This window comes from Micromonospora sp. NBC_01405 (assembly GCF_045040155.1).
In the GTDB taxonomy this organism is placed as follows: domain Bacteria; phylum Actinomycetota; class Actinomycetes; order Mycobacteriales; family Micromonosporaceae; genus Micromonospora.
Genome location: NZ_CP109532.1, coordinates 1268294 through 1325964, shown reverse-complemented (window position 1 = coordinate 1325964; position 57671 = coordinate 1268294). Strand labels below are relative to the sequence as shown.

Genomic DNA, 57671 nt, shown 5'->3' with positions numbered 1-57671 from the left:
AGAACTGCGGCGTCTCCACGATCGCGCCGACCCGCCCGGCCACCGCGGCCGACCGGCGCGGCACGTCCTCGCCGAACAGCCGCATCCGGCCCGCGTCGGCGCGGACCAGCCCGAGCAGGGCGCGCAGCGTGGTGGTCTTGCCCGAGCCGTTCGGCCCCAGGAAGCCGTGGATCTCGCCCCGCCCCACCAGCAGGTCGAAGCCGTCGACGGCGACCTGGCGGCTGCGGTACGGGCCGTGGAAGGTCTTGCGTAGCCCCTCGATCTCGATTACGGCGCTCACCCGAGACGCTCCCTGAAGCGGTACGGCATCTGGTTCCTCCCCCGTGCGGTGACCAACGCCACGGCGCCTCACCTTATGGCGTGGCCACCGCCCGTGGGGGGCGGTGCGGCGGTGCGTGGTTGGATGGACGGGTGACTGGTGACCTGATCCCCGGCGTCGTCGGCGCCGCCCCCGCCACCGCCCCCGTGGACGCGGATCTGGTGGTCAGCCTGGACGGTGTTGGCGTACGCCGGTCCGACACCGCGCTGCTGCACGACGTGGACTGGCGGGTCGAGCTGGACGAGCGTTGGGTCGTGCTGGGCCCGAACGGTGCCGGCAAGACGACGCTGTTGAGCCTGGCCGCCGGCCGGCTGCACCCGACCACGGGCACGGCGCACGTGCTCGGCGAGCGGATCGGCCGGACCGACGTCAACGAGCTGCGGACGCGGATCGGCCTGTCCACCGCAGCCCTCGCCGAGCGGGTGCCCGCCGAGGAACGGGTGGTCGACGTGGTGGTCACCGCAGCCTGGTCGGTGGTGGGGCGCTGGCGGGAGAGCTACGACCGCACCGACGAGGCCCGGGCCCACGCGCTGCTCGGCCAGTTCGGCATCGGCCACCTCGCCGACCGGGCGTACGGCACCCTGTCCGAGGGGGAGCGCAAGCGGGTGCAGATCGCCCGGGCGCTGATGACCGATCCCGAGCTGCTGCTGCTGGACGAGCCCGCCGCCGGGCTCGACCTGGGCGGGCGCGAGGACCTGGTGGCCCGGCTGGCCGAGCTGGCGTACGACCCGGACGCTCCGGCCCTGGTCCTGGTCACCCACCACGTCGAGGAGATCCCGCCGGGCTTCACCCACGCCCTGCTGCTGCGCGAGGGCGGCGTGATGGCCCAGGGGCTGCTCGCCGACACCCTGACCGCCGACAATCTCTCCAAGACCTTCGGCCTGCCCCTGACGGTCGACCGCGTCGGCGACCGCTGGACGGCCCGCGCCGCCTGAGCCGCGAGGAGTGCCGAGCGTGCAGCAGACCCGGGTGGTCGTGGTGGGCAGCGCCAACATGGACCTGGTGGCCACCGCGCCGGCCCTGCCGCGTCCCGGTGAGACGGTGCTCGGCAGCGCCTTCGTCATGGTCCCCGGCGGCAAGGGCGCCAACCAGGCCGTCGCCGCCGTGCGGGCCGGCGCGTCCTGCGCGTTCCTCGGCGCGATCGGCTCCGACGCGTTCGGGGTCACCCTCAAGGCCCGGATCACCGCGGCCGGTGTCGACACCGGCCAGCTCCGGGTGGTGTACGGGGCGTCCGGCGTCGCCCTGGTCATGGTCGGCGCCGACGGCGAGAACGCGATCATGGTCACCCCGGGGGCGAACACCGCGTTCACCGACCTCACCGAGGGCGAGCTGGCCGCCGTGCGGGCGGCGGACGTGCTGGTCGCCCAGCTGGAGATCCCGGTCGCGACGGTGACCGAGGCGGCGCTCGCCGCCCGTGCCGCCGGCACCCGGGTGATCCTCAACGCGGCGCCGGCCCAGCGGGTGCCGGACGAGCTGCTCGCCGCCGTCGACCTGCTGGTGGTCAACGAGAACGAGGCGCTGGCGCTCACCGGGCGCGGCCGGGACGACCCGGGAGCGCTGCTGGCGCTCGCGCCCCGGGCGGTGCTGACCCTGGGCGGGGACGGCGCCTGGTACGTCGAGCGGGACGCCGAGCCCGCGTACGTCCCGGCGGTGCAGGTCGACGTGGTCGACTCGACGGCAGCCGGGGACGCCTTCACGGCGGCCCTCGCCGTGGCCTGGGGCGAGGGGCGGGACCTGCTTGCCGCCGTGCGGTGGGCGGCGGCGGCCGGCGCGGCCTGCGTACGCAGACTCGGTGCGTCCGTGGCCCTGCCCCGCCGGGCCGAGATCGACGAGCTCCACGCCCCGTCGGCCTGACGGGGCGGGCGCCGTCGGTCAGCCCGGGTCGTCGGTCAGCTTCTCGCCCCGGCGACGCAGCATGCCCAGGCCGGGGATGCCGGCGACGGCGAGCTTCAGGTCCCGCGTGACGTCGAGCAGGTCGTGCAGGTCCGGCCCGACCCGGTCCAGGGTGGCCAGGATCGGCAGGATGTCGGCGGTGAGGTGCTCCTTGAGCTTGGGCAGCTCGTCGACCAGCCGGATGGCCGCCGTCACCTCCTCGTGGCTGAGCTCCTCGACGAAACGGGTCGTCATCGGCGCGGCCCGCCGCAGCGCCGGCTCGTACGCGGCGAGCAGCTCGCCGGCGGTGTCGGCCGCCCCGGCGGCGGCGTCCACCGTGGCGGCGGCCCGGCCGGCGACCCCCTCGGCCGAGGCGACCACCACGGCCGCCGCGGTGGCGACCCCGGTGGCGGTGTCGATCGCGGTGGTCGCGGAGGCGCTGATCACGGCCACCTCCCGGACGGCGGACTCGGCGTCGTCGAGCACCCGGTCCGTTCGGTCCAGTGTCCCCTCGATCCGGTCCACCACCCCGTTGATCCGGGACAGCAGCGCCTCCACCCCGTCCAGCACCGCGAACGCACGGACCGGGACGGCGGCGAACGAGGCGGCCGAGCCGAGGGCCTGATCGAAGGCGGACCGGGTGAGGCCGAGGACAGCGGTCGGCCGGGGAAGGGGAATCGCCATGCCTCCCAGTGTGCGCCGGGACATCCAGTGCCGCCCGCCGGCGCCCGACTGCCGGGTCAGGGCGAGCGCCCCGCCCGCCGATCGGTCATCCCCGGTCCACCTGCTGCTCGACGGCGCGCTGCACGGCGCGGTAGATCTGCCCGAACCGTAGCGCGTCCGGGGTGCGCAGCAGCATCACCTCCTGGCCGTGGTGCTGCACCCACAGCTCGTTCACCCGGTTCCCCCGCTCGTACGAGCGGTCCAGCCAGCCGAGCGGCACCTCCAGGAACGGGACCAGGGCCAGCACGCCCACGGCACAGGCGGCCAGGATGATCAGAGCCAGCGTCCAGTTGCCCCGGTCCTGCGCCGACCACGCGAGCGAGACCACACAGACCAGCGCCACCAGCGGCGGCAGCGACAGCAGCAGCACCAGCACGCCCCGGCCGACGACCCGCCCCCGCACGGCGAGCGTGGTCCGCCCGCGTGCGTGCCAGACGTACGTGATTCCGGCGATCGGGATGGAGTGGCCGCCCGCCCGGATCGACTCGGACGTCACCTGCACCGCGTCGTCCCGGTAATAGAGGGTCATCACTAAGGCTAACCGGCTGTGGCGGTGCCGCGCCTCCGCGTGCGGGGTCTTTCCGGCGCGGTACCGGCGCGGCGGGGCGATGGAGCCCGGGGCCCTTCGGGGCTGCCCCGTCTGTGCGGGCAGCTCCGTAGGCGGTCGGAAACACCTCCGTCGCATCGCGAGCGACGAGCAGGACCGCTACGGTCTGTTGCGCGGTCTGGCCATGTTGCCCGACGGGCCTGTGTCCCGCGCCCGGGGGGCCGGCGACTGGCCGGCCTCCACCGCCCGCTGCACGGCCCGGTAGATCTGCCCGAAGCGCAGCGCGTCGCGGGTGCTCAGCAGCCGCACCGGGTGGCCGCGCCACCGGACCCACAGTTCCAGCTGCCGGCTGCCCCGGGCGTACGAGCGGTCCAGGTGCTCGAAGAGGAAGTCGGCGACCGGCCCGACGGCGAGCCCGACCAGCACCGAGGCCCCCACGATGGCGATCGTGACGGTCAGCGAGCGGTGCAGCCACAGCGCGAGCGCCACGCCCAGTGCGGCGGCGACCAGCGGCCCGGCGAGCGCGGCGCCGATCGCGCCCCGGCCGACGAGCACCCGCCAGGACCGGCTGCCGCGCAGGTGCCAGACCATGCTGATCTCGGCCAGCGGGTACGCCTGGCCGTCCACGTGGATGGCGGCGGAGGTGACCTGCACCGACCTGTCTTCGTAGTACCTGACCATGGCGGACTCCGGGACGCGGGGCGGACACCAGACTACTTACCCCAACGACCCGGGCCGTAAGGTTGGCACGCGACTTCGACGAGGAAGTGAGGGCGGCGTGAGCGAGTTCGTGCGGCTGGAGACCAGGGACGGCATCGGCACCATCCGGCTGGAGCGGCCGCCGATGAACGCGCTCAACAAGCAGGTCCAGGAGGAGTTGCGGGCCGCCGCTGCGGCCGCCACCGCCGACCCCGAGGTCCGCGCCGTCATCGTGTACGGCGGGGAGAAGGTGTTCGCGGCCGGAGCGGACATCAAGGAGATGGCCGAGATGTCCTACGTGGACATGGCGGAGCGGGCAGCCGGCCTGTCCAGCGCGCTCGGCGAGTTCGCCCGGATCCCCAAGCCGGTGGTCGCCGCGATCACCGGGTACGCCCTCGGCGGCGGTTGCGAGCTGGCCCTGGCCTGCGACTGGCGGGTGGTGGCCGAGGACGCCAAGCTCGGCCAGCCGGAGATCAAGCTCGGCGTCATCCCCGGCGCGGGCGGCACCCAGCGGCTGGCCCGTCTCGTCGGCCCGGCCCGGGCCAAGGACCTGATCATGTCGGGCCGGATGGTGGACGCCCAGGAGGCGCTGCGGATCGGCCTGGCCGACCGGGTGGTCCCGGCCGCCGAGGTGTACTCCGCCGCCGTCGAGCTGGTGAAGCCGTACCTGAAAGGTCCGGTACAGGCGCTGCGGGCGGCGAAGCTCGCGGTCGACGGCGGCCTGGACATGGATCTCACCTCCGGCCTGGCCTGGGAGAGCCAGCTCTTCGCGGCGCTGTTCGCCACCGACGACCGGCGCGAGGGGATGGCCGCCTTCGTCGAGAAGCGCAAGCCGGACTTCACCGGGCGCTGACCCGAGGACGGTTCACATTCCGCCTACCGGCCAGTAGCGTGTGACTCCGGCCACGGACGAGGGGAACGCGATGACGGAGCGGGTCGAAGGTCACGGCGGGGAACTGGCGCTCGCGGCGCTGCGCGCGCACGGCGTACGGGAGATGTTCACCCTCTCCGGCGGGCACGTCTTCCCGCTCTACGACGCGGCCCACAAGGCCGGATTCCCGCTCTACGACGTCCGGCACGAGCAGTCGGCGGTCTTCGCAGCCGAGGCGGTGGCCAAGCTCAACCGCCGCCCCGGCCTCGCCGTGCTCACCGCCGGCCCCGGCGTCACCAACGGCATCTCCGGGCTGACCAGCGCGTTCTTCAACGCGTCGCCGGTGCTGGTGCTCGGGGGTCGGGCCCCGCAGTTCCGCTGGGGCTCCGGCAGCCTCCAGGAGATGGACCACCTGCCACTGGTCGCCCCGGTCACCAAGCACGCCGAGACGGTGTTCAGCGCCGACGACATCCCGCGCGCGGTCAGTGCCGCGCTGACCACCGCGCTCACCCCGCACCGGGGCCCGGTCTTCCTGGACCTCCCCCTGGAGGCGGTCTTCTCCGTCGGCGACGCCGAGCTGCCCGAGGTGGCCCCGCCCGCGCCGGTCGAGGCCGACCCGGCGGAGGTGGCGAGGGCCGCCGCGCTGATCGCCGCCGCCAGCCGTCCGGTGATCATCGCCGGCTCCGACGTGTACGCCGGGGACGCCGTCGACGCCCTGCGGGCCGCCGCCGAGGCGTTGCAGGTGCCCGTCTTCACCAACGGCATGGGCCGGGGCGCGCTGCCGCCGACCCACCCGCTCTCCTTCGCCAAGGCCCGCCGGGTCGCCCTGCGCAACGCCGACGTGGTGGTCGTGATCGGCACCCCGCTGGACTTCCGGCTCGCCTTCGGCGACTTCGGCGACGCCAAGGTCGTGCACGTGGTGGACGCGCCCAGCCAGCGCGCCACCCACGTCCAGCCGGCCGCCTCGCCCGCCGGCGACCTGCGGCTGGTCCTCACCGCGTTCGCGGACCACCCCGGCGACCGGGCCGACCACGCCGACTGGGTCGCCGAGCTGCGCGTCGCCGAGGACGCCGCGAAGGCCCGCGACGCCGAGGAGATGGCCGCCGAGACCGACCCGATCCGACCGGCCCGGGTCTACGGCGAGCTGCGCCGGGTCCTCGCCCCGGACGCCATCACCATCGGCGACGGGGGCGACTTCGTCTCGTACGCCGGGAAGTACCTGGAGCCCGCCCAGCCCGGCACCTGGCTCGACCCCGGCCCGTACGGCTGCCTCGGCACCGGCATGGGCTACGCCATGGGGGCCCGGGTCAGCCACCCGGACCGGCAGGTCTGCGTGCTGATGGGCGACGGCGCGGCCGGATTCTCGCTGATGGACGTGGAGTCCCTGGTCCGCCAGCAGCTCCCCGTGGTGATCGTGGTCGGCAACAACGGCATCTGGGGCCTGGAGAAGCACCCGATGCGGGCCATGTACGGCTACGACGTGGCCGCCGACCTCCAGCCCGGACTGCGCTACGACCACGTCGTCGAGGCCCTCGGCGGAGCGGGGGAGATGGTGGAGAAGGCCGCCGACCTCGCCCCGGCCCTGGACCGCGCCTTCGCCTCCGGCGTGCCGTACCTGGTCAACGTCCTGACCGACCCGGCCGACGCGTACCCCCGCTCCTCGAACCTGGCCTGAGGCCGCCGTCAGCCCCCGGCGTGATCCGCCGAGGGCGAAATCACCGAATTGTCAGCGCCCGTCGCCGTAACGTCAGCCGCGCCTCGGCAGTTTGTCAGTGCCGTCGGCCATGGTGGCGTGACAAGCAAGACGACGGGAGCTTTCCATGACGTACGCGATCCGGGCGGAGGGTCTGGTGCGGCGCTTCGGCGCCACCACGGCCCTCGCCGGAGTCGACCTCGCGGTCCCCACCGGGACCGTGTTCGGGCTGCTCGGGCCCAACGGGGCCGGCAAGACCACCATCGTGCGGGTGCTCGCCACCCTGCTCGCCGCCGACGAGGGCCACGCCACCGTCGGCGGGTACGACATCCGCCGCGACGCCCACCGGGTCCGTCAGCTCATCGGCCTCACCGGTCAGTACGCCTCGGTCGACGAGGCCCTCACCGGCACCGAGAACCTGCTGCTGATCGGGCGGCTGCTCGGGCTGAGCCGGGCCGACGCCCGGGCCCGGGCGCGTGAGCTGCTCGCCCGGTTCCAGCTGACCGACGCCGCCGACCGGGCGGCGAAGACCTACTCCGGCGGGATGCGCCGCCGCCTGGATCTGGCCGCCAGCCTCGTCGGCCGGCCGCAGGTGCTCTTCCTCGACGAGCCGACCACCGGGCTGGACCCGCGCAGCCGCAACGAGCTGTGGGACACGGTCCGCGAACTGGTCACCGACGGGGTGACCGTGCTGCTGACCACGCAGTACCTGGAGGAGGCCGACCAGCTCGCCGGCGAGATCGCCGTCGTCGACCATGGCCGGGTGATCGCCCAGGGCACGCCGGAGGAGCTGAAGGCCAAGACCGGCGGCCAGGTGCTCACGGTCCGCCCGGCGGACCCGGCCGACCTGGCGACCGTGGTGTCCATCGCCGGCGAGGTGGCCGCCGTCCCCCCGGAGGTCGCCCACACCACCGTCACCGTCCCGGTGAACGACCCGGCGGTGCTGCCCGCCGTGGTCCGCCGCCTCGACGCCGCCGAGGTTCCGGTGGCCGAGCTGGCCCTGCGTGGCTCCAGCCTCGACGAGGTCTTCCTCTCCCTCACCGGCCACCGCGCCGAGTCCGACGCCCCGGCCGGGGCCGACCTGGAAAGGACGCCGGCATGACCGCCGCCACCGTCACCGCCCCGCTGGCCCCGGCCCGACGGCTCGGCGTGTCCGCCGGGCTGCGGCACACCCTCACCCTGGCCTGGCGCAGCCTGGTGCAGATCAAGCACAACCCGATGGAGCTGCTCGACCTGAGCATCCAGCCGGTGATGTTCGTGCTGCTGTTCACGTACGTCTTCGGCACGGCCATCTCCGGCTCGCCGGGGGAGTACCTGACGTTCGCGCTGCCCGGCATCATCGTGCAGAACGCCCTCTTCGCCACCATGACCACCGGGTTCGGGCTGAACAACGACCTCACCAAGGGCGTGTTCGACCGGCTGCGCACCCTGCCGATCGCCCGTTGGTCGCCGTTGGCCGGGCGGATCCTCGCCGACACGGTGAAGCAGGCGTGGTCGGTGTCGCTGCTGATCGGCGTCGGCGCGATCCTCGGCTTCCGGCTGGGCAACGGGGTGCTCGGGCTGCTCGGGGCGTTCGTCCTGCTGCTCGGGTTCTCGCTGGCCGCCGCGTGGATCTCGGTGCTGGTCGGGGTGCTGGTCAGCGAGCCCGAGAAGGTGCAGATCTTCGGCTTCATGGTGATCTTCCCGCTCACCTTCACCAGCAACGTCTTCGTCCCGACCGACCGGATGCCGAGCTGGCTCCAGCACTGGGTCGAGGTCAACCCGGTGACCATCCTGGCCGACGCCCTGCGTGGACTGCTGGTCGGTGGCCCGGTGGCCACCCCGGTCGTCCAGTCGATGCTCTGGGCCGTCGCCCTCGCCGCCGTCTTCGCACCCCTGGCGGTTCGGGCGCTCAGGCGTCGAGTGTGACCCGTACCAGCTCGCGGGCCGGCTCCAGCCGGGCAACCTGACCGGGCAGCCTGGTCGGGCTCGCCGCCGCGTCAGGCCCCCGGCCGGTCGTCCTCCCGGGGCGGGTCGCCCTCCTTACGGCGCAGGTCGTCCTCGCGCCGGCGCAGGTCGTCCTCCCAGCGGCGGAACAGCTCCCGGTCCTGCTCGCGGGAGCGCTCGGCGAGGGAGCTGAGGAACTCCGGGTCGTCGTCCGGGGCGACGGGCCGGCGGCGCTCGGCTGGAGCGCCGCCGAGCGGCCCGGCCGCCCGGGGCCGGCCCGCGGCGGGCTCCCGTCCCGCGACGAACCAGGCGATCGAGCCGACCAGCGGGAAGATCAGGATGACCAGCACCCAGGCGATCCGGGGCAGGCCGCGGACCTGACCCTCCTCGGCCGAGAGACAGCTGATCAGCGCGCAGACCGCGAGGACGATCTGGATCAGGAAGAGTAGGACGTACAGCCTGGCCATCCCCCTATCATGGCGCACCTTCGCCCGATCACCACAGTCCGCGCACCGTCAGCAGCACACCCACCGTGGCCTGCCCGAGGGCGGCCAGGGCGACCACGGGCATGGTCCGCGATGTGCCGCGCATCGGGCCCGAGCCGACGGCCCGCCCCCAGCAGAGGGCCAGCGCCGCCGCCCAGCCGGCGATCGCCACGCCGGCCAGCACCGCCCCGATCGCGTCCCCGGTGAGGGCCAACCGGACGGTCAGCACGGTGACGACGGTGAACGCGAGCAGGGTGCGCCGCCAGGCCAGCCGGGTCCGTTCGGGCTGCAGCCCCGGGTCCCCGGTCACCGGCCGCCGACCGCCCGGACGAGCACGGCCACCACCAGCAGCAGCGCGCCCAGCCCCACGGCGAGGGCGAGGACGGCGGGGAAGCGGGACGCCGGTAGCTCCTCGCCGAGCCGGATGGCCCGCTCGGTGCGGGCCCAGTGGTCCACGGCCCGCACCGCCACCGTCCCGCCGAGCAGCAGCAGCGCGACGGCGATCGCCTCGCGTAGGTGCGCCAGCGGCAGCGGCGGCAGGAACTGGGCCGCGGCCAGCCCGCCGGCGACCAGCGCCAGCCCGGTGCGCAGCCAGGCCAGGAACGTCCGTTCGTTGGCCAGGGAGAACCGGTAGTCGGGCGTGCTGCCCACCGACCGCAGCTCCCGCGGGTCGAACCACCGCCGCACCGTCTCCCACACGACGCCGATTATCCGCTTTGCCCCGGGCATAACCTGGACCGGTGACCGATCTTGACGCGATGACGCTGCGTGAGGCGTACGACCACCAGCTGAAGGCATGGGTGCCGGACCCGCTTCCGGCCGGGGTGACCGTGGAGCGGGACGGGCCGCTGTCCCGCATTCTCGGCCTGGATCACGGGGGTTTCCTCAGCTACCGGGACCTGAGCGGCCTGACCGGGGCGGCGCTGGACGAGCTGATCGCTCGGCAGGTGGAGTTCTTCCGGGCCCGGGGCGAGCAGGTGGAGTGGAAGCTGCACGGCCACGACGAGCCGGCCGACCTGCCCGACCGGTTGCGGGCCGCCGGGTTCGTCCCGGAGGAGCGGGAGACCGTCGTGATCGGCCCGGTCGCGCCGCTGGCCGCAGCCCTCCCGGTGGTTCCCGAGGGGGTACGCCTGCGCGAGGTGACCGCCCGCGCCGACCTGGACCGGATCGTGGTCATGGAGGAGGAGGTCTGGGGCGACAGCCGGGGTCACCTCGCCGACGGGCTGGAGCGGGAGATCGCCGCCGACCCGCAGTCGATCACGGTGGTGGTCGCCGAGGCGGGGGAGACCGTGGTCAGCGCCGGCTGGGTGCGCTACGTCCCCGGCACCGGCTTCGCGACGTTGTGGGGCGGCTCGACGCTGGAGGGTTGGCGCCGCCGGGGCATCTACCGGGCGTTGGTCGGCCACCGGGCGCGGTTGGCCGCCCAGCGCGACCGCACCCTGCTCCAGGTGGACGCCTCCGACGACAGCCGGCCGATCCTGGAGCGGCTCGGCCTCGTCCCGGTCACCACCACCACGCCCTACATCTACACTCCGTGACCATGGGGCAGCGACTGACGGACGACGAGCGGCTCACCCTGAAGACCGGCGCGTTCGGCGCGGTCTTCCTGGTCTCGAACGCCGATCCGGGCATGCTCGCGTTGCTGCGGGAGAGCTTCGCCGCGTCCGGGGTGTTGGCGCAGGCGGGCGGCCCGGTGAAGGAGGCCCTCACCACCGGGCCGCTGCCGATGCTGCCCCGGGACTCGGCCCTGGAGATCGAGTCGGTGGTGCTGCCGGCGCTCGGCCGGGCGGTGGAGATCCTGCGGGAGAAGTCCCCGGAGGACGTGGCCGGCTACCGGTCGCTGGTGCTTGCCGCCGCCGACCGGGTGGCCCGGGCGCACCGGGGGGTGGTGCCGGCCGAGGTGGCGGCGATCGACAAGATCAGGGCCGCGCTGGCCGAGCCGGCCTGACCTCCGCCGCACGCGCCCCGGCCGGGTCGCGTGCGGTGAGTTGTGTCACTCCGGGCCCCCCGGAGGCCGAAGCTACTTGTGGGTAACATGGGTCGTGGGCAACTGCACAGCAGCCCGCTGTTGACCGGGCGTCAACGGACGCGCGAGGCTGCGCCCGAGACCGGGCGAGCAATCGCAACACCAACAGGAGGGTCGTCGAAGCGCGATGAACATCGTCGTACTCGTCAAGCAGGTGCCCGATTCGGGCGCGGACCGCAGCCTGCGCACTGACGACAACACCGTCGACCGCGGTTCGGCGAACAACGTCATCAACGAGATGGACGAGTACGCCATCGAGGAGGCGTTGAAGATCAAGGAGGCGCACGGCGGCGAGGTCACCATCCTGACCATGGGTCCGGACCGGGCGGCCGAGTCGATCCGCAAGGCGCTCTCCATGGGGCCGGACAAGGCCGTGCACGTCGTCGACGACGCCCTGCACGGGTCCTGCGCCGTGGCCACCTCGAAGGTGCTCGCCGCCGCTCTCGGTCAGCTGGGTGCCGACCTGGTGATCTGCGGCGCCGAGTCGACCGACGGCCGGGTCCAGGTCCTGCCGCACATGATCGCCGAGCGCCTCGGCGTCGCCGCGCTGACCGGTGCGCGCAAGCTCACCGTCGACGGTGCCACCCTGACCGTCGAGCGGCAGACCGAGGAGGGCTACGAGGTGGTCACCGCCTCGACCCCGGCCGTCGTCTCCGTCTGGGACACCATCAACGAGCCGCGCTACCCGTCCTTCAAGGGCATCATGGCCGCCAAGAAGAAGCCGGTGCAGACGCTCTCCCTGGGCGACCTCGGTGTCGCCCCGGCCGAGGTGGGCTTCGACGGCGCGACCAGCACCGTGCTGGGGCACACCAAGCGCCCACCGCGCTCCGGCGGCGCGAAGGTCACCGACGAGGGCTCCGGCGGCGTGCAGCTGGTCGAGTTCCTCGCCACCGAGAAGTTCGTGTGAGGGGTCTGGACATGTCTGAGGTTCTCGTCGTCGTCGAAGCCACCCGGGAGTTCGGCGTCAAGAAGGTCACCCTGGAGATGCTCACCCTCGCCCGCGAGCTGGGCACGCCGAGCGCGGTCGTGCTCGGTGGCCCCGGCGCCGCCGAGGCGCTGAGCGCCAAGCTGGGCGAGTACGGCGCGGAGAAGATCTACGCCGCAGAGGGCGAGGAGATCGACGGCTACCTGGTGGCCCCCAAGGCCACCGTGCTGGCCGAGTTGGTCAAGCGGGTCCAGCCTGCGGCCGTGCTGCTCGCCTCCGCCCAGGAGGGCAAGGAGATCGCCGCCCGGCTGGCCGTCAAGCTGGACAACGGCATCCTGACCGACGTGGTCGGCCTCGCGGCCGACGGCACCGCCACCCAGGTCGCGTTCGCCGGCTCGGCCATCGTGAAGTCCAAGGTCACCAAGGGCCTCCCGCTGGTCACCGTCCGGCCGAACTCGGTCCCCCCGGTGCCGGCCGCGGCCACCCCGACCGTCGAGCAGCTCACCGTGTCGGTCACCGACACCGACAAGCTGGCCAAGGTCGTCGACCGGGTCGCCGAGCAGAAGGGCTCGCGCCCCGAGCTGACCGAGGCCGGCGTGGTCGTCTCCGGCGGTCGTGGCGTCGGCAACGCCGACAACTTCAAGCTGGTCGAGGAGCTGGCCGACCTGCTCGGCGGCGCCGTCGGCGCGTCCCGCGCGGCCGTCGACTCCGGCTTCTACCCGCACCAGTTCCAGGTGGGCCAGACCGGCAAGACCGTCTCCCCGCAGCTCTACGTCGCGCTGGGCATCTCCGGGGCGATCCAGCACCGGGCCGGGATGCAGACCTCGAAGACCATCGTCGCCGTGAACAAGGACGGCGAGGCCCCGATCTTCGAGCTGGCCGACTTCGGCGTCGTCGGCGACCTGTTCAAGGTCGTCCCGCAGGCCGCCGAGGAGATCCGCAAGCGCAAGTGACCGCCGCCCCCTGAGGCCCGCAAATACACGGAAAGAGTGGCCATCCCACGTGGGATGGCCACTCTTTCCGTGTATTTGCCCCGCCCGGGGTGGGGTGGGGGTGGGGGAAGGAGCTGATCGGCGGGTCGGGGAGCTGGGCCGGCCCGCCGATCAGCTCGTCAGGGTGCCCCTCGACAGTGGGGTCGCCGGAGTGGGCGGTTGTCGAGCCAGATCTTGTAGTACCCCGGAACGCTCGGGAGATTCGCCACGTGCGGGTGCGGAGGGGTTTCCCTCTCGCTATCCGTCGGTGGCCCGGTCCGGCCCGGGACGCCCTCCGGCTTCGGGTCGGCGGTGCCCCGGTCAGTAGGCTGAACGGTGATGGCATACCTGGATCACGCCGCGACGACTCCGATGCTCGACGAGGCACTGGAGGCGTACCTGGCCGCCGCCCGCGAGGTTGGCAACGCGTCGTCACTGCACGCGCCCGGCCGGCGTGCCCGGCGCTGGGTGGAGGAGTCCCGCGAGCGGGTGGCCGCCGCGCTGGGCGCCCGCCCGTCGGAGGTGATCTTCACCGGCGGCGGCACGGAGAGCGACAACCTTGCGGTCAAGGGCATCTTCTGGGCCCGCCGGTCCGCGTCCCCGGGCCGGCGGCGGCTGATCTCCAGCGCCGTCGAGCACCACGCCGTGCTCGACGCGGTCGACTGGCTGGTCGACCACGACGGGGCCGAGGTGGGGTGGCTGCCGGTGGACGCCGCCGGTCGGCTCGCCCCGGAGACGCTGCGCGCCGAGTTGGCCGCGCACGGCGACGACGTGGCCCTGGTCACCGCCATGTGGGCCAACAACGAGGTGGGCACCCTCCAGCCGGTCGCCGCGCTGGCCGCCGTCGCCGCCGAGCACGGCGTGCCGTTCCACACCGACGCGATCCAGGCCGTCGGCCAGGTTCCGGTCGACTTCACCGCCAGCGGCGTCTCAGCGCTCACCGTCACCGGGCACAAGCTGGGCGGCCCTGCGGGCGTCGGCGCGCTGGTGCTCGCCCGGGATGTCGCGGCCACCCCGCTGCTGCACGGCGGCGGGCAGGAGCGCGACGTCCGCTCCGGGACGCTGGACACCGCCGGCATCGTCGCCTTCGCGGTCGCGGTGGAGGCGGCCGTGAAGGGCCAGCAGGAGTACGCGGTCCGGGTGGCCGCCCTCCGCGACGACCTGGTGGAGCGGGTCCGGCACGCCGTCCCCGAGGTGGTTTTCAACGGCGACCCCGCCGATCGGCTCCCGGGCAACGCGCACTTCTCCTTCCCGGGTTGCGAGGGCGATGCTCTGCTCCTGCTGCTCGACGCCCAGGGCATCGCCTGTTCCACGGGCTCGGCCTGCTCGGCCGGCGTGGCCCAGCCCTCGCACGTGCTGATCGCGATGGGCGCCGATGACGACCGCGCCCGTTCCTCGCTCCGCTTCACCCTCGGCCACACCAGCACCCAGGCAGAGATCGACGCCCTGGTGACGGCCCTCCCGGCCGCAGTCGACCGCGCCCGCCGCGCCGCCGCCCTCCGCACCCCCCGCTAGCCCCCCGCCGACCGGATGGGCCCGTGGGCCCGGTGCGGTGCCGTGCGCCTTCCGCACCCGGCACCGTTCCATGATCGACGGGGCGACAGGGCGGGGCCGGTACGCTCGGGGTGGGGAAGGGAGCGTGACGGGGTGAGGGTTCTTGCGGCCATGTCGGGCGGGGTGGACTCCGCCGTGGCGGCGGCGCGGGCTGTGGAGGCCGGGCACGACGTGACCGGCGTGCACCTGGCGCTTGCCCGTAATCCGCAGACCTACCGCACCGGGGCGCGGGGGTGCTGCACGCTGGAGGACTCCCGGGATGCCCGGCGGGCCGCCGACGTGATCGGCATCCCGTTCTACGTGTGGGACATGGCCGACCGGTTCCATGAAGAGGTGGTCGACGACTTCGTCGCCGAGTACGCGGCCGGTCGTACCCCGAACCCCTGCCTGCGCTGCAACGAGAAGATCAAGTTCGCGGCGGTGCTGGATCGGGCCGTGGCCCTGGGCTTCGACGCCGTCGTCACCGGCCACCACGCCCGGCTCGGCCCGGACGGGCTGCTGCGCCGCAGCGTCGACCTCGCCAAGGACCAGTCGTACGTGCTGGCGGTGCTGACCCGCGCCCAGCTCGACCGGTCGGTCTTCCCGCTCGGCGACTCGACGAAGGCGCAGGTCCGCGAGGAGGCGGCCCGCCGCGGGCTGGCCGTTGCCGACAAGCCCGACTCGCACGACATCTGCTTCATCGCCGACGGCGACACCAGGGGCTTCCTGGCCGGACGACTCGGCGAGGCGTCGGGCGACGTGGTCGACGCGCTCACCGGCGCGGTGGTCGGCAGCCACACCGGCGCGTACGCGTACACGGTGGGGCAGCGGCGCGGCCTGCACCTGGACCGGCCCGCCCCGGACGGACGGCCGCGTTACGTGCTCTCGATCACACCGAAGACCAACACCGTCACCGTGGGGCCGGCCGAGGCGCTCGAGGTCTTCTCGGTGCGCGCCGAGCGTCCGGTGTGGACCGGTGGGGGGCGGCCGGCCGGGCCGGTCGGGTGCGAGGTGCAGTTGCGCGCCCACGGCGACGTGGTGCCGGCCACCGTCGAGCTGATCGGGGACACGCTGCGCGCCGAGCTGCGCCGTCCGGTGCGCGGAGTCGCCGCGGGCCAGGCCGTGGTGGCGTACCGGCCGGACCAGGCCGGCGACGTGGTGCTCGGCTCCGCCACCATCACCACCTGATCCGTATACCCTTCGCCCGTGACAGATCTTGCGTGGCCCTGGCCGGCCGGCGCGGCGACCGGTATCGGCTCGCTGCCCGGCACCGACGTCGCCGAGGCGCAGCGGGTCGTCCTCGGGGAGCTGCCCGCGCTGCCCCACCTGCCCGAGCTGCCCGAGCGCGGCCCGGGCGCGGACTTGATCGGCCGCACCGGCGGCCTGCTGGTCGAGCTGCCGGTCGAGCTGTACGCGGGCCGGTGGCGGGTCGCCCCCCGGCCGGGCCGGGACCTGCGCCGGGCCCGGGACCTGATGGAACGCGACCTCGACCAGCTCGCCGAGCAGGCCGAGGAGTACGCGGGGACGGTCAAGGTGCAGGCGGCCGGCCCGTACACCCTGGCCGCCTCGCTCGACCTGCCGATCGGCGGGCGGATGCTGCGCGACCCGGGCGCGGTGCGGGACCTCACCGGGTCCCTCGCCGAAGGGCTTCGCGTGCACGTCGCGGCGGTGGCCCGCAGGCTGCCCCGGGCCACGGTGCTGCTCCAGCTCGACGAGCCGTCCCTGCCTGCCGTGCTGGCCGGGCGGGTGCCCACGGAGAGCGGCCTCGGCACGTACCGCCCGGTGGCGCAGCCCGACGCGGCGGACCTGCTGCGCTCGGTGGTCGAGGCGGTCGGGGTCCCGGTCGTGGTGCACTGCTGCGCGCCGGACGTCCCGCTGGAGCTGTTCCGCTCGGCCGGCGCCGCCGCGGTCGCGCTGGACCTGAGCCTGGTGCGGGACCTCGACCCGCTCGGCGAGGCGATCGACGCCGGGCTCGGGCTGCTGGCCGGCGCCGCCCCGGCCACCCCGCCGCCGGCCGGTGGCGCGCCGACCTCCGCCCAGGTCGCCGACCGGGTACGTCAGGTCTGGGACCGCCTCGGTTTCCCGCGCCGTCGCCTCGCCGAGCAGGTGGTGGTCACCCCGGCCTGCGGCCTTGCCGGGGCCAGCCCGCAGTACGTCCGGGCGGTGCTCGCGGCGTGCCGGGACGCGGGCCGGCGACTCGCCGAGGACTGAGGTTTCCTGTCGGGCCCGGTGGGCAGAATGACCCCATGGTTGGACAACTGCGTTCCACGGTGATCGACTGCCCGGATCCCCGCGCCCTCGCGGCGTTCTACGCCGAGCTGCTGGGCCTGTCGGTGGCGGAGGAGGACTCCGAGGGCGACGAGTGGGTGGTGCTCGGCGGCCCGGTCGGCCGCCATCCTCGGCTCGCCTTCCAGCAGGCGCCCGACCTGCGCCCCGCCGGCCTGGCCGGACCCGGAGCGGCCCCAGCAGTTCCACCTCGATGTCACCGTCTCCGACATCGAGGCCGCCGAGGAGGCGGCGCTGGCCCTGGGCGCGCGGCGGCTGCCCGGCGAGGGCGAGGGTTTCCGGGTCTACGCCGACCCGGTCGGGCACCCGTTCTGCCTGTGTTGGGACTGACCCGCGCTCCCGTGGCGCGGTTTGCTGCCGCCGGGCATGATCACGGGGGTGATTGACACCTCGCTCCGGCGGGCCTCCGGCTCGCTCTTCGGCCTCGCCTACGGTGACGCGCTGGGCCGGCCGACCGAGTTCCTGACCGTCGCCGAGATCCACCGCCGGTACGGCCCGTCCGGCCCTCGCGAACTGGAGGGCGACCCGGCGCTGGTCACCGACGACACCCAGATGGCGCTCGCGGTGGGCTGGGCGCTGCACGACGCGCCAGCGTTCACCCCGGAGGCGGTCGAGCCGCTGCTGCGGGAGCGCTTCATGGCCTGGGCGGTCAGCCCGGACAACAACCGCGCCCCGGGGATGACCTGTCTGCGGGCCTGCGCCGAGCTGTCCCGGGGGGTGCGCTGGCAGGAGGCGACCGTCGCCGGCTCGAAGGGCTGCGGCGCCAACATGCGGGTCACCCCCGTCGGGCTGCTCCCCGTCGACCTGGACACCCTGGCCGGTCTCGCCCAGTTCCAGGCCGGGCTGACCCACGGCCACCCCACCGGGCTGGCCGCCAGTGAGCTGACCGCCTACGCGGTCCGGCTGCTGCGCGACGGCGTCGCCCTGGCCGAGTTGCCGGTGCTGCTCGCCGAGCGGGCCCGCGAGCAGCGTCGGGTCTACCGGGCGGACTGGCTCGGCGACCTGTGGCAGCGCCCGGGGGTGGACTCCCCGGAGGAGTTCATCGCCCGCGGCTGGGACGAGTGCCTGGCCGCCCTGGGCCGGCTGACCACGACGCTCACCCGCCCCGACGACGGCGGCGACCCGTGCCGGCGTACCGGTGAGGGGTGGGTGGCCGAGGAGGCGCTGGCGACGGCGTTGCTCTGCGCGCTGTGGCACGCCGACGACCCGGTCGGCGCGCTGGCCCGGGGTGCGACCACCTCCGGCGACTCCGACTCCATCGCGGCCCTGGCCGGCGCCTTCGTCGGCGCTGCCCACGGACTGTCCGCCTGGCCGCGCGACTGGTCCACCCGCATCGAGTACGCCGACCAACTGACCACCCTCGCCGCCCCCCACGACTGACCCCACTCCACCCCGACCAGCGCGTTGATCAAGGGGTTTGCGTCAGGACCCGCTCGCCGGCTGACGCGAAACTTCTTGATCAACGCGCTGCGGGCGGGTGGGTCAGGGCGTGGGGAGGTGGGGGAGGGTGCGGAGCTGGCGCCAGAGGGTGGGGTCGCACCTGCCCGCGTTGTCCCGGAAGGCCGAGGTGGCGATCCGGATGGGTTCGCTGATGTCGAGGTAGCTGTCGTGGTCGGCCCCGGGGTCCCAGTCGCGGGTGGGCATGCGGACGTGATCGTCCCGGTCGGACTTGTCCTGGCTGGTGACCTTGAGCACGTCGGCGTCCCGCTCGCCGGCCCGCAGCACCACGCAGGGGCGGACCTTCGAGCCGGTGCCGTCGGCGTACGGGACCTCGGCCCACCAGACCTCGCCGGGTCGGGGCGTACCGGCGGGGGCGTTGGTTCGCTCGGCGGCGCGCGGCCGGGGCGGGGCGGCCGGTCGGCCCGGGGCCCGCGTGCCGGCGCCCCGGCCGGGACGGGCGGGGGTGGATCCGGGGCGCGGCCGGTCCCGCTGCGGCCGGGTCCGGTCCCGCCGGGCGCGGGCGCGCTCGGTCCCGGCGTTGCGCCGGCGCCACTCGCTCCACGCCCAGCCCGCCGCGACGGCCAGCACGATCGCCAGTGCCCAGAGCAGCCAGTCCGTCATCCGCGCCTCCCTCTGTCCGGCGTCGGCCCGGGCCCGCCGACGTGCGGCGATCCTCGCACGTCGGCGGGGTGACGGCCCGCCGGGCGCGGCGGGCGGCCGGCGGATTGTCACACCCGACCGATACGGTGCGGGGGTAGCTTGATCACGGGAGGTCGCGCGACGTGTCCGGTGGCGGCAAGGTGTCGGGGAGCGGCGGGATGTCGGGGAGCGGCGGGATGTCCGAGAGCGGCGGGGCGACCGAGAGCGGCGGGGCGTCGGGGGACGATCCGGCGTCGACGGCGGGTCCGGCCGCGCCGGACGGTGCTGAGGGTGCGGTTCCGCAGCAGGTCACCCCGGCGCAGGAGGCGGCGGCGGGGGCCGAGCCGACCCCCGAGGCGCGGGAGCGGCACGCCACCCTCAGCCAGGAGCTGACCGAGCACCAGTACCGCTACTACGTCCTGGACTCCCCGATCGTCACCGACGCCGAGTTCGACCGGCAGCTACGCGAGCTGGAGGCGCTGGAGGCCGAGTTCCCGGCCCTGCGCACCCCGGACTCCCCGACCCAGCGGGTCGGCGGCACCTTTTCCACCGACTTCACCCCGGTCGCCCACGCCGAGCGGATGCTCTCCCTGGACAACGCCTTCGCCGACGAGGAGTTGGCGGCCTGGGCCGAGCGGGTCGAGCGGGACGCCGGCGGCCCGGTGTCCTACCTGTGCGAGCTCAAGGTCGACGGGCTGGCGATCAACCTGACCTACGAGCAGGGTCGGCTGGTGCGCGCGGCCACCCGGGGCGACGGGCGCACCGGCGAGGACGTCACCGCCAACGTCCGCAGCATCCGGGACGTGCCGGCCCGGCTGACCACGTCGGCCGAGTTCCCCGAGGTGCCCGAGTTCATCGAGGTGCGCGGCGAGATCTACTTCCCGATCGCCGGCTTCGCCGACCTCAACGCCAGCCTGGTGGAGCAGGGCAAGGCCCCGTTCGCCAACCCGCGCAACGCCGCCGCCGGCAGCCTGCGCCAGAAGGACCCGCGGATCACCGCGTCCCGGCCGCTGCGGCTGGTGGTGCACGGCGTCGGCGCCCGGCGCGGCTTCGCCCCGACCGCCCAGTCCGAGTCGTACGCGGCGCTGCGGGCGTGGGGGCTGCCGACCAGCGACCGCTGGCGGGTGGTGCCCGACCTGGCCGGCGTCGCGGAGTTCATCGCGTACTACGCCGAGCACCGGCACGACGTCGAGCACGAGATCGACGGCGTGGTGGTCAAGGTGGACCCGGTCTCCATCCAGGGCCGGCTCGGCTCCACCAGCCGGGCCCCGCGCTGGGCGATCGCCTTCAAGTACCCGCCGGAGGAGGTCAACACCAAGCTGCTCGACATCGACGTCAACGTCGGCCGCACCGGCCGGGTCACCCCGTTCGCCGTCCTGGCACCGGTCCTGGTGGCCGGCTCGACGGTGGCCCTGGCCACCCTGCACAACGCGCAGGAGGTGGAGCGCAAGGGTGTGCTGATCGGCGACACGGTGGTGATCCGTAAGGCGGGCGACGTGATCCCCGAGGTGCTCGGCCCGGTGGTCGACCTGCGTCCGGCCGACGCCCGGCCGTTCGTCATGCCGACCACCTGCCCGGCCTGCGGCACCCCGCTGCGGCCGGAGAAGGAGGCGGACGTCGACATCCGCTGCCCGAACAGCCGTGGCTGCCCCGCGCAGTTGCGCGAGCGGGTCTTCCACCTGGCCGGCCGGGGCGCGTTCGACATCGAGGTGCTCGGCTACAAGGGCGCGGCGGCGCTGCTGGACGCGCAGGTCATCGCCGACGAGGGCGACCTGTTCTCCCTCGACGCCGAGAAGTTGGCCCGGTCGCCGTTCTTCGTCAACAAGGACGGCAGCCTCGGCAGCAACGCCGTGAAGCTGATCGACAACCTTGCCGTGGCCCGTGAGCGCGACCTGTGGCGGGTGCTGGTGGCGCTCTCGATCCGGCACGTGGGCCCGACGGCGGCCCAGGCCCTCGCCCGGCACTTCCGCTCGATGGCGGCCATCGAGGCGGCCGGCGAGGAGGAGCTGTCCTCGGTCGACGGCGTCGGCCCGACGATCGCGGCCAGCATCAAGGAGTGGTTCGCCGTCGACTGGCACCACGAGGTGGTCCGCAAGTGGGCCGAGGCGGGCGTACGGATGGCCGAGGAGGCCGTCGACGAGGGGCCTCGCCCGCTGGAGGGGCTCACCGTCGTGGTGACCGGCACCCTGGCCGGGTTCTCCCGGGACCAGGCCGCCGAGGCGATCCAGGTCCGGGGCGGCAAGGTCACCGGTTCGGTCTCCAAGAAGACCGGCTTCGTCGTGGTCGGGGACAACCCCGGCTCCAAGGCCGACAAGGCGGTCAGCCTGAAGGTGCCGGTGTTGGACGAGGAGGGCTTCCGGGTCCTGCTCGACCAGGGCCCGGACGCGGCCCGTGAGGTGGCCCGCGTCGGCGAGTGACCCGGCCGCCGCAGCCGAGCGCCCCGGCCGTCACCGGCCCGGGTGACCCGGCCGGAGGGCCGGCGGGGGCGGGTCGTGAATCTTGACCCCACCTGGTCGCGTATACCAACTTAATTACGACTACGACCGATTCGTGGCTGTCGTCTCGGAAAAAGCGGCACTCAGGGCGTTTCATGGGGGCACGACGGGCGCAGGGTCCGCCGTGGCCGCTGCCCGGGAGGTGCGATGGAGACCGCAGATCCGCGAAACTCCGTCCCGCCGGGACGGGTTGCGCCCTTCTACGGCTTCGTCGCCGCCGTCGCGGTGCTGGCGCTGCTGGTCTCGGCCGGGCCGCTGATCGAGCTGCCGGGCCGGCTCGCCGGGCTGCCGGTGGCGTTCTGGACGATGGCGGCCCTCGCCGTGGTCTGCGACGCGCGGCCGTTCGTGCCCCCGGGGCGCCGGCAGTCCTCGGCGGTATTCCCGTCCACCTGCTTCACCTTCGCCATCCTGCTCGGCTGGGGGCTCGGTCCGGCCGTGGCGGTGCAGACGATCGCGGTGGTCGTCTCCGGTTGGCGGATGGGCCACTCCGCCTGGCGGTCCGGCTTCAACGCAGCCCAGTACGCCTGCGCGCTGGCCGCCGCTGCGGCGGTCACGGGCCTGGGGCCGGGCGGGATCTTCGAGGGCGGGCACCTGGGCTGGAGCGACGTGCTGGCCGTCGGCGGGGCGGCGGCGGCCTGGTTCGTGGTCAACTACGGTCTGGTCAGCACCGCCATCCGGTGGCGTTTCGGTGGCCGCTGGTGGCCCGGGTTCCGGTCGGGCCTGGGGTACGAGCTGATCTCCACCGGTTCGTTGCTGCTGCTCGCCCCGGTGCTGGTGACCGCAGCCCGGGCCAGCGCCGCGCTGATTCCGCTGGTGCTGGTGCCGCTGTTCGCGGTGTACCGAATGGCCCACCTCGCCGCCGAGCAGGAGCAGCTGGGCGCGCTCGACCCGCTCACCGGCCTGCCCAACCGCAAGGCGCTGCTCGCGGAGGTGGCCGAGCAGGTCCACCTGCACGCCGAGCGCGCCGCCCGGGGCGAGCCGGACGCCCACCTGGCGCTGCTGCTGATCGACCTGGACCGGTTCAAGAACGTCAACGACGCGCTCGGTCACGCCGTGGGCGACCGGCTGCTGGTCGAGGTGAGTGCCCGGCTGGCCGGCGCGGTGGGGGAGCGGGACCTGCTCGCCCGCCTCGGCGGGGACGAGTTCGCCATCGTCAGCACCGGCCTGACCGGCGTGGACGCCGCCCGGGAGACCGCCGAGCGGCTGGTGGGCGCTCTCGCCGAGCCGGTGGAGCTGGACGGGCTGCCGCTGGACGTCGGCGGCTCCATCGGCATCGCGCTCTACCCCGAGCACGGGGAGGACTTCGCCACCCTGATGCGCCACGCCGACGTGGCGATGTACGACGCCAAGCAGCGCAGCGACACCGTCGCCGTGTACGCCGCCGAGTCCGACCACAACTCCGCCGAGCGGCTGGGTCTGCTGGCCGACCTGCGGCGCGTACTCGAAGCGGGGCCGGCGGGGCGGGACGACGGTCGGGGGGCGGCCGGGGTGCGCGGCGGGGACGGCGCCGCCCTGTCCGCCGCCCTCGCCCCGGCGGTCGCCGGCCGCGGTGGCGCGGGGCGCTCGACCGGCGGGTCGGCCCGCTGGGGCGCCCGCCGGCACCGGGAGCGCTCGGGGCCGGCCCACCCCGACGAGCTGATCCAGCGGATCGTCACCGCCGCCGACCCCATCCGCCGGCGGGCCGCCGCCACCGACACCGGGCCGGAGCAGCCAGCCGACACCGGGCCCGAGCAGCCGGCCGACACCGGGCCGGAGCAGCCGGCCGAACCGGGTGGCGGCGGGGCGACGGAGGCGGATCCCGGGACCGGCCCGGGGGCCGGGGCCGCGTACGCGGAGCCGACCGGCCGGCGGCCGGGGCCCGACGAGCCGGGCAACCCCGGCGAGATCACCATGTACTACCAGCCGCAGGTCGCCATCGCCACCGGCGAGGTGGTGGGCGTGGAGGCGCTGCTGCGCTGGCGGCATCCGCGCCGGGGAATGGTCGACCCGGAGGAGCTGATCCGGGTCGCCGAGCAGAGCGCGGTGATGCGGCTGCTCACCCGCCGGGTGGTCGACGACGTGGTGGAACAGTTGGCGAAGTGGTCGGCGGCCGGCATCAGCCTGCGGGCGGCGCTCAACGTCAGCGTCCGGGACCTGCACACCGGCGAGATCGCCGACCAGATCGCCGACCGGCTGGCCCGCTTCGGCGTCCGGCCGGAGCGGCTGCAGCTGGAGATCACCGAGGGCGCGCTGATGGCCGATCCGCGCCGGGTGCTGGCCACCATCTCCCGGCTGCACGCCATCGGGGTGGCCATCGCGCTGGACGACTTCGGCACCGGGTACTCGTCGATGCAGCACCTGCGCCGGTTGCCGCTGTCCGAGGTGAAGGTGGACCGGTCGTTCGTGCTCGGGATGGCCGACGACGCGGACGACGCCGCGATCGTCCGGTCGATGATCGAGCTGGCCGGGGCGCTCGGGCTGCGGGTCGTCGCGGAGGGGGTGGAGGACGAGCGGACCTGGCGGCTGCTGCACGCCGCCGGCTGCGACGTGGCGCAGGGCTGGTTCTACGCCCGGCCGATGCCGGCCGAGGAGTTGGCCGCGTGGCTCGCCCGGTACCGGCCGCTGCGGCCGGCCGCGCGGGAGGCGGAGAGCCGGCCCCCGCGCGCCCGCTGACCCGACGGCGTCCTGGGCGCCGCGGGGCCGGAGGGGGAGTCGGGGACGCCGGGCCGGTGCTGGACAATAGACTCGCTCCGGTCACCGCACGTCATCGTCATCCCGACGCGCGGCGGGCCACCGCCAGAAACCAGCACGACAGCCACGAAGGGGGCACTGATGGCCGCCATCTCCCGCGAGGAGGTCGCGCACCTGGCGCGACTGTCGCGGCTCGCCGTCACGGAGGAGGAGCTGGACACCTTCGCCGGCCAGCTCGACACGATCCTCCAGGCGGTCGCCCAGGTCGGCGAGGTCGCCGCGGCGGACATCCCGCCGACCTCCCACTCCGTACCGCTGACGAACGTGCTGCGCGAGGACGTGGTGGTGCCGGGCCTGACCCCGGCGGAGGCCCTGTCGGGCGCGCCCGACGCGGAGGAACAGCGGTTCCGCGTCCCGCGGATCCTGGACGAGGATGTGGCGTCGTGACTGATTTGACCAAGCTGACCGCCGTCGAGATCGCTGGTCTCGTCGCCGGCGGGGAGACCTCGGCCGTCGAGGTGACCCGGGCCCACCTGGACCGGATCGCCGCCGTCGAGGGCCGGGTGCACGCCTTCCTGCACGTCGACACCGAAGGCGCGCTCGCCGCTGCCCGCGCGGTCGACGAGCGCCGGGCGGCCGGGGAGGAGTTGGGCCCGCTGGCCGGCGTCCCGGTGGCCGTGAAGGACGTGCTCACCACCAAGGGCGTGCCGACCACCGTCGGGTCGAAGATCCTCGAGGGCTGGCGCCCGCCGTACGACGCGACGATCGTGCAGCGGCTGCGGGCGGCCGGCACGGTGATGCTCGGCAAGACGAACATGGACGAGTTCGCCATGGGCTCCTCCACGGAGTACTCGGCGTACGGGCCGAGCCACAACCCGTGGGACCTCGACCGCATCCCGGGCGGCTCCGGTGGCGGCAGCGCCGCCGCCATCGCGGCGTACGAGGCGCCACTGGCGATCGGCTCGGACACCGGCGGCTCGATCCGCCAGCCGGGCGCGGTAACCGGCACCGTCGGGGCGAAGCCCACCTACGGCGGCACCTCCCGGTACGGCCTGGTGGCGTTCTCCTCCTCGCTGGACACCCCGGGCCCGTGCGCGCGTACGGTGCTGGACGCGGCGCTGCTGCACTCGGTGATCGGCGGCCACGACCCGCGCGACTCCACCTCCATCCCGCAGCCGGTGCCCGACGTGGTGGCCGCCGCGCGGCTCGGCGCGACCGGCGACCTGACCGGCGTGAAGCTGGGCGTGGTCACGGAGTTCACCGGCGAGGGCGCCGAGCCGGGCGTGATGGCGGCGTTCCGCGAGTCGGTCGACGCGCTGGCCAAGCTGGGCGCCGAGATCGTGGAGGTGTCCTGCCCCCACTTCAAGTACGCGCTGCCGGCGTACTACCTGATCGCCCCCAGCGAGTGCTCCTCCAACCTGGCCCGGTTCGACGGCGTCCGGTTCGGCCTGCGGGTCGGCGACGACGGCAACCGGTCGCTGGAGGAGGTCATGTCGCTGACCCGGGAGGCCGGCTTCGGGCCCGAGGTCAAGCGCCGGATCATGCTCGGCACGTACGCCCTCTCCTCGGGCTACTACGACGCCTACTACGGGCAGGCGCAGAAGGTCCGCACCCTGATCACCCGGGACTTCACCGCCGCGTTCGAGCAGGTCGACGCGCTGATCTCGCCGACCACGCCGTTCGTGGCGTTCCCGATCGGCGCGCGCACCGCCGACCCGTACCAGATGTACCTGGCGGACCTGTTCACCATTCCGACGAACCTGTACGGCGGGCCGGGCATCTCGGTGCCGTGCGGCCTCTCCGAGGGGCTGCCGGTCGGTCTTCAGGTGATGGCACCGACGATGGCCGACGACCGGATGTACCGGGTCGCCGCCGCGCTGGAGTCCGCGGTCGGCACGTTCACCCCACCGGCATTGTGAGGCAGGAGCACCGATGACGACCACCTTGCCCGCGTACGACGACGTCGTTGCGCGCTACGAACCGGTGATCGGCCTGGAGACCCACGTCGAGCTGGGCACGAACACCAAGATGTTCTGCGGCTGCCCCACCGACTTCGGCGGCGAGCCGAACACCCGGGTCTGCCCGGTCTGCCTCGGTCTGCCCGGCTCGCTGCCGGTGGCGAACAAGGCGGCCATCGAGGCGACGATCCGGATCGGCCTGGCGCTGAACTGCTCGATCGCGCAGTGGTGCCGGTTCGCGCGGAAGAACTACTTCTACCCGGACATGCCGAAGGACTTCCAGATCAGCCAGTACGACGAGCCGCTCTGCGTCGACGGGTACCTGGACGTGGAGGTCGACGGCGAGCTGGTCCGGATCGGCATCGAGCGGGTGCACCTGGAGGAGGACACCGGCAAGTCGCTGCACGTCGGCGGCGCCACCGGCCGCATCCATGGCGCGACCGAGTCGCTGGTCGACTACAACCGGGCCGGCATCCCGCTGGTGGAGATCGTCACCAAGCCGGTCCCGGGAATCGGGGCGCTCGCCCCCGAGGTGGCCCGCGCGTACGTCGCCGAGCTGCGCGACGTGATCCGCTCCCTGGGGGTCTCCGACGTGCGGATGGAGGAGGGCTCGCTGCGCTGCGACGTGAACACCTCCCTCAACCTCCCGGGCGCGGAGTGGGGCACCCGCACCGAGACGAAGAACGTCAACTCGCTGCGTTCGGTGGAGCGGGCGGTCCGCTCGGAGATGCTGCGCCAGGCGTCGGTGCTCGACGCGGGCGGCCGGATCACCCAGGAGACCCGGCACTTCCAGGAGGACACCGGGGGCACCCGGCCGGGCCGGTCCAAGGAGACCGCCACCGACTACCGGTACTTCCCGGAGCCGGACCTGGTGCCGCTCGCCCCGGACACCGCGTGGGTGGCCGAGCTGAAGGCCGCCCTGCCGGAGCTGCCCCGGCTGCACCGCCGCCGGCTCCAGGAGCAGTGGGGCCTGTCGGACGCCGACATGCAGTCGGTGCTCAACGCCGGCGCGGTCGAGCTGATCGAGGCCACCATCGCCGCCGGGGCCACCCCCGCCGCCGCCCGCAAGTGGTGGCTGGGCGAGCTGTCCCGCCGGGCCAACGAGGCCGGCGTGGAGCTGGCCGACATCGGGGCCACCCCGACCCAGGTCGCCGAGCTTCAGGGCCTGGTCGACGCCGGCAAGCTCAACGACAAGCTGGCCCGGACCGTCCTGGAGGGCGTGGTGGCCGGTGAGGGCTCGCCCACCCAGATCATGGCCAACCGGGGCCTGGAGGTCGTCTCCGACACCGGCGCGCTCACCGCCGCCGTGGACGAGGCGATCGCCGCGAACCCGGGCATCGCCGAGAAGATCCGCAGCGGCAAGGTCGCGGCGGCCGGCGCGCTGGTCGGCGCGGTCATGAAGACCACCCGGGGCCAGGCCGACGCCAAGACCGTCCGCGAGCTGATCCTGGAGCGCCTCGGCGCCCAGGGCTGAGGCCCAACCCGGGAAGGCCGCCGCCGGGACCCGGCGGCGGCCTTCCCGCCTCTTTCGAGTACGCGGCCCCCGCACCCCCTCGTGAGGGCGTCAACGGCGACGCCCGGATGGAGCCACCGTGAACCAGCACGACCTCGATGTCCTCGACGAGATCCAGCGGCGGGTGCTCTGGCTCGCCACCCGGATCGTCGACGCCGCCAACCACGACCGGAACACCGGCGACGGGGTGAAGGTCGGCGGCCACCAGGCGTCCAGCGCCTCCCTGGTCACCGCGATGACCGCGCTGTGGTTCGCCCACCTCGACGCCGAGGACCGGGTCGCGGTCAAGCCGCACGCCTCTCCGGTCTTCCACGCCGTCCAGTACCTGCTGGGCAACCTGGACCGGTCGTACCTGCCGAGGCTGCGGGCCCGGGGCGGCCTCCAGTCGTACCCGTCGCGCACCAAGGACCCGGACGGCGTCGACTTCTCCACCGGCTCGGTCGGCCTCGGCGCCGCCGCGCCGCTGTTCGCCGCCGTCACCCGCCGGTACGTCGACGCCCACTTCGGCGAGCGCCCGCACTCCCGGTTCGTCGCGCTGATCGGGGACGCCGAGCTGGACGAGGGCAACATCTGGGAGGCCGTCGCCGACCCCGCCACCACCGGGCTGGGCAACGTGATGTGGCTGGTCGACTTCAACCGCCAGTCGTTGGACCGGGTCGTCCCCGGGGTGCGGATCAACCAGTGGCGCGGCCAGTTCGAGGCCGCCGGCTGGCACGTCGTCGAGGTCAAGTACGGCCGCCGGCTCGCCCAGGCGTACGCCCGGCCGGGCGGGGAGGCGCTGCGTGACTGGATCGACGCGATGCCCAACGAGCAGTACCAGTCGCTGTTCGGGCTGGCCGGCCCGGCGTTGCGCGCGCAGTTCCTCGACGGGGCGCCCGCCGGGATCGCCGAGCTCATCGCCGACATCGCCGACGACGAGCTGGGCCCGCTGGTCACCGACCTGGGCGGGCACGACCTCGCGGCGATGCTCGACGCGTACGCCCAGTGCGACGCGGTCACCGACCGGCCCAGCGTGGTCTTCGCGTACACGGTGAAGGGATGGGGGCTGCCGATCGCCGGCAACCCGCGCAACCACTCCGCGCTGCTGTCCACCGGGCAGGTAGACGTCCTGCGCGCCGCGCAGGGCCTGACCGTCGAGACCGAGTGGGACCGCCTCGACCCGGCGACCCCGGCCGGCATCCGGGCCGGCGAACGCCGCGAGGCGCTGTCCCGCGCGCCCCGCGAGCGGGCCCTGCCGGTCACCGTCCCGGAGACCACCCGGGTACGCGCCAACAAGCCCGTCTCCACCCAGGAGGTCTTCGGCCGGGTGCTGGTGGAGTTGGCCCGGGACGAGCACATCGCCCCGTACCTGGTCACCACCGCCCCGGACGTGGCCACCTCCACCAACCTGGCCGGGTTCATCAACAAGACCGGGGTGTTCGCCCCGACCGCGCAGCGGTCCTGGACGGAGGACCGGATGCTGCGCTGGACGGAGAGCCCGTCGGGCCAGCACATCGAGCTGGGCATCTCGGAGATGAACCTGTTCCTGCTGCTCGGCCAGCTCGGCCTGTCCTGGGACCTGTCCGGGCAGCCGCTGCTGCCGGTCGGCACGGTCTACGACCCGTTCGTGCTGCGCGGGCTGGACGCGTTCCTGTACGGCACGTACTCCGGCTCCCGGTTCGTGGTCGCCGGCACCCCGTCGGGCATCACCCTCGCCCCTGAGGGCGGCGCCCACCAGTCGACGATCACCGCCTCGGTCGGGCTGGAGCTGCCCGGGGTGACCTTCGTCGAGCCGGCGTACGCGGCCACCCTCGACTGGCTGCTCTGCGACGCGCTCGGGCAGATCGCCGCCGGTGGCGTGCCGGCCACCACCGCCGCGCCGGCCGAGGACGGGGCGTACTACTTCCGGCTCAGCACCCGCCCGATCGACCAGGCCCCGTTCGAGGCGGCCCGGGCCCGGATCGGCGACGCGGTGCTGCGCCGGCAGGCGGTCGCCGGGGCGTACCGGCTGGTGGACGCGCACGAGGCGTACCCGCACCTGGCCGACGCCCCGGTGGTGCAGCTCGCCGCGTCCGGCGCGGTGCTGCCCGAGGTGCTGGCCGCCGCCGCCGAGCTGGCCGAGGAGGGTGTGGCCGCGCACGTGGTCGACGTGACCAGCCTGGACCGGCTCTACCGGGCCTGGCAGCGCACCCTGCGCCAGGGCGTGCGGACGGCCACCGTGCCGAGCGTGCCCGGGGCGCTGCGGTCGGCGTTCGTCGACCGGGTGCCGGTGGTGACCGTGCACGACGCCGCCTCGCACGCGATGGCCTGGCTCGGTTCGGCCCTCGGCGCGCACGCCGTGCCGCTGGGCGTGGACGAGTTCGGCCAGTCCGGCAGCGTCCGCGAGCTGTACGAGCTGCACGACCTGCTGCCGGGCAGCATCGTCAACGCCGCCCTGGCCGCCCTGGCCCTGCGCTGACCCGTCCCCGCCGTCCCCGGCCCGCCGCGCTCAGCGGGTCGGGGTGGGGGTGACGGGGACCTCGGCGCCGGCCTTCGGGTTCCGCACCACGTGCCGTTCCAGGCTGACCTGCGACTGGCCGGTCCCGCCGACGGTGATGTCGTCGTACGCCTGGAGCAGCTTGTCCTTGTCGAGGTAGAGCACCGTCATCGACAGCGGGGTGGGCTGCTCGCCCTCCAGGCCGCGCAGCCCGGCCCCGCCGGTGGACCCCTCCACCATGAGCTGGGTGGGCATCTGGCCGGGCACCTGCGGCAGCTTGGAGACCTGCCGGGCGTGGGTGTGGCCGGCGAGGACCAGCGGGCAGGTGCCCGACAGCGGCCCGGCGGACGCCGGGTCGTGCACCAGGGCGATGTTCACCGGCTTGGGCGAGTTGCGGACGGTGGTGGCGAGCTGGTCGCCGGCCCCGATCACCTGGTCGGCGACCTGTTTGGTCAGGCCGCTGCCGGCGGGCGAGGTCTCCTTGTCCGGGGTGAACCGGGGGTCGCCGATGCCGGCGATGGTCAGCCCGGCGACGGTGGTGGTCGAATTGTTCAGCACGATCGCGTTCGGCTGCTGCGCCACCGCCGCCGCTGTCTTCCCCGAGTCGTGGTTGCCCCGGATGTACACGTACGGCTTCTTGAGCAGCCCGATCGACCCGACGTAGGACGCCTCCGGCTCGCTGCCCCAGTCGGTGAGGTCGCCGGTGTCGATCACCACGTCGATGCCGAACTGCTCGACCACGGTGCGGATGAGCTGCCAGCCGGTCGGGTTGAGGTGCATGTCGGAGACGTGCAGGATCCGGGTGGTGCCGGGCGCCGGCTCGTACACCGGCAGCGCCGACACGGTGGTGTAGAGCTGGCTGACGTTGCCGACGAGGCGTTGGAGCTGCTCGGCGTACTTGGTGTAGTCGTTGGCGATCTTCCGGGCGTCACCGACGATCGCCGGGGCGTTGACCAGCAACCCTTCGTACCGGGGCTCCTCGATGGCCTGCGGGCGGAGGGTGGACGCGGCCAGGCCGAGGCTGCCGGCGGTGACCGCCAGGGCGAGCCCTCCGGCCCAGGCGGTGCGCCGGGTGTCCCGGAAGACCAGGGCGGCCAGCAGCAGGGTGACCAGCAGCGTCGCGCCGGCGGTACGCAGGCCGAGGCGCATCACCCCGGTGCGGACGTCGGTGACGGCGGACTGGCTGGCCCGGCTGATGCTCGCCGGGTCGTCGATCAGCGCCTCGGTGCGTCGCTGGTCCAGTGCCCCCAGCCCGACGGTCAGATGGGTCGGCCCGTCGTGGCTGTTCAGTTGCAGGGCACCCAGCGGCGGGATGTCGACGGTGGTGCTGCCGGTGAGCGCGGGCGCGAGGGTCAACTCGGCCCGGAACGGACCGATGTCGGTCTGCACCCGTCCGCCGGCGAAGGTGCCGATCACCACCCCGGCCAGGGCGATCGCCACGACGGCGAGCGCCACGCCCACCCGGCGGGCCAGGGCCCGGCCCCGGCCGGACGAGACGTCCCCGCGTCGGCGCGGGAGGGCCCAGCGTCGGCCACGACCGGTCGCCGGGGTGTCGGCGTCCCCGGTGTTTCGCTGTTCGTTCTCCTGGCCGTCCATGCTGAGATTCTGACCTGCCCAGTGAAGGATCTTGGCAAACCGGGGATTCCGCCGCGCCGCGCCGCGCGGGCCGGGTGTTACGGCCGCTGCGCGTCGCGGCTAGCCACGCCCCGCGCCGCCGTCGGGGAAGACCAGCCGCAGGATGCGGTCGTCCTCGGGGGCCGGCTGGCCCCGCCCGTCGTGGTTGGAGGTGGTGACCCAGATCGACCCGTCGGGCGCGGCGACCGTCGCCCGCAGTCGACCGTATTTTCGGGTGAGCAGCTCCCGGGGCTGGCCGAGCATGGTGCCGGTGTCGGTCAGCTCGGCGAGCCAGATCCGCTCCCCGCGCAGGCAGGAGGTGACCAGCAGCCGGTCGGTCGCCGCCAGGCCCGAGCAGGACGCGTCGGAGGTCTTCCACTGCACCAGCGGGTCGGTGTACCGCTTGTCGCCGGCCTTCCCCTCGACCAGGGGCCAGCCGTAGTTGCCGCCCTTGGTGATCTGGTTGATCTCGTCCCAGGTGTTCTGGCCGAACTCGACCGCGTACATCCGCTTGCCGGCGTCCCAGGCGAGCCCCTGCACGTTGCGGTGCCCCAGTGACCAGACCGGGGACCCCGGGTACGGGTTGCCCGGGGCCGGCTTGCCGTCCGGGGCGATCCGCAGGATCTTGCCGCCGAGGCTCTTCTGGTTCTGCGCGGACTCCCGGTTGCCGGCGTCGCCGGTGCTGGCGTACAGGTAGCCGTCCGGGCCGAAGGCGAGCCCGCCGCCGTTGTGGGTCCCGGACCGGGGGATACCGGTCAGGACCGGCGTCGGCCGGCCGCCCAGTTCCAGCTTGACGATCCGGTTGTCCTGCTCGGCGGTGTGGTAGACGAAGACCGTCCGGTCCGTCGCGTAGCGGGGGGACACGGCGATGCCGAGCAGGCCGCCCTCCCCGCCGGCCGCGACGTCGGGCACGGTCTGCACGGCGGTGACGGTCAGCCCGTCCCGCCCGGACCCGGGCCCGACCTTGAGGATCCGGCCGCTGTCCCGCTCGGTCACCAGCGCGCCGCCGTCGGGCAGGAACGCGATCCCCCACGGCACCCGCAGGCCCTTGGCCAGCACGGTGGCGACCATCTGCTGGCCGCTGCCGCCGCCGGGGGCGGAGGCGGAGGGGGTCGGCAGGTTCGGCGGCTCGCCGGCCGGGTCGGGGTCCGGCTCGCCGAAGCTGCATCCGGCGGTGGCCAGCAGCAGCGCCGCGCACGACGCCGCAGCCACCGCGCGCACAGAGGACTTCCGGGGGTACGGGCGACGGAGGCTCACCCGGCCCAGCCTAGCCGCCCGGACGGGTCCTGGGTGGGGGCCGCGCGGGTGGGGACGCCCCGGAGGGAGCCCCGGCCCAGCCACCGGGGCGGGCGGCCGGTCACCGCCGCCCGGGCCCCGCCACCGGGTGGTTCGGCCCGCACCAACGGGGGACCGGCGCCGCCGGGCGACTATCGTCGTCGGGCGTGAAGGTATGGATTCCGCACCCGGCCGGTCGCGGCCTGCTCGGCGACGTGCCGCCCGGGGTGACCGTCGAGGTGGTCGAGTCGCCGTCCCGCCTCCCGTCCGACGTTGCCGACGTGCGGTTCTGGGTGCCCCCGTTCCTCTCCGGCGGGGACGCCACCGCCCTGCTCGGCGAGCTGCCCGACCTGCGGGTGGTGCAGCTCCTCTCCGCCGGGGCCGACGCCTGGGTCGGCCGGGTCCCGGCCGGGGTGACGCTCTGCGACGCGCGCGGGGTGCACGACTCCGGCACCGCCGAGTGGGTGGCCACCGCGGTCCTCTCCCAGCTGCGCGGCTTCCCCGCCTTCGCCGTCGCCCAGTCCCGCCGCGAGTGGGCGTACGACCGGGTCTGCCCGACCGACGAGCTGGCCGGCAAGCGGGTGCTGATCGTCGGCGCGGGCTCGATCGGGGCGGCGGTGCGCGCCCGACTGGCGCCGTTCGAGGTGACCTTCACCCTGGTCGCCCGGACGGCCCGCCCCGCCGAGGGGGTGCACGGGGTCGACGAGCTGCCGGCGCTGCTGCCAGAGGCCGACGTGGTGGTGCTGCTGGTGCCGCTCACCGAGGCGACCCGGGGCATGGTCGACGAGGAGTTCCTCGCCGCGATGCCCGACGGCGCGCTGCTGGTCAACGCCGCGCGCGGCCCGGTGGCCCGGACGGACGCGCTGGTCGCCGAGCTGGCTTCCGGCCGGCTACGGGCCGCGCTGGACGTCACCGACCCCGAGCCGCTGCCCGCCGACCACCCGCTGTGGGGGCTGCCCAACGTGCTGCTCACCCCGCACGTCGCCGGCTCGGTGCGCGGGCTGTTGCCCCGGGCGTACCGGCTGGTGGGGGAGCAGGTGCGGCGGTTCGTCGCCGGCCAGGCGCTGATCAACACGGTCTCGGACGGCTACTGACCCGTCCGCCGGCCGACCCGCCGATGTGTCCGGCCCGCCGGTCAGCCAGGCCGGGCCGGGCCGGCAGGGTCAGACGGCCGAGCCGGGCCGGGTCAGGTGGGTCAGATTCTGCGGCCGGGCAGGGTCTGGCCGGTGACGGCGACGAGCCGGGGCAGTTCGGTGCCGCGTACCGCGGGCAGGACCAGCCACTCGCCGTCGTCGAGCCGGGCGACGGCCCGGCCCCGGGCGTCGGCGGTCAGCTCGACGATCCGTTCCCAGTCGATCCGGCGCTGCCCGGTCAGCGCCCGCAGGCGCAGCTCCCGGGCGTCCGCCTCGGTGCCCGAGCGCCAGGCCCAGACGCCGACGGCGAGGGGGACGAGCAGCACCGGCAGGAAGTACCACCCGGCGGCGGCCAGCGGCAGCGCCCCGATGAAGGCGATCACCGCCGCGACCAGGATCGCCTGGTTGGGGCGGAAGCGGACGGTCTCGGCGCGACTCACCCCCAGATGATCCCACCTGGGCGGGGCCGGCCCCCGGGCGGGCGGGGGCGCGGGTGACCGGTGCCATGTAAGTGACTTGAATCACTCATGTTCATGGCCTGATAGCCGTTTCCTGCGGTGACGGTGGATCGTTTCACCATGTTGGGCCGGCGAACCAGCCGCGCCACGTCGTCCCGGACCGCCACGCCGGGCGACGCCGCCGACCGCAACCCCGCACCGTCGTACCGCACCGCCCGTGCCCCCTCACGAAGGCGATCGCCGTGCCCGTCGCGTATCCCTCCGGCACCTCCCGCAGCCTCCCGCGTCCCGCCGACCTGCTGGTGCTGGCGACGGCGGCGCTGCTCGCCCTCGCCGGCCTGGCCGGCGTGATCCCGCCGCTGGCCGCGGTGGCGCTCGCCGGTGCCGCCGGTAGCGTCCTGGCCGGCGTCCGGCTGTCCCTGCTGGCCGTGCCCGTCCGGTACGCCGGGCCGCCCGGCGGCGGCCCCGACCGGGCCGGCCGCCGCGCCACCCGCTGCCGCTCGGCCGCCGGGCTGCTCGACGCGGCGGTGGCCACGGTCGGGCTGACCGTCGCGGTGCTTCCCCTGGTCGGCACCGGCCTGCGGGTCGCCGTCGGCGCGACCGGTCTCGGGATCGCCGCCCTGCTGCACACCAGCGGGCTGCTCCTGCTGCCCGGCCGCAGCCGGCTGCCGAACCGGGCCCGGGTTCGCCGCGTGGTCGACATCGTCAGCCTGGGCCTGAGTCTGATCTTCGCCGCCTGGGTGCTGCTGCCGCCGGGGGAGACCCCGCCGGCAGCCCGGGTCGCGGTGGTGGCCGGCGGGTTCGGCCTCGCGGCGATCGGCGTCGCGGCGCTGGCCGACTGGCGGCGCCGGCCGGGCGCGGCGATCTGCCTGCTCGGCGCCGGGGCGGCCCAGTTCGGCCTGCTCGCGCTGATCGTGCTGCTCGCCTACGACGCCATGGACCGGGCCCTGCTCACCACCGTCGGGCCGCTGGTGGTCGGGGCGCTGCTCACCGCCGACGGGGTCCGCCGGGTGGCCGCCGGAGACCCGCGCCGCCCGGGTGGCCCGACGCCCGTCTGGCCCCGGGTCAGCGCGCCGGCCGCGATCGCCGCCCTGGCCGCCGTCGGGCACCTCTACGCGCACGGCGACTTCACGCCGGGGGCGATCCTGCTCGGGCTGGCGGTGACCCCGCCGCTGGTGGTCCGGGAGCTGATGACCGCCACCGACAACCGCCGGTACGCCACCCGCCTCGCCGCCCAGGAGGCGCACTTCCGGGCCCTGGTCTCGGGCGGCGACGACCTGATCCTGCTGCTGGACGACGCGCTGCGGGTGCGCTGGCAGTCCCCGGCCGCGACCCGGCTGTTCGGGCTGACCGATGCCGACGTGCTCGGCCGGCCCTTCGCCGACCTGCTGCACCCCGCCGACGTCCCGCGCGCCGCGCTGCTGCTCGACGGGGTGCGCGCCGGCGTCCGGCCGGCGCTGCTGGCCGCCCGGCTGCGCGACGGGCACGGGGTGTGGCGGGAGACCGAGTCCACGATCAGCGACCAGCGCGGGGTGCCCGAGGTGCACGCGCTGGTGCTGCACTTGCGTGACGTCGGCGAGCGTCGCCGGCTGGAGCGCGCGGTGCGCCAGCTCGCCGCGACCGACCAGCTCACCGGGCTGGCCAACCGGCGCGAGCTGCTGCGCGAGCTGGCCGCCCGGCGGGACGGGGCGGGGGCGCTGCTGGTGGTGGACCTGCACGGCCTGGGCGCGGTCAACGACGGTCGCGGCCACGCGGTCGGCGACGTGGTCGTGGTGGAGGTGGCCCGCCGGCTGCGCGCGGCGGTCGGCCCGGACGACCTGGTGGCCCGGCTGGTCGGCGACGAGTTCGGCGTGGTCACCACCGCCGGCCCGGTGCTGGCGTACGCACTGGGCACCCGGCTGCTGGAGGCGCTCGGCGAGCCGTACCGGGTGGCGGGCGCCGAGGTCCGGTTGCAGGCCAGCATCGGCCTGGCCGAGATCCCCGGCGCAACCGCCGACGACGTGCTGCGCCAGGCGGACCTGGCCCGCCGGCGGGCCGCCCAGCTCGGCCGGGACCGGATCGAGTGGTACGACGCGTACCTGGAGGAGCAGCTCGTCCGCCGGCTCGATCTGGAGCGGGAGTTGCCCGGCGCGGTGGCCCGGGGCGAGCTGGACCTGGTCTACCAGCCGGTGCTCGGGCTGGCCGACCGGCTGCCGGTGGGCACCGAGGCGCTGCTGCGCTGGCGCAGCCCGGTGCTGGGCACCGTGCTCCCGGCCGAGCTGCTGCCGGTCGCCGAGGACCTGGACCTCGTCGGCGAGGTGGGCCGCTGGGTGCTGGACCGGGCCTGCCGTCAACTGGCCGACTGGTCGGCGGGGGGTTGGCAGCTCTGGATGTCGGTGAACGTCACCCCTCGGGAGTTGGCCGCGCCGGACTTCCTCCAGCGCACCGCGGCGGTGCTGGCCACCCACGGGCTGCCGCCGGAGCGGCTGGTGATCGAGGTGGCCGAGCCGCGCGTCGGCGCGGAGCCGTCGACGATGGTGGCCCGGCTCGCCGGGCTGCGTTCGCTCGGAGTGCGCACCGCGCTGGACGACTTCCGGGCCGCGCACGCCTCGCTGGCCCAGCTCCGCCGGCTCCCCATCGACCTGCTCAAGCTGGCCCCGCACGGGGTCGACGGGGCCGATGGCGGGCAGCACCAGCTGGTCGACGTGGTGGTCAGCCTCGGCGACCGGCTCGGCCTGGAGATCATCGCCGCGCAGTTGGAGACGCCGGCCCAGGCGGACGCCGCCGGCCGGGCCGGCTGCCGCTACGGGCAGGGCTTCGCGCTGGCCCGCCCGGCGACGGCCGAGCGGGTGGAGGCGTACTTCGAGGAGTTCCCGTCCGCGTCCCGGTGAGGGCGTCCGGGCCGGTGAGGCGCGCAGTGCTGAACCGGTTCACCTGACCCGGGGCGGCGCGGTGCTGCCCCGGGGCGTGAGGTGGGCGGTCTCGTCCTGGAGCTCGCCGGTCGGCTCGCCGGCGATCACCCGGAGCAGTTGCCGGGCGGCGTGCGCGCCGTACGCGGGGATGTCCCGGCCGAGGGCGGTCAGCGGCGGGTGCACGAGCTGGCACAGCGGGGAGTCGTCCCAGGCGACGATCGACAGGTCGCCGGGGACCTGAAGGCCCATCTCCTGGGCCACGGACAGCCCCGCTATCGCCATCACGTCGTTGTCGTAGATGACGGCGGTGGGGCGGTTCGGCGAGCTGAGCAGCCGCCGAGTGGCCCGAGCCCCCTCCTCGCCGGTGTAGTCCGACCAGACGGTGACCGACTCGTCGAGACCGAGCCGCCCGCACACCTCGGTGAACGCGTCGCTGCGGATCTCGGTGTGCAGCAGTGCGGGCAGGCCGCCGACCCGGGCGATCCGTCGGTGGCCCAGGGCTACCAGGTACTCCACCGTCTCGGCCAGCGCCGCGGCCTCGTCGGACCAGACGCTGGCCAGCGAGCCGGTGTGCCCGGGGCCGCCGATCACCACGGCCGGCAGTTGCAGCTCCTCCAGCGCCGGCACCCGCCGGTCGTCGGTGCGCAGGTCACAGACGAAGACCCCGTCCACCCGGCGCTCGGCCCACCAGCGCCGGTAGACCGCGATCTCCGCATCCTGGTCGGCGACCACCTGGAGGGTCAGCGCGTACGACCGGGCCGACAGTTCGGCCTCGACGCCGCTGATCAGCTCCATGAAGAACGGCTCGATGCCGAGGATCCGGGCCGGGCGGCACAGGGCCAGGCCGACCGCCTTGGCGGTGGCGCCGGAGAGCGCCCGCGCGGCGCTGCTCGGGCTGAACCCGATCTCGGCGGCGATGGCCAGGATGCGCTGCCGGGTCGCCTCGGAGACGCCGGGCTGTCCGTTCATCGCGTACGAGACCGCGCCCTTGGACACCCCGGCCCGCCGCGCGACGTCGGCGATGGTCGGCCGCTTCACCGGCGTGTCTCCTCCACTTGCTGGGCCCGCCCCGGGCGGGTGTCACGGCGCCGGGGTGACCGGCGGCCCTCACGCTACTGCAACCGGCCCGGCGGGTGCCCGGGCCGGAGCCGCCTCGCCGCGCGACCGAACGGATTACTTGCCCGGTTAAGCATACGGGTCGTCGGCCGGGCGCGGGTGACGCTTTCGCCGATCGGGATGCTGCGGAGCGGTCAACCACGAGTGGTCGCGCTCCCATGCGGTCGGAAGTTACGGAACGGCCCCGGGCTTAACCGTTCGTTGACACCGCGGAGACGGGATCGTACGGTGGCTTCACTTATCCGGTTCAGTCGACGTCTCTCGATGTCGGGAGCGTTCCATCTTGCTCGGAGGATGACATGAGACGGTCCTGGACCCACTGGGCCCGCGCGGTCGCCGTGGGCGCGGTCAGCCTGGCCGTGGTGGCCGCGTGCAGCGGCAAGAGCACCAGCGGCGGCGACGAGGCGGGCGGCGGCGCGGTCACCCTGAAAATCAACTTCTGGGGCGACTTCGGGCTCCAGGACCTGAAGACCAAGTACGAGGCCGCACACCCGAACGTCAAGATCCAGCTCAACTCGGGCGAGTACAACGCGCAGCACGAGGACCTGCAGAAGAAGCTGGTCGCCCCCTCGGGCGCGGCGGACATCGCCGCCATCGACGAGGGCTTCATGGTCCAGTTCCGCAGCCAGTCCGACAAGTTCGTCAACCTGCTGGACAAGGGCGCCGGGCAGTACGAGAGCAAGTACCTGCCGTGGAAGTGGAAGCAGTCGCTGTCCGCCGACGGCAAGACCCAGATCGGCCTCGGCACCGACGTCGGCGGCCTGGCCATGTGCTACCGCACCGACCTGTTCTCCGCCGCCGGCCTGCCCACCGAGCGGGACCAGGTCTCCGCGCTCTGGCCCACCTGGGACCGGTTCATCGAGGTCGGCCAGCAGTACACCGCCAAGACCGACAAGAAGTTCCTCGACGCCGGGACCAACCTGTTCAACCCGGTCCTCGGCCAGCAGCAGGCCGGCTTCTACAGCGAGCAGGAGCAGCTCCAGATGGAGGGCGGCCCGAAGGTCGCCTTCGGCTACACGGTCAAGGCCCTCCAGGCCGACATCTCGGCCAACCTGACCAGCTTCCAGGCCGACTGGGACAAGGGCTTCACCAGCGGCGCCTTCGCCGTCCTCGCCTGCCCGGCGTGGATGCTGGGCCACATCAAGGACACCGCCCCCGGCACCAAGGGCAAGTGGGACATCGCGGCGGTGCCCGGCGGCGGTGGCAACTGGGGCGGGTCGTTCCTGACCGTCCCCAAGCAGAGCAAGCACGCCGACGAGGCGTACAAGCTGCTGGAGTGGCTGGTCCAGCCGGAGCAGCAGATCGAGGTCTTCAAGAAGGTCGGCAACCTGCCGTCGCAGCCGGCCCTGTACTCCGACCCGGCCATCGCCGAGTTCAAGAACCCGTTCTTCAACGACGCGCCGGTCGGGCAGATCTTCCCGAAGATGGCGCAGGGCCTCACCCCGCAGTACCTGGGCAAGAAGAACGGCCCGACCCGCGTCGCGGTGGAGAACGTCATCAAGCGGGTGGAGAACAAGACCCTCAAGCCGGACGCCGCCTGGGCGGAGGCGGTCAAGGAGGCCGAGAAGGCCGGCAGGTCCTGACGATCCGGTGACCGGTGGCGGGGCCGCCCCGCCACCGGTCACCGGCGTCCCACCCCGGAGACAGTCCACCTCGGCCCAGGAGCGTCCCATGCCCTCCACCCGTGCCGCGCCCGCCCCGCCGGGCCGTCGTACCCCGCGCAAGCGTGGCGTCGACGGCCCCGGGGCCGACGAGCGGCGGCTCAGCTGGCGCAACCGGCTGTACCGCTTCGACATGCGCTACATGCCGTACCTGCTGATCGCCCCGTTCTTCCTGATCTTCGGAGTCTTCGGGCTCTTCCCGCTGATCTTCAACGGGGTCGTCTCGCTGCGGAACTACCAGCTCGACGACCCGACCCTGCCGCCCTGGGCGGGCTTCGACAACTTCGCGAGGCTGCTCGGCGACGAGGACTTCTGGAACGCGCTCTACAACACCTTCGGCATCTTCCTGCTCTCCTCGATACCGCAGCTCCTGCTCGCCCTGGTGGTCGCCTCGCTGCTGAACCGCAAGCTGCGCGCGCAGACCTGGTGGCGGGTCGGCATCCTGCTGCCGTACGTCACCCCGCTGGTCGCCTCGACCATGGTGTTCAGCGTCTTCTTCTCCCGCGACTTCGGCATGGCCAACTGGCTGCTCGGCCTCGTGGGCCTGGGCGGCGACGCCCCGGCCGACTGGCGGGCCGACAAGCTCCACTCCTGGATCGCCATCGCCACCATGGTCAACTGGAAGTGGATCGGCTACAACGCGCTGCTCTACCTGGCCGCGATGCAGTCCATCCCGCGCGACGTCTACGAGGCGTCCGCCATCGACGGCGCCGGCCCGTGGCGGCAGCTCTGGCGGATCACCGTGCCGATGATCCAGCCGGTCGTCGTCTTCACCGTGGTGCTGTCCACCATCGGCGGGCTCCAGCTCTTCACCGAGCCGATGCTGTTCGACCTGAACGCGCAGGCGGCCACCGGCGGCCCGAACGGCGAGTGGCAGACCATCGCCCAGCTCATCTACAAGGTCGGCTGGAAGGACCTCGACCTCGGGTACGCCGCCGCGATGTCCTGGGCCCTGTTCCTGATCATCCTCGTCGTCGCCGGCATCAACACCCTGCTGACGAACCGTCTGTCCGGAGGCCGCCAATGAGCGCCGTCGACACCGTGCCCCGGGCGGCCGACGCCGGGCCGCGCGGGCGCAACCGGGCGCGGCTGCTGGGCCGGGCCCCGCAGGACACCGCGGCCGGCGTCTGGACGTACCTGCTGCTGGCGACGACGATCCTGCTCTCCGCGTTCCCGCTGTACTGGATGTTCGTCATCGCCACCAGCAACGACGAGGCGCTCGCGAAGATCCCGCCGGCGGTGGTCCCGGGCGACCAGTTCATGACGAACCTGGACGAGGTCTTCTCCCTTCAGGACGTCTACTTCGCCGCCGGCCTGGTCAACAGCGCCGTCGTCTCCACCGCGGTCACCGCCTCGGTGCTGTTCTTCTGCTCGCTGGCCGGGTTCGCCTTCGCGAAGCTGCGGTTCAAGGGCAGCAGGTGGCTGATGCTCTTCGTGGTGCTCACCCTCACCGTGCCCAACCAGCTCGGCATCGTCGCGCTCTACATCGTGATGGGCAAGCTCGGCTGGAACGGCACCCTGCTCGCGGTCATCGCCCCCGGCCTGGTCACCGCGTTCGGGGTGTTCTACATGCGGCAGTTCATCCTCAACACCGTGCCCGACGAGCTGGTCGAGTCGGCCCGGATGGACGGCGCGACCACGATGCGCGTCTACTGGAACATCGTGCTGCCGGCGATCCGCCCGGCGCTGGCCGTGCTCGGCCTGCTCACCTTCGTCGGCACCTGGAACGACTTCCAGTGGCCGCTGATCACGCTCAGCGGCACCGACTTCCCCACCTCGATGGTGGCCATCTCCGACCTGGCCAGCGGCAACTACGTGATCTACCGGCGGGTGCTCGCGGGGGCGTTCGTCGCCACCGTGCCCCTACTGATCATGCTGTTCGTCGGTGGCCGCCAGATCGTTCGCGGAATCATGGAAGGTGCGGTGAAGTCGTGACCCGGCATTCGTTGTCCGAGGGGTGGGTGCTGCGGGCCGTTTCCGGTCCGCAGGCGCCGCCGGAGATCATCGACCGGGCGGTCCCGGCGACCGTGCCCGGCTGCGTGCACACCGATCTGCTCGCCGCCGGACTCATCCCCGACCCGTACCTGGACGACAACGAGACGGCGCTGGCCTGGATCGGGCGCACCGACTGGGTGTACGAGACCACCTTCGACCCGCCACCGGGCGACGCCGACCGGGTCGACCTGGCCTGCGCCGGCCTCGACACGGTCGCCACCGTCACCCTCAACGGGGCCGAGGTCGGCCGCACCGAGAACATGCACCGCGGCCACCGCTTCGACGTCACGTCCGTGCTGCGGCCGGGAGCCAACACGCTGACCGTCCGCTTCGACTCGCCGTACCGGTACGCGGAGGCGCACCGGGACCGGCTCGGCGACCGGCCCAACGCGTACCCGGAGCCCTTCAACTTCATCCGCAAGACGGCCTGCAACTTCGGCTGGGACTGGGGACCGACGGTGGTCACCGCCGGCATCTGGCAGGACATCGCCCTGGACGCCTGGTCCACGGCCCGACTGGCGACGGTCCGCCCGCTGGTCACCGTCGCCGACGGCGTCGGCCGGGTCGAGCTGCGCGTCGAGGTCGAGCGCGCCGCCGAGGAGCCGGTCACCGTCCGCGCCGAGGTGGCCGGCGTCGCCGCCGAGGCCGTCGTGGCGGCCGGACAGCGCACGGCCGCGCTGACCGTGGAGGTCCGCGACCCCGCGCTGTGGTGGCCCCGGGGGTACGGGGAGCAGCCGCTGCACCCCCTCGCGGTGACCCTGCACGCCGCCGACGGGCGGAAGCTGGACGCCTGGTCCCGCCGGATCGGCTTCCGCACGGTCCGCCTGGACACCGCCCCGGACGAGCACGGCTCCGCGTTCGCCCTGCACGTCAACGACGTGCCGGTGTTCGTGCGCGGCGTCAACTGGATCCCCGACGACGCCTTCCCCAACCGGGTCACCCGGCAGCGGCTGGCCGAGCGCTTCGACCAGGCCGCCGGTGCGAACATCAACCTGCTGCGCGTCTGGGGCGGCGGCCGGTACGAGTCGGAGGACTTCTACGAGCTGGCCGACGAGCGGGGGCTGCTCGTCCAGCAGGACTTCCTGTTCGCCTGCGCGGCGTACCCGGAGGAGGAGCCGTTCCGCTCCGAGGTCGAGGCCGAGGCGCGCGAGCAGGTCACCCGGCTGACCGCCCACCCGTCGCTGGTGCTGTGGACCGGCAACAACGAGAACATCTGGGGCTGGCACGACTGGGACTGGCAGGAGCCCCTCGCGGGCCGCACCTGGGGCCGGGGCTACTACCTGGACCTGCTGCCCCGGATCGTCGCCGAGCTGGACCCGACCCGCCCGTACTGGCCGGGCAGCCCCTGGTCGGGCAGCCCGGACGGGTCGGGCGGCGACGAGGTCCACCCGAACGACCCGGCGCACGGCACCACCCACATCTGGGACGTGTGGAACACCGACGACTACACCAAATACCGGGAGTACGTCCCCCGGTTCGTTGCCGAGTTCGGCTACCAGGCGCCCCCGGCGTACGCGACCCTGCGCCGGGCGCTCTCCGACGACCCCCTCGCCCACGACTCGCCCGGCATGGCCCACCACCAGAAGGCCGCCGACGGCGACGCCAAGCTCCAACGCGGCCTGGATGCCCACCTGCCGCCCCCGGCCGACTTCGACGAGTGGCACTACTTCACGCAGCTCAACCAGGCCCGGGCCATCCAGCTCGGGGTGGAGCACTTCCGCTCGCACCGGCCGGTCTGTATGGGCACCATCGTCTGGCAGCTCAACGACTGCTGGCCGGTGACCTCCTGGTCGGCGATCGACGGCGACGGCCGCCGCAAACCCCTGTGGTACGCGCTGCGCCGGGCGTACGCCGACCGGCTGCTCACCGTCCAGCCCCGCGACGGCGGGCTGGCGCTGGTGGCGGTCAACGAGACCGGCCGGCCGTGGCGAGCCGCTGCCACGGTCACCCGACTCACCCTGGCCGGCGAGCCGAGGGCGAAGGCGACGTACGACCTCGACGTGCCCGCGTACGGGAAGGTGGAGCTGGAGCTGCCGGCGGACCTGGCGCGGCCCGAGGAGGCCCGGCGGGAGCTGCTGGTCGCCGAGGCGGGGGAGAGCGCCGGGCGGGCGTTCTGGTTCTTCGCCGAGGACCGCGACATCCCCTGGCCGGCGGCGTCCTACGCCGCCAGGGTGGAGCCGGTCAACGACGGCGTACGGGTCCATGTCACCGCGCGGACGATCCTGCGCGACCTGACCCTGTTCCCGGACCGGCTCGACCCGGCCGCCGAGGTGGACGACGCCCTGGTCACTCTCCTGCCGGGCGAGTCGACGACGTTCACCGTGCGCACCCCACGCGACCTGGACACCGCCGCCCTCACCACCCGGCCGGTCCTGCGCACAGTCAACTGAGCGCAGTAGGTGACTGCGCGTCGCATGCGCTCTCGTCCGCGCCCATTCCTCCACTCAGGACCAGCCGTCCGGGCGGGGCACCGGAACCATGCGTCTCGATACCGCTCGGCCTCGTGGTGAGCGATGAGAAGCCTGTCGGATCTCTGACTTTGCGGGCCTTCGTCGGCCGGTACCGTCCACCGGATCCCAAAACAGCTGAATAGGTGGGAGTGACCGTCATGGCGGCGGGACGAGGCCAGTAGAGCGAACCTGGAGACCAATTGAGCGGCCACTCCACTCGATCATTCAGTGTCACGCGGCTCCTGCGCTCGTTGGCCGGGGCGCGCGAGGACATCCTCACCCTGGTGCCCAGCGAGCGGATCCGGTACACGAGCCTCGGGTCCGTGGTGCTGATCACGAGTACTTTTGCGACGCTGTCCCTCGGCTTGGCTCTCTACTACTCCTTCGGCTATTTCAACTGGTCGATTCCGTTCATCGCGCTGCTCTGGGGAGCCCTGATCCTCAGCCTGGACCGGTGGTTGGCTACGGCCTCCGCCGTCAGCGCCGTGCGGCAGGCGATTTCGAGGACCCTGAGCAGGCTCGCGTTGGCGGTCCTGCTCGGAGTCATCCTGGCTGAGCCGTTGCTCCTGGGCATCTTCCACACCGCCATCGAGGAACATGTCGCGAGATCGAGGCAGGAGTCCGTCCTACGGCTCGAAAGCGAGCTGCGGGCCTGCAATGGATTCGTAACCGACGGGACGCCGCTCGCTCCCGACTCCCCGGCGTGTGAAGGGCGGCGGCTGGAATCGTTCGGCCCGGTGCTGGGAAAGCTCGATAATCTATCGCGAACCAGACGGGAGGCCGCGACGCTCCAGGCGGAGATCAAGTTCATCTCCTCCGAGTCCAGTCGCCTCCAACAGGACGCGGTCAAGGAATGCACCGGGAAAGCGGGCGAGAGCGCTAGCGGCAGGCCGGGCCAAGGGCCGAGTTGCAGGCTCAAGCGCCAGATCGCGGATCGCTACGCCAGAGACATCGGCCTCTCCGACAAGCAGGACCAGCTACGGAAGCTGAACGACTCGACCTCCGCCCTCCGCGAGGAATCGGGGCAGTTCCTGGCCCGTGCCTCCGAGAATGTCGAGGGGGAGATCGAGACAGAGGTCGCCAGGGCACGCCAGAGCCAGGGCAAGGTCGGCATTATGGAGCGCCTGAAGGCCCTGGGCGAGCTGACCGCCGAGGGGGGATACGTAGCTGCCGCTGAGTGGACCCTCCGCCTGACGATCATCCTGATCGAGATGCTTCCCGCCTTGATGAGGATCCTGATGGGCGTCACGGGCCACGATCGCGTCGTCCGAATGCTCGAAAAGGAGAACATCGACTCGCTGGCGGCCGATCGAGCGACTGTCGCAAGGGACCTGTTCAGGGCGTTGGAAGAGCGTCAGCAGGACTTTACGTCCGAGATTTCCGGCCGGCCGGAGGTGCGAGGATGACGGAGACCACCAGGCGGGACGGGACGGGGACGGATGGCTGGAGCACTGGCGACGACTCGGTCGGTGCGCCTTTCGACTTCGCCGGGGGCACCAGGGACCTGCATGAGGCGCTGCGGCAGATCCAGGAGGAACTGACCGGTGGCGACACCCCGCTCGACTTCGGTCGGCAGGGCGCGGCCGAACTCCTCAAGACGAACACCCGCCTGATCAGGGAGATCGGGATTCGGGCCATCCGGATCGCCCGCCTGCGAGGCCTGGAGACCGTCTCCAAGATTCATATCGATGTCGCTACGAAGGAGCTGATCCGCACCGACGGCGACACCCGGCGCACATCGGCCCTGGCCTTCGGCGGTGCATTCCTCGGGGCTGGCATACAGGAACTGATCACCTTCTGCTTCACCCCGGCTTCCCCCAAGGGCCGGGTCCTCGTCATGATGACCTGCCTGGTTGTGGGCGCGGGCCTGCTCGTCTACGGCTTGGATCTCCGACGCAAGAACTGACCCGCCCCTTCGCGCCCGTCAGCGAGCCGGTCTGATCTTTCGGACGTAGGTGGCTAATGTCGCGGAGTGAGTCGGTCCATCCCCGATTTCGTCAGGCCGACTAAACCATGCTTATCTGATCTTGGCTTGAGCTTTCCAGTGTGGGAGCGCCAAGCTGGAAGTAGGACGGGCCGGTGTTCAGCGAAGCGCCGCGATGATCTGACCCACGCTGGTGGACGGATTGCTCTTCGGGGGCGGGTCGAGCCGATCCGCCCGCCGGAGGGCATCCTCGATTCGGTTGCGGAACCTGTCGAAGTTGAGCGCGGTCTTGTCCCAGTCGGGGTCGTGCTTCCGTAGCAGGTCGCGTGCTTTTTTGGCGTTCTCCACGTATCTGGTGCAATTTTCATAGTGAAGCAGCAGCCACACCTCGAAGCAGGGGTTGGACCAGGCCAGTTTCACATCGGCGGCGACGGCTTCACGGGTCGCTGGTGTGGTCAGGTAGTGATCCACGTCGCAGACGGCCCACGCCTCGTCAAAGTCGTCGCGCTGGCGGCGGCGCGCGGCACCCCGTACCAGGTCGACCGGCGAGCCGCGTTCGAGTACGACGACGACCCGGGAGCGCACCCACGGTTCCTGTTTGAGCCCGTCGAAGTAGTCCACTTCCGTGGACTTGCCGTTCGTGGCGATGAGCACCGTTGTCCGCTGCTCCCGGGTCGCTGGGCGTCGCCGGAGATCGGTCTCGCGGCCATGGCCGGAACGTAGCGGACCGGACGCTCGCCGGTCACTCTGCCGCGGCGTCATCCGAGCCTCCACGGGTGGCAAGGGCCTGTTCGAACAGGTGGGTGGACAGGTCGGGAACCGCGCCATAGTTGCCGTTCAAGTAGCGGCGCTGGCGATTCTCGCCCTCCTTGCGTGGCTTGAAGTCGGTCAACGGATACAGCGAGGAGGCACCCCCGTCGTCCTTCTCCACGAACCAGATTTCGTCACGGCGCAGGATCTCCTCAGTGTCGAGGGTGCCGAGTAGCGCGGCGTCGTGGCTGGTGAAGATGAGCTGACTGCCCAATGGGTTGGCCTTCGGGCTGCGGAACAGGCTGATCAGCTTCGCGGTCAGGATCGGATGTAGGCTGGCGTCGATCTCGTCGACCAGCATCGTGGCTCCGGTCCGGAGCATCTCGGCAGCGTGCAGACCGAGGGCGAGGAGCCGGCGGGTGCCGGTCGACTGGTCATGAAGGTCGAGCAAGGCCGCGCGGTGGGGGCCTTGGTGTGCGAACTGGATCCGGGGTGGGCGCAGGGCTGCCGCTCCGGCGGCTCTCAGCCGGCTCAGCATTCCCTGCGCGTTCGGGTCCGAGAGGGCTTCCCTGTCGCTCGGGTCTGGTCTGATCAGTACGTCGATGATGCCCACATCGGCGGCCTGCAACAGGTCGACGATGACCCGCCGCATTTCCTCGATGTCCGTCCAGCCGGTGTGGACCGCAGCGGACAATCCGAACTCGGTGCCGGTGCCTTGACCGGTTAGGTAGAACCAGCGATAGGTGTCGTGCAGCGGCTGCGGGTTCGCCGGATCGGACGCTGGACGGCTGTGGCCGAAGCGAGCGACGGTGCTGAGGAACAGGGCGGCCGGCGCGGTGATGCCCGCGATCTGCTCCAAGTCATTGTGCCGGCCAGACTCTTCGCCCCAACTGAAGTCGTCCCCGTCGCGCTCGAACACGCGCCTCTTGCGCCCCACCGGGTAGTGGTAGAGCCACTCCTCCAACACCCGCTCGTCGTCGATCGTGAAGCCGTAGGTGTGTCGGACCCCGCCGAGCAGAAGATCCACGACGAATTGCGACGGCTGCGCGGCGACCGCCGGGTCCAGCCGGAAGGGCTCCCGGGACAGGCCCACGCCGGGTTCGACTGCCCGGTCGGACTGCACGGCCATCTGCCGCATGAAGGCCAACGCGCCCAGGCAGTTCGACTTGCCCGACGCGTTCGCCCCGAAGACGCCGATGACCTGGACGGCCTGCGAGGCCGGCTCGCCGGCCTCGGTCCCGTCGCCGTAGACAGGCGTGAGGTTGAGCTGTTGCTCGTCGCGGAACGAGCGGTGGTTGGCAAAGCGAAAACTCAGCAGCATCGACCGTGTGTCCCTAGGTGATGAGCGGCTACAAGCTCATTCCTGCGAGTAAACCACGAAGGGGCGGCTGAGAGCCCTGCGGAAGCAGCAGTGCCCCCGGCGGGTCCGCCGGGGGCACTCAAGCGATCTTGGTGTACGCCGTCAGCGGCGGATCGCCCCGACGAAGGTGGTCCAGGTGGCCGTCGGGAAGGCGAGCGCCCGGCCGTCCGGGTCCTTGCTGTCGCGTACGGCGACGATGCCGGGCAGGTTGTCGGCCACCTCGACGCAGTCGCCGCCGTTGCTGCCGCTGCGGGTGCTCTTACGCCAGCGTGCGCCGGTCATGTCAACCACGATCGACCTCCTTGGTGATTTCCCGTACATCAAGTTGGGCACCTTGCGGTTTCGCCGGGGCCCTGGGTGTCGCTGCGTTGCGTCGTCAGCCGTCCATTGCGCCGGTGAAGACCGTCCAGGCGGCGGGGGTGAAGCTGAGGACCGGCCCCGCCGGGTCCTTGCTGTCGCGTACGACGACGACGCCGGGCAGGTTGTCGGCTACCTCGACGCACTCACCGCCGTTGCCGGCACTGCGGGTGCTCTTGCGCCAGCACGCGCCCGTCAAGTCAACCACGATGAACCTCCCCGATGATCTTGTTAATGAGTTGAATCGATTGTCCCTCATCGAGGGTGAGCGCGAGCAGACTCGACCACACCTTCTCGTAGGCCGCGAACTCGCACGGCCGGTCGAGGTAGAGAGCGCCGGTGATCGACTCGCTGTAGATCACGGACGGGTCGGGGGTGCTTCGGTTGCCGAGCGGGAAGTCGAGCAGGGCGAACTCGCCGGCCACGGTGCCGTGGTGCGGGCCGGCGGCGAGTGGCAGGACCCGAATCGAGACGTTCGACTGGCCGTTGACCTCCAGCAGGTGCCGGAGTTGCTCGGCCATGGTCGTCGAGTGGCCGACCGGCCGGAGTAACACGGACTCGCAGAGCACCACCTGCACCTGCGGTGCCCGGGGCAGGCGGCGGGTCAGCAGCGACTGCCGTTGTAGGCGAAGCTCGACGGCCCGTTCGCGTTCGTCCTCGCTCAGGTCCGGCTGATCGATCCGGTAGATGCCCAGCGCGTAGTCCCGGGTCTGAAGAATGCCCGGCACGAGACTGTTCTTGTAGAAGCGCAACTGTGACGCGGCGGATTCGAGGCCGACGTATAACTCGAACCAGTCGGGGATGGCGTCGCCATAGGTGTGCCACCAGCCCTTCGCCCTCGTCTCGCTGGCCAGGGCGAGGAGCGCGCGGGTCAGGTCGCCCTTCGTCCGGTACAGCTCGCACATGGCCCGGACGTCCACGCTGCGCGCCGAGCCGAGCCCGCTCTCGATCCGCCACACCTTCTGCCTGCTGCACTCCAGCGCCTCGGCGGCGGCGTCGAGGGTTATCCCCGCCTCGTTGCGCAGGTCACGCAGCGCCCTGCCGAGCCTGCGTCGGGGCACCGTCGATCCCATGTCCTCGGCCATCCGGCCTCCTTCCCGGTTCCGTTTTGCAACATCTCGACGCCCGTCCTGAAACACGGGAATGTTGCAGACAATTGGCTGAACAGTGTGAGGCAACCTTCGTTGTGATAGCGCTTCCGACCTTACAAGATGGCTCTGACAAAGGCGATTACCGAGAAATTCCTACGGTTCACCAATTGCTGATTCGGTCAGCCGTCCGAGAGGAAGTGGGTCTGTCGTGCGCGCGTTTTCTCGTCAACCGTGTTCGGTCGGGTCGGTGAATTCGGCGCTCGGCCGGTGAGCCCGCGCTGGGTGGCGCACCTGCCGTTCACCGCCGCCGACCTGCCCGCCGCCCGCCGGTTCGCCGGGGCGCTGGCCCGGTCGGTGACCTTCCTGCCCGACGTGGACGCCGGGGAGACGACCGTCTCCGCCGAGGACGACCAGGGCGTACGCCATCGGGTCTTTTGCGACTTGCCGCTGCCGGACCGTACGCGCTGCGTGCGCCGCACCGACCACGACGGGCCCTGCACGGGTCGGCGGCCCCGGTGACCGGCGCGCCCACCGTCGCCTGCCCCGACTGCGACGGCGCGACCTTCCGTCTCGACCCCTGCCGCTGCACCCGCTACGGCAATCGGTTCCTGGCCGACGACGGCCCGCCCGGCGACGCGGAGCCGCGCCGGGAGCCGTACCGGAAGTGCGAGCTGTGCCGGGGCGTCGGGACCGTCGCAGTCGCCTGCCTGCGCTGCGGCCGGCGCGGTCGCCGCCGCACGCAGCTCGTGCTGACCGTGGCCAACCTGGACACGGGCGCGGTCGCGTCCCACCTGGTCGCGCCCGGCGCCCTCGACCCCCGTCCGGACCCGGCGGGTGACTGGGTGGCCGACCTGACTCCCCGGGTACGCGAGCTGGCCGCCGCGACCGGCGTCGCCGCCACCGTCGACCCGCTGACCGTACGGCTGCCGCCGGCCTGGCGGCCCGACCTGCCGGCGGACGAGCAGCACGAGCTGGAGGGTCGGGCCGTCGCCGAGGCCGCCCGGCCGGCGTGGCGGGTGCTGGTGGGCCGGTCGAGCCCACCGCCCCCGGTCGACCCGGCAGCCCGGCTGGCCCGACTCTGCGCGCTGGCCGACCTGCTGCTGCTCGACCTGGTCGTCGAGGCCCGCCGGCACGGCGACGCCCTTCGCTGGGACATCCGGTACGAGGTGCCCGGCTCGCCCGTGCCCACCGGGCCGACGGAGCCCCACGCGGACCTGTCGGCAGCCCTGGCCGCCACCGACATGGCCGGCGCGCTGGCCGGGCTCAATGAGCGAGGCCGCAGCGCCCCCGCCCGGATGCTCCGCCCCGACCTTCCCCGCCCCCTTCACCCGACGGCGACCGACGTGGCCGGGATCGCGCGTCGGGTCCATGCCGACTGCGCAGGCCCGGAGGATGGCGACGGGCTGCCCGGTGCGCAGGCCGTCTGGCGGGACGGCTGCTGGTGGCACACCGGCCTGGGCCACGGCGAGGCGGTCGAGACCCTGGTGGGGCAGCCCACCGGCCAGGTCGTTCGCCGGGTACGGGTGCCGCTGCGCCGGCTCGCCGAGCCGCCCGACCCACCCTGGCTCGGCGAGCCGGTGCCGTGGCGACCCTGCCCGGACTGCCGCCCGTCCGGGCTGGCCTGCGTCACCTGTGGCGGCACCCGCCGCCTCCACCGGACGGTGCTGGTGACCATCACCGACCTGCGGCACCGGGTGGTGCACCTGGCCTGGCACACGGGAGCGCCGGATGCGGCGACGCTGGCCGGTAACAGGTCGGGCGGGCGGGCGGCGGTGCGGCTGTCCGGCCGCTACCGGCTGGGCGCGTGGGCGACCGGCTTCGGGGTACGCCCGGAGGACCTCACCGAGGCCGACGGCGGCCACGAGATCCCGCCGGACGTGCGCGAGGGCTACGTCACCCTGCCCTGGGCGGGCGCGGACCCGGTGGGGGAGCAGGTGGCCGTCGTCCGCCCCGGGCTGCCCGCCGCGCGCCTCCTGGTGGCCGCGGTACGTCCCGACGCGCCCCCGCTGGCCGAGCTGCTCCGGCTCGCCCATGGCCTTGACCTGGCCCTGGTGGTGGGCGTGCTCGACCTGCGGGGGCACTCGGCCGACCCGCTGCGGGCGCACGGGCTGCTCTGGTCGGTCGACCTGCGATCCCTGGCCGCCCCGGTCTGCCCCGACGACCTGCCGTGCCGGCCCAGCCTGGAGGCGGCCTTGGCGGACTGCCTGGACGGCCTCGACGCGGCCCTCCCCGAGACCGTCCCGGCCGACCCGGAGATGGCGGTCCCGCTGCCGCAGTCGGCTCCCCGCCCGGTGCCGGCCGACCCGGTGCCGGCCCTGCTGCGGGTGGCATCCCGCAACGCCGGGCGGGCGGTCACCGTCCGGTTCACCCGAGCCGGATGCGCCCTCCACCACCACGACGACGAGGGAATCCGCCTTGTCACCACAGGACTCGACCTGCGGATCCCCGATTGACGGCTCTGTCCGCCCCCGATGCCCGCCCGGCACCGATCCTCGGGAAGGATCTACCAAGATCGGGTGGCCGTCGTGCCGGAAGGCCGGCCCGCCGACGCCGTACCACCGAGGGGGAACCATGATCGCGGAGCACGTGCGGGACGCGTCGGCCACAGCAGTCGTGTTCGGCTTCTTCGCGTCGAGCTGGTTCGGCTGGGCCCAGGAGGCGCCGCCCAGAAGTTGGCGTCCGGTGCTCGGCGTCGGATCGGTGCTCTCGCTGCTCACCCTCGTCGCCGGCGGAATTCTCACCTGGCGTCGCTGGTCCGAGCCGACGGCCTTCGACGCCGACACCAGCCGCACCTTCGGCCTGGTCGTCGGCATCGAGTTCGGCGTCGCGGCCCTCGGTGCCGGGCTGCTCGCCCTGCGGGGCCGCCGGGAGCTGATCCCCGTCTGGGTCGCCCTCGTGGTGGGGGTGCACCTGTTCCCGGTCGCGGCGCTGCTCGACTATCCGCTGATCCACGTGGTCGCCGCCCTGGTGACGGCGGCGGCGCTGGCGGCGGTTCCGGTCGCCCGGGCCCGCGCCGTGCCGGTGAGCGCGGCGGTCGGGATCGGCGCGGGCGGGGTGCTGCTCGCCGCTGCGGTGTCGTCGCTCGTCATCGCCCTGGTCGGGTACTGAGCGTCGCTCGTGGACGGAGTCGGGGAGCCCCGGCCGGACGGGCGAGCGCGGCGTCGGGGAGGCCCCTGCCGGGCACGGGAGTGACGGCAGGGGCCCCGCGCCTACTCCGGCACCCGGCGGTACGCGCCGTCGCTGGCCGAGGTGGCCATCGAGGCGTACGCGCGCAGCGCCGCCGACACCGGCCGCTGCCGGTCGATCGGCGTGAACGGCTTGTCGCGCTTCTCCTGCGCGACGCGGCGGGCCTCCAGCACGTCGTCCGGCACGTTCAGCTCGATCGACCGGGCCGGGATGTCGATGACGATCTCGTCGCCGGGCTCGACCAGGGCGATCAGGCCGCCGGAGGCCGCCTCGGGGGAGGCGTGCCCGATGGACAGCCCCGAGGTGCCGCCGGAGAACCGGCCGTCGGTGAGCAGCGCGCAGGCCTTGCCCAGCCCCCGGCCCTTGAGGAACGAGGTGGGGTAGAGCATCTCCTGCATGCCGGGGCCGCCCTTCGGGCCCTCGTACCGGATGACCAGCACGTCCCCGGCCACGATCTCCTTGGCCAGGATCGCCGTCACGGCGTCGTCCTGGGACTCGTACACCTTTGCCGGGCCGCGGAAGGTCAGGCACTCGTCGGGCACCCCGGCGGTCTTCACCACGCAGCCCTCCGGGGCGAGGTTGCCGTGCAGGATGGCCAGCCCGCCGTCGGCGCTGTAGGCGTGGGCGAGGTCCCGCACGCAGCCGCCGGCCGCGTCGGTGTCCAGCGTGGACCAGCGGTTGGTGGTGGAGAACGGCTCGGTGGTGCGCACCCCGCCGGGGGCGGCGTGGAACAGCTCGACCGCCTCGGGGGTGGCCGAACCGCCCCGCACGTCCCAGTCGGCGAGCCACCGCGCAAGGCTGGGGGAGTGCACGGCGTGCACGTCCCGGTGCAGCAGGCCGGCTCGGTCCAGCTCGCCGAGCAGGGCCGGGATGCCGCCGGCCCGGTGCACGTCCTCCATGTGGTACTGCGGCGAGTTCGGGGCGACCTTGGCCAGGCACGGGACCCGACGGGAGATCGCGTCGATGTCGGCCACCGAGAACTCCATCTCGGCCTCCCGGGCGGCGGCGAGCAGGTGCAGGATCGTGTTGGTCGACCCGCCCATCGCCACGTCCAGGGCGACCGCGTTCTCGAACGCGGCCCGGTCGGCGACCCGCCGGGGCAGCACCGAGGCGTCGTCGCCGTCGTACCAGCGCTTGGCGATCTCCACGACGGTGCGGCCGGCCTCGACGAAGAGCGACCGGCGTGCGGCGTGGGTGGCCAGCGTCGAGCCGTTGCCGGGCAGGGCCAGGCCGATCGCCTCGGTGAGGCAGTTCATCGAGTTCGCGGTGAACATGCCGGAGCAGGAGCCGCACGTCGGGCAGGCCGACCGCTCGATCTCGCCGAGCTGGTCGTCGGTGACCGCGTTGTTGGACGAGGCGACCATCGCGTCGATCAGGTCGATCTTGGAGTGCACGATCCCCTCGATCGCCGTCGTCTTGCCGGCCTCCATCGGGCCGCCGGAGACGAAGACGGTGGGGATGTTCAGCCGCAGCGCGGCCAGCAGCATGCCGGGGGTGATCTTGTCGCAGTTCGAGATGCAGACCAGGGCGTCCGCGCAGTGCGCGTTGACCATGTACTCCACCGCGTCGGCGATCAGCTCCCGGCTGGGCAGGGAGTAGAGCATCCCGCCGTGACCCATGGCGATGCCGTCGTCGACCGCGATGGTGTTGAACTCCCGGCCCACCCCGCCGGCCTCGGTCACCGCGTCGGCGACGAGACCGCCCATGTCCTTGAGATGCACGTGGCCGGGCACGAACTGGGTGAAACTGTTGGCGATGGCGACGATCGGCTTGCCGAAGTCGTCGTCGGTCATCCCGGTGGCCCGCCACAGGGCCCGGGCGCCGGCCATCGTCCGGCCGTGCGTGGAGGTCTTCGACCGCAGCTCAGGCATGCGTACCAGTCTTGCACCGTCGGCCGGGGCGCTCCCAGGGGTGCCGCGCCGTGTCCCAACAGTTGCGCACCCGGCCCCCCACGCCGAGCGGGCATCCGGCACAGTTGAGGACGTGCGCTTCCCCCCGGGCATGATCGCTGTGGCGGTGCTGAGCGGCCTCGTGGCCGCCGGCGCCACCGCGCTGCTGGTCGTCCTCGCCCGCCGGGCGGGGCGGGGGCCCGGGCAGGCCGTCGCGCTGGTCGCCGCCGCCGGGGCGTTCGCGCTGTTCAGCCTGCTGATCGGGTGGGTGGTGCCGCTCGTCGGCGGCGCGCACCTGGCCGGTCAGCAGGGTCTGCGCGTCGGCTGGGCCACCCTGGTCTCCGTCGACACCGCGGTGAGCGCGTTCGCCTTCGGCGCGGGCCTGCTCCGGCTGACCGGCGCGGGGCCCACCCGGGCGGCGACGGCCCGGCTGGTGCTCGACGGCCTGATCATGGCGACCGCGCTCTGGTTCGTCGGCTGGGTGCTCCTCTCCGAGCCGACCCGGCTGCTCGCCACCGCCGTCCCGGCGGCCTGCGCGCCGATCCTGCTGGCCAGCGTCAGCGTGACGCTCATCGCCGGGCTCACCCTGATCGTGCTCATGCGGGCCGCCGCGCCCCGCCGCCGGCTGGTCTGGCTCGGCGCCGGGATCACGGCGGTCACCTGCGGCGGGCTGGGCATCGCCGGCGGGCTCTGCCAGGCCGTGCCCGGCATGCTGCTGGCCGGCACGGTCCTGCTCGCGGCCGGGCTGCTGACCGCCGCGCTGGCCGTGCACCGGGCCGTGCACCGGGCCGCCCCGCCCGGGCAGCTCGACGTCGACCTGATCCGCCGGGACGGCGCGTACGCCTTCGTCCCGATGGGCGCGATGGCCGCCTCCGCGATGTACCACCTGCTCCAGGGCGGCCGGTTCGACGCGCTGGGCATCGTCGCCGGCAGCGTCGAGGGGTTCGCGCTGGTGGCCCGGCAGTACCTCGCCCTGCACGACGTGCGCCGGTACGCGAGCCGGCTCGCCGAGCGCGAGGCGCACTTCCGGGAGCTGGCCCACACCGACCCGCTGACCGGCCTGGCCAACCGGCGGGGGCTGCTGCGTGCCCTGCAGGACAGCACCGCTTCCGGCGTCCCGTGCGTGCTGCTCGGCCTGGACCTGGACGGCTTCAAGAACGTCAACGACATGCGCGGGCACGACGTGGGCGACGAGGTGCTGGCCGAGGTGGGTCGGCGGTTGCGCGGCAACCTGCGCCCCGGCGACCTGGCCGCCCGGCTGGGCGGCGACGAGTTCGCGGTGCTCATGCCCGGCCGCCCGCCCGACGCCAACCGGGTCGCCAAGCGGCTGCTCGGGCTGCTCGGCAGCCCGTACGAGCAGCCGGGCGGGCCGGTCTTCCTCTCGGTCAGCATCGGGGTGGCCGGGCAGCCCGACGAGCCGGACACCGAGCTGCTGCTGCGCCACGCCGACCTGGCCCTGCGCTACGCCAAGCAGCGCGGCAAGAACCGGATCGAGCACTACGACGCCACCTACGACGAGCTGCTGCGTCGCCGCACGACGCTGGAGCACGAGCTGCGCGGCGCGATCGAGCGCGACGAGCTGCGTCTGGTGTTCCAGCCGGTGGCGTCGCTGCCGTCGGTGCGCCCGGTGGGCGCGGAGGCGCTCCTGCGCTGGCACCACCCGGAGCTGGGCAACGTCCGTCCGGACGAGTTCATCCCGCTGGCCGAGGAGTGCGGGATGATCGCCAAGCTCGGGGCGTGGGTGCTGCACCAGGCGTGCCACCAGCTCTCCCGCTGGCTGGCCGACGGGCACGACGTGTGGGTCTCGGTGAACGTCTCCCCCCGGGAGCTGCACGCCCCCGAGTACGTGGTCCAGGTCGCCGAGGCGCTGCGCGCCCACCACGTGCCGCCGCAGCGGCTGGTGCTGGAGGTCACCGAGCACGCCGTCGCGACCGACCTCGACGAACTCGTCCGGCGGCTGACCGCGCTGCGGCGCACCGGCGTCCGGATCGCCCTGGACGACTTCGGCGCCGGGTACTCGTCGCTCGGGCAGCTGCGCCGGCTGCCGATCGACATCCTCAAGATCGACCACAGCCTGGTCGCCGAGCACGAGCCGGTCCGTCCCGTGGGCACCGACGGCCCGGCCTTCGCCCCGATGGTCGACATCGTCATGCGGCTGGGCCACCAGCTCGGGATGGAGGTGATCGCCGAGGGGGTGACCACCCCCACCGAGCTGGCCGCGGTGGTCGCCGCCGGTTGCCGGTGGGGCCAGGGCGCGCTCTTCGGCTGGGGGGTGCCGGGCGAGCACCTGGAGGCGATGCTGGAGGCCGCCACGTCCGGCGGGGCGCGTCACGCCCCGGTGTCGGCGCCGCCCGCCGGGCACCCCGCCGCCGTGCCGGCCCTGCCCGCGGCGGCGCGTCCGCGGCGGCTGCCGACGATGCCCGCCCAACGCCCCGACGGGGGCGCGTCCGCGCAGCTGGGGGCGGTCGGAGCCGG

50 protein-coding genes and 1 pseudogene (2 of these 51 running past the window's edge) are annotated in these 57671 nt (G+C 73.4%); 33 read left to right on the top strand and 18 right to left on the bottom strand.

Annotation, left to right across the window (positions count from 1 at the left end):
- On the bottom strand, window positions 1-280 hold the beginning of the coding sequence (locus OG559_RS05080; RefSeq protein ID WP_405112949.1) for an ABC transporter ATP-binding protein. Its footprint begins 746 nt before the window's first position; the window shows 280 of its 1026 coding nt (coding positions 1-280); the start codon lies at window positions 278-280; the stop codon falls past the left edge of the window.
- Window positions 281-411: 131 nt separating this feature from the next.
- On the opposite strand from OG559_RS05080, the gene OG559_RS05075 reads away from it, so the two are divergent.
- Together OG559_RS05075 and OG559_RS05070 are read left to right on the top strand one after the other, a co-directional pair.
- Entirely contained in the window at window positions 412-1254 is an 843-nt protein-coding gene (locus OG559_RS05075) for an ABC transporter ATP-binding protein (RefSeq protein ID WP_405112947.1), read from the top strand.
- Between the two features lie 19 nt (window positions 1255-1273).
- Window positions 1274-2173, top strand: a complete 900-nt coding sequence (locus OG559_RS05070; RefSeq protein ID WP_405112945.1) for a ribokinase — start codon at window positions 1274-1276, stop codon at window positions 2171-2173.
- An 18-nt stretch (window positions 2174-2191) separates the two neighbouring features.
- Here the strand turns inward: OG559_RS05070 and OG559_RS05065 are convergent, their stop codons facing one another.
- The 3 genes from OG559_RS05065 to OG559_RS05055 all read right to left on the bottom strand — a co-directional run bounded on the left by OG559_RS05065 (window position 2192) and on the right by OG559_RS05055 (window position 4142).
- A complete protein-coding gene (locus tag OG559_RS05065; protein ID WP_405112943.1) occupies window positions 2192-2875 on the bottom strand; it encodes a hypothetical protein in 684 nt (227 codons plus the stop codon).
- Window positions 2876-2960: 85 nt separating this feature from the next.
- Window positions 2961-3443, bottom strand: a complete 483-nt coding sequence (locus tag OG559_RS05060; RefSeq protein ID WP_396669708.1) for a DUF6232 family protein — start codon at window positions 3441-3443, stop codon at window positions 2961-2963.
- Between the two features lie 177 nt (window positions 3444-3620).
- Window positions 3621-4142, bottom strand: a complete 522-nt coding sequence (locus OG559_RS05055; RefSeq protein ID WP_405112941.1) for a DUF6232 family protein — start codon at window positions 4140-4142, stop codon at window positions 3621-3623.
- A gap of 97 nt (window positions 4143-4239) precedes the next feature.
- On the opposite strand from OG559_RS05055, the gene OG559_RS05050 reads away from it, so the two are divergent.
- The 4 genes from OG559_RS05050 to OG559_RS05035 all read left to right on the top strand — a co-directional run bounded on the left by OG559_RS05050 (window position 4240) and on the right by OG559_RS05035 (window position 8632).
- The gene (locus tag OG559_RS05050; protein WP_405112939.1) at window positions 4240-5013 is read left to right on the top strand and encodes an enoyl-CoA hydratase/isomerase family protein; all 774 of its coding nucleotides are present in this window, start codon (window positions 4240-4242) and stop codon (window positions 5011-5013) included.
- A gap of 70 nt (window positions 5014-5083) precedes the next feature.
- On the top strand, window positions 5084-6706 hold the full coding sequence (locus OG559_RS05045) for an acetolactate synthase (RefSeq protein ID WP_405112937.1): 1623 nt from the start codon (window positions 5084-5086) through the stop codon (window positions 6704-6706).
- Between the two features lie 145 nt (window positions 6707-6851).
- Window positions 6852-7826, top strand: coding sequence for an ATP-binding cassette domain-containing protein (locus OG559_RS05040; RefSeq protein WP_405112935.1), 975 nt, complete (start codon window positions 6852-6854; stop codon window positions 7824-7826).
- Entirely contained in the window at window positions 7823-8632 is an 810-nt protein-coding gene (locus OG559_RS05035) for an ABC transporter permease (RefSeq protein WP_405112933.1), read from the top strand. Before OG559_RS05040 ends, OG559_RS05035 begins: the two co-directional genes overlap by 4 nt.
- 71 nt (window positions 8633-8703) lie before the next feature.
- On the opposite strand, the gene OG559_RS05030 is transcribed toward OG559_RS05035, so the two are convergent.
- From OG559_RS05030 to OG559_RS05020, 3 genes are read right to left on the bottom strand one after another with little or no spacing between them, the layout of a single operon-like run.
- Window positions 8704-9117, bottom strand: coding sequence for a PLD nuclease N-terminal domain-containing protein (locus OG559_RS05030; RefSeq protein WP_405112931.1), 414 nt, complete (start codon window positions 9115-9117; stop codon window positions 8704-8706).
- A gap of 28 nt (window positions 9118-9145) precedes the next feature.
- Window positions 9146-9445 carry a DUF202 domain-containing protein gene (locus OG559_RS05025; RefSeq protein ID WP_405112929.1) on the bottom strand — a complete coding sequence of 100 codons (300 nt, stop codon included), beginning with the start codon at window positions 9443-9445 and terminating at the stop codon, window positions 9146-9148.
- On the bottom strand, window positions 9442-9864 hold the full coding sequence (locus tag OG559_RS05020; protein ID WP_396669716.1) for a YidH family protein: 423 nt from the start codon (window positions 9862-9864) through the stop codon (window positions 9442-9444). The genes OG559_RS05025 and OG559_RS05020 overlap by 4 nt, the downstream gene beginning before the upstream one ends.
- An 11-nt stretch (window positions 9865-9875) precedes the next feature.
- Between OG559_RS05020 and OG559_RS05015 the strand changes: the two genes are divergently transcribed.
- The 9 genes and pseudogenes from OG559_RS05015 to OG559_RS04975 all read left to right on the top strand — a co-directional run bounded on the left by OG559_RS05015 (window position 9876) and on the right by OG559_RS04975 (window position 18256).
- The gene (locus OG559_RS05015) at window positions 9876-10673 is read left to right on the top strand and encodes a GNAT family N-acetyltransferase (RefSeq protein WP_405112927.1); all 798 of its coding nucleotides are present in this window, start codon (window positions 9876-9878) and stop codon (window positions 10671-10673) included.
- A complete protein-coding gene (locus OG559_RS05010; protein WP_405112925.1) occupies window positions 10670-11083 on the top strand; it encodes a hypothetical protein in 414 nt (137 codons plus the stop codon). The genes OG559_RS05015 and OG559_RS05010 overlap by 4 nt, the downstream gene beginning before the upstream one ends.
- A 205-nt stretch (window positions 11084-11288) precedes the next feature.
- A complete protein-coding gene (locus OG559_RS05005) occupies window positions 11289-12068 on the top strand; it encodes an electron transfer flavoprotein subunit beta/FixA family protein (protein ID WP_405112923.1) in 780 nt (259 codons plus the stop codon).
- Between the two features lie 11 nt (window positions 12069-12079).
- A complete protein-coding gene (locus OG559_RS05000) occupies window positions 12080-13039 on the top strand; it encodes an electron transfer flavoprotein subunit alpha/FixB family protein (protein WP_396669720.1) in 960 nt (319 codons plus the stop codon).
- 357 nt (window positions 13040-13396) lie between these two features.
- Window positions 13397-14572 (top strand): cysteine desulfurase family protein, encoded by a 1176-nt coding sequence (locus OG559_RS04995; protein WP_405112921.1) that lies wholly within the window; start codon window positions 13397-13399, stop codon window positions 14570-14572.
- A gap of 132 nt (window positions 14573-14704) precedes the next feature.
- On the top strand, window positions 14705-15778 hold the full coding sequence (gene mnmA / locus OG559_RS04990) for a tRNA 2-thiouridine(34) synthase MnmA (RefSeq protein ID WP_405112919.1): 1074 nt from the start codon (window positions 14705-14707) through the stop codon (window positions 15776-15778).
- A gap of 18 nt (window positions 15779-15796) precedes the next feature.
- Window positions 15797-16801, top strand: coding sequence for a methionine synthase (locus OG559_RS04985; RefSeq protein WP_405112917.1), 1005 nt, complete (start codon window positions 15797-15799; stop codon window positions 16799-16801).
- A gap of 35 nt (window positions 16802-16836) precedes the next feature.
- Window positions 16837-17206: pseudogene (locus tag OG559_RS04980) on the top strand (VOC family protein).
- 48 nt (window positions 17207-17254) lie between these two features.
- A complete protein-coding gene (locus tag OG559_RS04975) occupies window positions 17255-18256 on the top strand; it encodes an ADP-ribosylglycohydrolase family protein (RefSeq protein ID WP_405112915.1) in 1002 nt (333 codons plus the stop codon).
- Between the two features lie 102 nt (window positions 18257-18358).
- Here the strand turns inward: OG559_RS04975 and OG559_RS04970 are convergent, their stop codons facing one another.
- Window positions 18359-18937, bottom strand: a complete 579-nt coding sequence (locus tag OG559_RS04970) for a type II toxin-antitoxin system PemK/MazF family toxin (protein ID WP_405112913.1) — start codon at window positions 18935-18937, stop codon at window positions 18359-18361.
- A 215-nt stretch (window positions 18938-19152) separates the two neighbouring features.
- Between OG559_RS04970 and ligA the strand changes: the two genes are divergently transcribed.
- From ligA to OG559_RS04940, 6 genes are all read left to right on the top strand, one after another.
- Window positions 19153-21372, top strand: a complete 2220-nt coding sequence (ligA, locus tag OG559_RS04965; RefSeq protein ID WP_405112911.1) for an NAD-dependent DNA ligase LigA — start codon at window positions 19153-19155, stop codon at window positions 21370-21372.
- A 225-nt stretch (window positions 21373-21597) separates the two neighbouring features.
- Complete coding sequence (locus OG559_RS04960; protein WP_405112909.1) at window positions 21598-24102, top strand: EAL domain-containing protein; 2505 nt, start codon at window positions 21598-21600, stop codon at window positions 24100-24102.
- 159 nt (window positions 24103-24261) lie between these two features.
- The gene (gatC, locus tag OG559_RS04955) at window positions 24262-24567 is read left to right on the top strand and encodes an Asp-tRNA(Asn)/Glu-tRNA(Gln) amidotransferase subunit GatC (RefSeq protein WP_007075103.1); all 306 of its coding nucleotides are present in this window, start codon (window positions 24262-24264) and stop codon (window positions 24565-24567) included.
- A complete protein-coding gene (gatA, locus tag OG559_RS04950) occupies window positions 24564-26039 on the top strand; it encodes an Asp-tRNA(Asn)/Glu-tRNA(Gln) amidotransferase subunit GatA (protein WP_387016687.1) in 1476 nt (491 codons plus the stop codon). The genes gatC and gatA overlap by 4 nt, the downstream gene beginning before the upstream one ends.
- Before the next feature lie 13 nt (window positions 26040-26052).
- Window positions 26053-27552 carry an Asp-tRNA(Asn)/Glu-tRNA(Gln) amidotransferase subunit GatB gene (gene gatB, locus OG559_RS04945; protein ID WP_405112906.1) on the top strand — a complete coding sequence of 500 codons (1500 nt, stop codon included), beginning with the start codon at window positions 26053-26055 and terminating at the stop codon, window positions 27550-27552.
- Between the two features lie 118 nt (window positions 27553-27670).
- Entirely contained in the window at window positions 27671-30028 is a 2358-nt protein-coding gene (locus OG559_RS04940) for a transketolase-like TK C-terminal-containing protein (protein ID WP_405112904.1), read from the top strand.
- A gap of 30 nt (window positions 30029-30058) precedes the next feature.
- Here the strand turns inward: OG559_RS04940 and OG559_RS04935 are convergent, their stop codons facing one another.
- Both OG559_RS04935 and OG559_RS04930 read right to left on the bottom strand, forming a co-directional pair.
- Window positions 30059-31642: a metallophosphoesterase gene (locus OG559_RS04935; RefSeq protein ID WP_405112902.1), complete on the bottom strand. Its 1584-nt coding sequence runs from the start codon at window positions 31640-31642 to the stop codon at window positions 30059-30061.
- Window positions 31643-31741: 99 nt separating this feature from the next.
- Window positions 31742-32917: a PQQ-dependent sugar dehydrogenase gene (locus OG559_RS04930; protein WP_405112900.1), complete on the bottom strand. Its 1176-nt coding sequence runs from the start codon at window positions 32915-32917 to the stop codon at window positions 31742-31744.
- Between the two features lie 185 nt (window positions 32918-33102).
- Here OG559_RS04930 and OG559_RS04925 point away from each other — a divergent pair, with 185 nt between their 5' ends.
- The gene (locus OG559_RS04925) at window positions 33103-34029 is read left to right on the top strand and encodes a 2-hydroxyacid dehydrogenase (protein WP_405112898.1); all 927 of its coding nucleotides are present in this window, start codon (window positions 33103-33105) and stop codon (window positions 34027-34029) included.
- A 101-nt stretch (window positions 34030-34130) separates the two neighbouring features.
- Here the strand turns inward: OG559_RS04925 and OG559_RS04920 are convergent, their stop codons facing one another.
- Complete coding sequence (locus tag OG559_RS04920; RefSeq protein ID WP_405112896.1) at window positions 34131-34508, bottom strand: PH domain-containing protein; 378 nt, start codon at window positions 34506-34508, stop codon at window positions 34131-34133.
- Between the two features lie 260 nt (window positions 34509-34768).
- Here OG559_RS04920 and OG559_RS04915 point away from each other — a divergent pair, with 260 nt between their 5' ends.
- Window positions 34769-37396 (top strand): putative bifunctional diguanylate cyclase/phosphodiesterase, encoded by a 2628-nt coding sequence (locus tag OG559_RS04915; RefSeq protein ID WP_405112894.1) that lies wholly within the window; start codon window positions 34769-34771, stop codon window positions 37394-37396.
- Between the two features lie 39 nt (window positions 37397-37435).
- Here the strand turns inward: OG559_RS04915 and OG559_RS04910 are convergent, their stop codons facing one another.
- Window positions 37436-38455, bottom strand: a complete 1020-nt coding sequence (locus tag OG559_RS04910) for a LacI family DNA-binding transcriptional regulator (RefSeq protein WP_405112892.1) — start codon at window positions 38453-38455, stop codon at window positions 37436-37438.
- A 377-nt stretch (window positions 38456-38832) separates the two neighbouring features.
- Between OG559_RS04910 and OG559_RS04905 the strand changes: the two genes are divergently transcribed.
- The 6 genes from OG559_RS04905 (at window position 38833) to OG559_RS04880 (ending at window position 46545) form a co-directional block, all read left to right on the top strand.
- Window positions 38833-40116 (top strand): extracellular solute-binding protein, encoded by a 1284-nt coding sequence (locus OG559_RS04905; RefSeq protein ID WP_405112890.1) that lies wholly within the window; start codon window positions 38833-38835, stop codon window positions 40114-40116.
- A gap of 88 nt (window positions 40117-40204) precedes the next feature.
- Entirely contained in the window at window positions 40205-41221 is a 1017-nt protein-coding gene (locus tag OG559_RS04900; RefSeq protein ID WP_405112888.1) for a carbohydrate ABC transporter permease, read from the top strand.
- Window positions 41218-42129: a carbohydrate ABC transporter permease gene (locus OG559_RS04895; RefSeq protein WP_405112886.1), complete on the top strand. Its 912-nt coding sequence runs from the start codon at window positions 41218-41220 to the stop codon at window positions 42127-42129. Before OG559_RS04900 ends, OG559_RS04895 begins: the two co-directional genes overlap by 4 nt.
- Window positions 42126-44579 carry a glycoside hydrolase family 2 protein gene (locus OG559_RS04890; RefSeq protein ID WP_405112884.1) on the top strand — a complete coding sequence of 818 codons (2454 nt, stop codon included), beginning with the start codon at window positions 42126-42128 and terminating at the stop codon, window positions 44577-44579. Before OG559_RS04895 ends, OG559_RS04890 begins: the two co-directional genes overlap by 4 nt.
- Window positions 44580-44839: 260 nt before the next feature.
- Window positions 44840-46045, top strand: a complete 1206-nt coding sequence (locus OG559_RS04885; RefSeq protein WP_405112882.1) for a DUF4407 domain-containing protein — start codon at window positions 44840-44842, stop codon at window positions 46043-46045.
- Complete coding sequence (locus OG559_RS04880; RefSeq protein WP_405112880.1) at window positions 46042-46545, top strand: hypothetical protein; 504 nt, start codon at window positions 46042-46044, stop codon at window positions 46543-46545. The genes OG559_RS04885 and OG559_RS04880 overlap by 4 nt, the downstream gene beginning before the upstream one ends.
- 177 nt (window positions 46546-46722) lie before the next feature.
- Here the strand turns inward: OG559_RS04880 and OG559_RS04875 are convergent, their stop codons facing one another.
- From OG559_RS04875 to OG559_RS04855, 5 genes are all read right to left on the bottom strand, one after another.
- Window positions 46723-47217 carry an RloB family protein gene (locus OG559_RS04875; protein WP_405112878.1) on the bottom strand — a complete coding sequence of 165 codons (495 nt, stop codon included), beginning with the start codon at window positions 47215-47217 and terminating at the stop codon, window positions 46723-46725.
- A gap of 88 nt (window positions 47218-47305) precedes the next feature.
- The gene (locus OG559_RS04870) at window positions 47306-48634 is read right to left on the bottom strand and encodes an ATP/GTP-binding protein (RefSeq protein ID WP_405112876.1); all 1329 of its coding nucleotides are present in this window, start codon (window positions 48632-48634) and stop codon (window positions 47306-47308) included.
- 141 nt (window positions 48635-48775) lie between these two features.
- The gene (locus OG559_RS04865) at window positions 48776-48955 is read right to left on the bottom strand and encodes a DUF397 domain-containing protein (protein WP_405116391.1); all 180 of its coding nucleotides are present in this window, start codon (window positions 48953-48955) and stop codon (window positions 48776-48778) included.
- Window positions 48956-49049: 94 nt separating this feature from the next.
- Window positions 49050-49238: a DUF397 domain-containing protein gene (locus tag OG559_RS04860; RefSeq protein WP_405112874.1), complete on the bottom strand. Its 189-nt coding sequence runs from the start codon at window positions 49236-49238 to the stop codon at window positions 49050-49052.
- Complete coding sequence (locus OG559_RS04855) at window positions 49231-50115, bottom strand: helix-turn-helix domain-containing protein (protein WP_405112872.1); 885 nt, start codon at window positions 50113-50115, stop codon at window positions 49231-49233. The genes OG559_RS04860 and OG559_RS04855 overlap by 8 nt, the downstream gene beginning before the upstream one ends.
- Before the next feature lie 273 nt (window positions 50116-50388).
- Between OG559_RS04855 and OG559_RS04850 the strand changes: the two genes are divergently transcribed.
- From OG559_RS04850 to OG559_RS04840, 3 genes are all read left to right on the top strand, one after another.
- Entirely contained in the window at window positions 50389-50640 is a 252-nt protein-coding gene (locus OG559_RS04850) for a hypothetical protein (protein ID WP_396676289.1), read from the top strand.
- Entirely contained in the window at window positions 50637-52574 is a 1938-nt protein-coding gene (locus tag OG559_RS04845) for a hypothetical protein (protein ID WP_405112870.1), read from the top strand. The genes OG559_RS04850 and OG559_RS04845 overlap by 4 nt, the downstream gene beginning before the upstream one ends.
- Before the next feature lie 118 nt (window positions 52575-52692).
- Window positions 52693-53229, top strand: a complete 537-nt coding sequence (locus tag OG559_RS04840) for a hypothetical protein (RefSeq protein ID WP_405112868.1) — start codon at window positions 52693-52695, stop codon at window positions 53227-53229.
- 101 nt (window positions 53230-53330) lie between these two features.
- Here the strand turns inward: OG559_RS04840 and ilvD are convergent, their stop codons facing one another.
- Entirely contained in the window at window positions 53331-55178 is a 1848-nt protein-coding gene (gene ilvD / locus OG559_RS04835; protein ID WP_405112866.1) for a dihydroxy-acid dehydratase, read from the bottom strand.
- 112 nt (window positions 55179-55290) lie between these two features.
- Between ilvD and OG559_RS04830 the strand changes: the two genes are divergently transcribed.
- Window positions 55291-57671, top strand: the 5' portion of a protein-coding gene (locus OG559_RS04830) for a putative bifunctional diguanylate cyclase/phosphodiesterase (protein WP_405112864.1). It continues 82 nt past the right edge of the window; only the first 2381 of its 2463 coding nucleotides appear in the window; the start codon lies at window positions 55291-55293; its stop codon lies beyond the right edge, outside the window.

Bases quoted from the DNA above. Each gene is read 5' to 3' on its own strand.
- OG559_RS05035 (WP_405112933.1), top strand. From the start codon at position 7,823: ATGACCGCCGCCACCGTCACCGCCCCGCTGGCCCCGGCCCGACGGCTC.
- OG559_RS04905 (WP_405112890.1), top strand. From the start codon at position 38,833: ATGAGACGGTCCTGGACCCACTGGGCCCGCGCGGTCGCCGTGGGCGCG.
- OG559_RS05040 (WP_405112935.1), top strand. From the start codon at position 6,852: ATGACGTACGCGATCCGGGCGGAGGGTCTGGTGCGGCGCTTCGGCGCC.
- OG559_RS05045 (WP_405112937.1), top strand. From the start codon at position 5,084: ATGACGGAGCGGGTCGAAGGTCACGGCGGGGAACTGGCGCTCGCGGCG.
- OG559_RS04935 (WP_405112902.1), bottom strand. From the start codon at position 31,642: ATGGACGGCCAGGAGAACGAACAGCGAAACACCGGGGACGCCGACACC.
- OG559_RS04895 (WP_405112886.1), top strand. From the start codon at position 41,218: ATGAGCGCCGTCGACACCGTGCCCCGGGCGGCCGACGCCGGGCCGCGC.
- OG559_RS05000 (WP_396669720.1), top strand. From the start codon at position 12,080: ATGTCTGAGGTTCTCGTCGTCGTCGAAGCCACCCGGGAGTTCGGCGTC.
- OG559_RS04855 (WP_405112872.1), bottom strand. From the start codon at position 50,115: ATGGCCGAGGACATGGGATCGACGGTGCCCCGACGCAGGCTCGGCAGG.
- OG559_RS05065 (WP_405112943.1), bottom strand. From the start codon at position 2,875: ATGGCGATTCCCCTTCCCCGGCCGACCGCTGTCCTCGGCCTCACCCGG.
- OG559_RS05020 (WP_396669716.1), bottom strand. From the start codon at position 9,864: ATGCCCGGGGCAAAGCGGATAATCGGCGTCGTGTGGGAGACGGTGCGG.
- OG559_RS04870 (WP_405112876.1), bottom strand. From the start codon at position 48,634: ATGCTGCTGAGTTTTCGCTTTGCCAACCACCGCTCGTTCCGCGACGAG.
- OG559_RS04960 (WP_405112909.1), top strand. From the start codon at position 21,598: ATGGAGACCGCAGATCCGCGAAACTCCGTCCCGCCGGGACGGGTTGCG.
- OG559_RS05005 (WP_405112923.1), top strand. From the start codon at position 11,289: ATGAACATCGTCGTACTCGTCAAGCAGGTGCCCGATTCGGGCGCGGAC.
- gatC (WP_007075103.1), top strand. From the start codon at position 24,262: ATGGCCGCCATCTCCCGCGAGGAGGTCGCGCACCTGGCGCGACTGTCG.
- OG559_RS04900 (WP_405112888.1), top strand. From the start codon at position 40,205: ATGCCCTCCACCCGTGCCGCGCCCGCCCCGCCGGGCCGTCGTACCCCG.
- OG559_RS04995 (WP_405112921.1), top strand. From the start codon at position 13,397: ATGGCATACCTGGATCACGCCGCGACGACTCCGATGCTCGACGAGGCA.
- ilvD (WP_405112866.1), bottom strand. From the start codon at position 55,178: ATGCCTGAGCTGCGGTCGAAGACCTCCACGCACGGCCGGACGATGGCC.
- OG559_RS04840 (WP_405112868.1), top strand. From the start codon at position 52,693: ATGATCGCGGAGCACGTGCGGGACGCGTCGGCCACAGCAGTCGTGTTC.
- OG559_RS05060 (WP_396669708.1), bottom strand. From the start codon at position 3,443: ATGACCCTCTATTACCGGGACGACGCGGTGCAGGTGACGTCCGAGTCG.
- OG559_RS04865 (WP_405116391.1), bottom strand. From the start codon at position 48,955: ATGACCGGCGCACGCTGGCGTAAGAGCACCCGCAGCGGCAGCAACGGC.
- gatB (WP_405112906.1), top strand. From the start codon at position 26,053: ATGACGACCACCTTGCCCGCGTACGACGACGTCGTTGCGCGCTACGAA.
- OG559_RS04880 (WP_405112880.1), top strand. From the start codon at position 46,042: ATGACGGAGACCACCAGGCGGGACGGGACGGGGACGGATGGCTGGAGC.
- ligA (WP_405112911.1), top strand. From the start codon at position 19,153: ATGTCCGAGAGCGGCGGGGCGACCGAGAGCGGCGGGGCGTCGGGGGAC.
- OG559_RS04970 (WP_405112913.1), bottom strand. From the start codon at position 18,937: ATGACGGACTGGCTGCTCTGGGCACTGGCGATCGTGCTGGCCGTCGCG.
- OG559_RS05055 (WP_405112941.1), bottom strand. From the start codon at position 4,142: ATGGTCAGGTACTACGAAGACAGGTCGGTGCAGGTCACCTCCGCCGCC.
- OG559_RS05030 (WP_405112931.1), bottom strand. From the start codon at position 9,117: ATGGCCAGGCTGTACGTCCTACTCTTCCTGATCCAGATCGTCCTCGCG.